The following is a 56,066-nucleotide window of genomic DNA, read 5'->3' as shown; positions in this document are numbered from 1 at the left end:
ACAGCCGCCGAGGGCGTCTCACTGGAGCCGTTGTCCGGAACCGGCCGTCGTTCTCGCTTCCGGTCGAACGGCGACGGCACCTGGACCGGCCTGGAGGGCTACTACGCCGGAGAGCTTCTACGGGCCGTACGGCGCGCGGACGGCACGGTGGACCATCTGGACCTCGGGTCGTTCGTGTTCACGCGTCAGCCGTACGACGAGGCGGCTTCTGTGCCCGGTGGAGTCGATCGGGAAGGCTGGCGGGGCATTCGGTAACCACCGGCTCGGTGCGTACGACAGGTGAGGGTCCTGTTTCACGTGAAACAGGACCCTCCGTCACAGCACGAGCTTGAAGCCCACATGCGAGGCCTCGAAGCCCAGCCGCTCATAGAAGCGATGCGCGTCGGTCCGGGAGGCGTCGGAGGTCAACTGCACCAACTGGCAGTCCTGGCGCCGGGATTCGTCGGCTGCCCACTCGATGAGCTGGGTGCCGAGACCGCCGCCGCGCTCGTCCGCGTGGATGCGTACGGCCTCGATGATCGACCGCGTTGCTCCCTTGCGGGACAGCCCGGGGATGATCGTGAGCTGCAGGGTTCCGACGATCCGGCTCTCCCTTACGGCTACGACCACGTGCTGGTTCGGGTCGGCGCTGAGGCGCTCGAGTGCCGTCAGATAAGGGGTCAGGTCGTCCGGGGACTCGCGCTGGGCGCCCAAGGGGTCGTCGGCGAGCATGGCCACGATCGCCGGGACGTCGTCCTTGGTGGCGGGACGTATTTCAAGATCTCCCAGGCCTGTTTCAAGATCTCCCATGCCCGCACCCTACGCGGGCACGTTCAGCGACTCCACGACACGTACCAGCGGAGCCAGCTCGGGGTTTCTGGCTGCCTCGTCGAGGGCCTCGCGCAAGGCGGCGTCGTTGGTCGGCCGCGCCTCCGCGAGGAGCTTGAGCCCCGCTTCGGTGACGTTGGTGTAGATGCCGCGGCGGTCGGTGGGGCAGAGGTAGCGGGTGAGCAGACCGCGGTCCTCGAGCCGGGTGACCAGCCGGGTGGTGGCGCTCTGGCTGAGAACGACGGCGTCGGCGACCTGCTTCATCTGCAGATGGCCTCCGTCTCCGTCGTGCTGACGGCTGAGAACGTCGAGCAGGGAGTACTCGCGCACGCTCAGGTCGTGCTTGGCCTGCAGGGCCCGCTCGATGTGGGCCTCGATCCTCCCGTGCAGCAGGGAGAGTGCGCACCAGCCCTGGGCAAGGGCGGTGAGCGCGGGGTCCGTCGCTGTCATTGGCGTGTTCCTCCGTCCCGGAGCGGCTGGCACCAGGATAGACCAGGTCCGCAATAGCCTGCGGTTGCAAGTATCAGGCGTCTGCAATTATTGTGAGCGTGCGCAAAGCGCTCCTGCAATCGTCTGGAAGGTGTACCACCCCATGCCTCTCGCGCTTTTGGCCCTCGCGATCGGGGCCTTCGGGATCGGAACGACCGAGTTCGTGATCATGGGCTTGCTGCCCGAGGTCGCCGGAGACTTCGGCGTATCGATCCCCACGGCCGGCTTCCTGGTGACGGGCTACGCGCTCGGCGTCATGTTCGGCGCACCGCTGATGACCGTGCTCGGCACCAAGATCCCCCGCAAGCGGATGCTGATGCTGCTGATGGGCCTGTTCATCGCCGGCAACCTGCTCTCCGCCCTCGCCCCGGCCTTCGGCGTCATGCTGGCCGGTCGGGTGATCGCCTCGCTCGCCCACGGCGCCTTCTTCGGCATCGGCTCGGTCGTCGCGGCCGACCTGGTCGCCCCGGACAAGAAGGCCGGAGCCATCGCGATGATGTTCACCGGGCTCACGGTTGCCAATGTCGTCGGCGTTCCGCTCGGCACGCTGGTCGGACAGTCCGTCGGCTGGCGCGTCACCTTCGGCATCGTCGCCGCTCTCGGCGTCGTCGGCCTGGCCGGCATCGCCAAGCTCGTCCCCGATCTGCCCAAGCCCGAAGGCGTGCACCTGCGCCATGAACTGGCCGCCTTCAAGAACGCCCAGGTCCTGCTCGCCATGGCGATGACCGTCCTCGGCTTCGGCGGCGTCTTCGCGGCCATCACCTACATCGCGCCGATGATGACCCACGTCGCCGGCTTCGCCGACGGCTCTGTCACCTGGCTGCTGGTCCTCTTCGGCCTCGGCATGGTGGGCGGCAACCTCGTCGGCGGGAAGTACGCCGACCGAGCCCTGATGCCCCTGCTGTACGTCTCCCTGGGCGCCCTGGCGGTAGTCCTCGCGCTGTTCACGCTCACCGCGCACAACAAGGTGCTCGCGGCCGTCACGATCGCCCTCATCGGTGCCCTGGGCTTCGCCACCGTCCCGCCACTGCAGAAGCGTGTCCTCGACCAGGCGCACGGCGCCCCGACCCTGGCCTCGGCCGTGAACATCGGCGCATTCAACCTCGGCAACGCGCTGTCCGCCTGGCTCGGCGGCCTCGTCATCGCGGGCGGTCTCGGCTACACCGCGCCCAACTGGGTGGGTGCCATCCTGGCTGCGGCGGCGCTGGTCCTGGCAGTCCTTTCAGCCGTTCTGGAGCGCCGCGAGAGCGCACCCAGTGCTGTTGTGGCCGGTGCGGTGCCTGCCGAGCGGCAGAGCGCCGTACACCACTGATGTGCTCCCAAGGCCAGGCCGGTCCATGCCCTCCGCGGGGCCGGTCTCGCCATGTCGGAGGGTCTCAGCCGGCGGCCACCGTGAGCGGGGCGAACCGCCGGGTCCAGTCGCCGGGCAGTTCCGAGATGCCGTGCGTCATGACCGCGTTGAAGGCGACGGAGGCCAGACCCCGCTCCTTCGCCCACGCCAGCAGGTCCTCATGACGCACATCGATGTCCGTGCGCAGCGGGCGGTTCGTATGGGCGGCCAGGGAGGCGATGAGTGCCTTGGCGGTCTCCGTGTCCTGGGCGATCAGCGGGCCCACGACATGTGTGTCCATGTTGGGCCAGGCGGCCGCGTATCCGACGATCCGGCCGTGCTCCTCGGCCACACACAGCCGATCGGCGAAGGCAGGCAGCCGGGTGATGATGTGCGTGCGATCGGCGCCGAACACCTCCTCGTCGAGCCGGACGATCGCCGTGAGGTCCTCGGCAGTGGCGGAGCGGGTGGTGACCTCGGGCGTGCGACCGCCCGGCGTGAAGTGTCCGCGCAGCATCTCGGCCCGGCCGGTGACCTTGAAGCCGATCTCCTCGTACAGTGGGCGGCCGTTCGGCGTGGCGTGCAGTGTCAGCGGTGTGGTGCCCAGTTCGGACACGACATGCTGCATCAACCGGCGGCCGATGCCCTTGCGGGCGTGCCGCTCGGCGACCAGGACCATGCCGATGGCGCCGAGGTCGGGACGTTCCCGGGGACCGTACTCGGTGACGACACAGGCGCTGACGAGTCCTCCGTCGGGGTCGTCGATGCCGTAGCCCTTTCCGGCTGTGAGGAGGAAGCTCCACTTGTGCTCCTCGCGTGGCCACCCCCGGTCCTCGGAGAGGTCGGCGCAGGCGGTGAGATCCCGGGGCGTCAGACGGCGGATGGGCAGAGCGGTGAGGAAAGGAGTCGGCACGCAGGTCAGGCTGTCCGACGGATACCCTCTGCGTCCACCTGTTTCCGGGGAGTTGTACGACCTTTTGGCCATGTCATAGCGACGTGCACGGCCCGTCCACGTGTGCCGGATGTTTCACGTGAAACATGGGCGAACGGCGGGCATCGGGCGCTCGGACTCGGCTCGTCCCGGACTGTACTCGCTGCACTCGCGCAGAGTGCCTCATGCGCGTCCCATTAGCCTCAAGGCCCATGGCGAGACTTCATCTCTTCGACCTCGACGGCACATTGCTGCACGGCACCTCCGCTCCCATGGAGATCTCACGGCAGCTCGGACTCGAGGCCGAGACGGTGCTGCTGGAGCAGGCGATCTCGGCGGGTTGCATCGGGCCGCCGGAGTATGCGACGAGAGTGCACGGGCTATGGGCGGATCTCACCGAGGCGCATGTGTCCGCCGCCTTCGAGGGCGCACCGTGGCTGACACGCATCCGTGACGTCTGGGCGGAGATCACGGCGCGGGGCGACTACTGTGCCGTTGTCTCGCTCTCTCCGTCGTTCTTCGTCGAACGCCTCACCGCCTGGGGCGCGCACGCGGCATATGGATCCCGCTTTCCCGCCCTCCCGTTCACCGAGCCCGTGGACCCTGCCGGAGTGCTCAGTGCCGCGGCCAAGGTCGAGATCGCCGACATGCTGTGCGAGAAGTTCGGTGTGACCCGCGGAGACTGCATCGCCTATGGCGACTCATCGTCGGACACGGCTCTGTTCGGCGTGGTGCCGGTCTCCGTCGCGGTCAACGCGGACCATGCCCTCTCCGGTCTCGCGACGCATTCCTACAAGGGCAGAGATCTGTGGGAAGCCTATGAATTGGTGCGTCACGCCCGCTAATTGAGGGAATTGCTGGTTCGCCCTCTCGCCTTATTCGTGGGGGAGCATGGGGGGACTTGTGATCGGGGCGGCGGCCGGTATGGTCGACTCCGGTTCGCTTCCGGGGCGGGGCACACAGCTCTTGGTCCGGGCCGAGAGCAGGGCAATGCAGCCTAACGGGACGGAGAGATCGAAGACCCGCATTCCGGGTTATACGGCTGAGGCTTCCACGCGGGGTGGGATGCTGCGGTCACAGCACTGCGGCCAATGTCACACTCTCGCCTTACTTGTCCGTACGCAGCACGAATGCGGGTTGAATGTGGCCGCATTGGCCGCGGCGCCGAACGGGACAGCACAACCGTCTGTGGGGGAAAGCAGGCACCTTCCGACTGGGGAAGTGCGCAGACCGACCGAAAGATGTTCGAGGCGAGGCACACGATGGACGCTCCGACCACCACGTCGGCCGACAATGGCACTTCCGGCGGCGGTGGCGGCTGGTTCACGCCGCGCAAGCAGCCGCCGACGACTCCGGGCGGCGAGCAGGACGCGGCGGAGGGCAGCCGCCTGGCCGGAATGCGGCCGATGGGCAGGTCCGCCTCCGTCACAGCCCCGGAGGGTACGCCGGAGACGGCCACCGAGGAGCCGTCGGCGCCCGCCCCCGCACGCGCTGCCACGCCACCCCCTGACGTCGAGGCAGGTCCCGCCGCGCCGCCGTCCTCCCCGGCAGGCGGCCCGGCTGCTCCCCCGCCACCGCAAGCCATCCCGGCCGATCCTCCGCCCTCCGAGCATCGCGTGCCCGTCCAGCGCTCGGAGCCTCCCGAGGACGCCGCCTCGCCGGACGCCATTCTGGTCCGCCGGACCATGGCCGAGGTCGGCCCGGTGGCCGACAAGGTCACCTCGTACTTCTACGCGCTGCTCTTCGTCCGCCATCCCGACCTCCGGTCGCTGTTCCCGGCCGCGATGGACACCCAGCGGGACCGGCTGCTCAAGGCGCTGCTCACCGCGGCCGAGCACATCGACAACACCCCGGTCCTCGTCGAGTATCTGCAGAACCTCGGCCGCGGCCACCGCAAGTACGGCACCCGTCCCGAGCACTACCCGGCCGTCGGCGAGTGCCTCATCGGCGCCTTGAGCCGATACGCCGAGCCCATCTGGGACGCGGAGACGGAGGCGGCCTGGGTCCGGACGTACACGACGATCTCGCAGGTGATGATCGATGCGGCGGCCGCGGATGAACTGCGCGCCCCGGCCTGGTGGTACGCGGAGGTCGTGTCGCACGATCTCAGGACGCCGGACGTCGCGGTGGTCACCGTCCGCCCGGACCAGCCCTATCCCTTCCTCGCCGGCCAGTACGCGAGCCTGGAGACACCGTGGTGGCCGCGAATATGGCGGCACTACTCCTTCGCGTCGGCGCCCCGCTCCGACGGCCTGCTGTCGTTCCATGTGAAGGCCGTCCCCGCCGGCTGGGTCTCCAACGCCCTGGTGCACCGCGCCCGGCCCGGCGACATCATCCGGCTCGGCCCGCCCGCCGGTTCGATGACGGTGGACCACACGACGGACAGCGGGCTGCTCTGTCTGGGCGGCGGCACCGGAATAGCGCCCATCAAGGCGCTCGTCGAGGACGTCGCCGAGCACGGCGAGCGGCGACCGGTCGAGGTGTTCTACGGCGCCCGCACCGATCACGACCTGTACGACATCGACACGATGCTCAGACTCCAGCAGTCCCACCCCTGGCTCTCGGTCCGCGCGATCGTCGACCAGAAGGCGCATCTCCAGCTCCCTGACGCCGTACGCGAGTACGGGCCCTGGATCGAGTACGACGCCTATCTCTCGGGCCCGCCCGGCATGATCCGCAGCGGTGTGGACGCCCTGAAGGACGTCGGCATCCCGTCGGAGCGCATACGGCATGACTCGGTGGAGGAGCTCGTCGCCGCCGGGGACTGATGCCCGAGCGCGATATCAGCCCAGGTCCGGGGCGTGCATCGCGCGTACCCCCTCGATGTTCCCGTCCAGGTAGTGCCGCAGCGACAGCGGGACGAGGTGCACGGAAGCGATGCCGACACGGGTGAACGGCACGCGGACGATCTCGTACTCGCCCGCGGGCTCGTCCACCTCGGGTCCGTGCCGCAGGGCCGGGTCCATGGACCCCAGTCGGCAGACGAAGAAGTGCTGCACCTTCACTCCGGTCGCGCCGCCGTCCTCGCCGATGTGCTCCACGGTGTCCACGAAGCAGGGCACCACATCGATGATCTTGGCGCCGAGTTCCTCGTAGACCTCACGGTGCAAGGCTTCGACGACGGTCGTGTCCTCCGGTTCCACCCCACCACCGGGGGTGATCCAGTAGGGATCGACGCCAGGCTTGGTGCGCTTGATGAGGATCAGGTCGTCACCGTCCAGGAGGACGGCACGGGCGGTGCGCTTGACCACGGGTCGGACGGTCATGGGAGAAATGTGGCCCGCGATGTTCCACGTGAAACATCGCAGCACGTCACCGCAAGGGCTCGGGGCGTGATGCCTCGTGGTCGGCGCCTCAACACCACTCCGTGGCGGCCTGTTGCAGCCACTCATGGGCCCGGGCGATGTGCGGCATCGCCAGCGTGCCGGTCCGCACCACCAGGAAGTACGTCCGCAGCGGCGGGACCGCCGGCTCGTGCAGGGCCACGACCTCCCCGCGCTCCAGAGCGAGCGCACAGAGATAGCGAGGCAACACCGCGAGACCGGCGCCTGCGGACGCGCAGGCAAGCACCGCGCGCAGATCGGGAACGATGACAGAGCCGGAGGCCGCCGGGCGGGAGTCGAAGACGGAGGCCCAGTAGCGCGAGACGAAGGGCAGTGACTCGTGCACCTCGACGACGGGAAGGTATTCCAGGACGGGCGCCCCCATGCTGCGCAGCTTCCCGGAGTCGATCTGCTCGGCCCAGCGCGGGGCGGCGACCAGGACGTGCTCTTCGTCGCAGAGCGCAGTCGCCGTGAGCAGAGCACCGCGTGGACGTGCCGTGCTGATGGCCAGATCGTGATGCCCGGCGGCGAGCCCCTCCAAGGTCTCCTCGGCGTTGCCGAAGGAGGCGCGCAGCGCGAAGCCCTGGCCGTCCTCGCCGGTCAGCTCGGTGAGCACGGGCAGCGCTCGCTCGGCGGTGAACTCGGGAGGTCCGGCGAGATGCAGGGTGCGTAAGGAGGACTCGTCGTCGATCCCCGTCTCGGCGATCTCGACCAGCGCGTCGAGATGCGGCGCGGCCTTGTGCGCCAGCTCGTCGCCGATGGTCGTCGGTGTCACACCGCGCGCCTGCCGCAGGAACAGGGGGCGGCCCAGCTGCCGCTCCAGGGTGCGGATCTGGGAGGTGACGGCCGGCTGCGACAGTCCGAGCAGCGCGGCGGCGCGGGTGAAGGAGCCGGCCCTGTGCACGGTCACAAAGGTGCGCAGCAAGGCCAGATCCATGGCGCACCCTCCCCTTCTTTGCTTTCCCCTGCTGACCCCCCGGTCGCGCCCAACTATAAATAAGTCGATAGGTCGCTGTCGCTACTGTGATTGGACACTGACACAGAGTCAACTAGCCTTGTTCGCGCGGTTCTTCGCGCGCGGAACCGAGGACGGTCCGAGCCACGAGGGGGGAGGCTCGGACCGTCCGTTGTACGTATCCGGCCCCCGTCCGGGCCGGTCAGTAGCGGTCAGCCCGCCGACTCGTCGAGCGCGCGCAGCACATCGGCCACCAGATCCTCGGGATCCTCCGCGCCGACAGAGAGGCGGATGAAGCCCTCCGGCACCGCATCCCCACCCCAGCGTCCCCGGCGCTCGGCCGTGGAGCGCACCCCACCGAAACTCGTCGCGTCGTCGACGAGCCGCAGGGCATCGAGAAAACGGTCGGCACGCGCGCGCGTGGGCAGCGTGAAGGAGACGACGCACCCATAGCGACGCATCTGCTGTGAGGCGATCTTGTACGAGGGGTCGCTCATCAGTCCCGGGTAGCGCACCCCGAGCTCCTCGGGCCAGTCGCGCAGCGCTTCGGCGACCGCGAGGGCGGTGGCGTTCTGCCGGTCCACCCGCAGCTGGAGCGTCGCGACAGAACGGTGCGCGAGCCAGGCCTCCATGGGCCCCGGGATCGCCCCGACGATCTTGCGCCAGCGGCGTACGGCCGCCATGGCCTCGGCGTCGCGGCCGACGACGTAGCCCAGGAGGACGTCTCCGTGCCCGGTGAGCTGCTTGGTGCCGCTGGCCACGGAGAAGTCGGCGCCCAGCTCCAGCGGACGCTGCCCGAGCGGCGTCGCGAGCGTGTTGTCGACGGCGACGAGGGCGCCACGCGCGTGTGCCGCCTCGGCGAGCCGCCGGATGTCGCACACGTCCAGCCCGGGGTTCGACGGGGTCTCGATCCACAGCAGCCCGGCGCCGTCGAGGACGTCCAGTTGGGCGTCGCCTCCGGTGGGAGCGGTGCGCACCTCGATGCCGTACGACTCCAGCTGCGTGCGCAACAGCGGCAGCGCCTGGTAGCCGTCGCTGGGCAGGACGACCGTGTCGCCGGAGCGCAACTGGGAGAAGAGGACGGAGGAGATGGCGGCCATGCCGGAGGCGAAGACCAGCGTCTCGATGCCGTCCTGCCCGGGAGCCTCCAGCTCGCCGATCGCGCGCTCCAGAAGCGTCCAGGTCGGGTTCTCGTCGCGGCCGTAGTTGTACGGGCCCGTCGGGTCGCCCGGCAGATGGTAGTGCGCGGCGAACACCGGACCGGGCAGCGTCGGCTCGTACTTGACCGGCTCAGGGAGGCCGGCCCGCACCGCGCGCGTGCCCTCGCCGGTGCCCGGACCGCCCCTGCCCATTGCGGAATCGTTCACGCTGCCTCCCCCTCCACCTGCTCGCGGACCGTGGCGAGCAGCCCTGCGCTCGCCGCCTCCACCATCTCAAGACACTCCTCGAAGCCGTCCATCCCCCCGTAGTACGGGTCCGGGACGTCGACATCGTGGCCCGCGGCGGGGTCGTACGAGCGCAGCAGCCGCACCTTCTCCGCGTCCTGCTCGGTGGGCGCGAGGCGGCGCAGGGCCTTGAGGTGGCCGGTGTCGAGGGCGATGACGAGGTCGAGGCGGGCGAACCAGGACGCCTGGAACTGGCGGGCCGTGTGCTCGCCGGCGTAGCCGTGGTCCGCGAGTACGGCGACGGTGCGCGGGTCGGCTCCGTCGCCCTCGTGCCAGCCGCCCGTGCCGGCGCTGTCGACCTCGACGAGCTCGTCCAGCCCGGCCTCCACCACGCGCGCGTGGAAGACGGACTCGGCCATCGGGGAGCGGCAGATGTTGCCGGTGCAGACGAAGCAGACGCGGTAGGTCATGCCGTACTCAGTCCTTGCCGTCGGGCAGGGCCATGTGGAGTGCCCAGGACACGATCGAGATGATCAGGCCGCCCAGGACCGCGGTCCAGAAGCCTTCGACGTGGAAGCTCAGGTCGAGCTTGTCGGCGAGCCAGGAGGTGAGCAGCAGCATCAGCGCGTTGACGACCAGGGTGAACAGGCCGAGCGTCAGGATGAGAAGCGGCAGGCTGAACAGCTTCACAATGGGCTTGACCAGGAAGTTCACCAGGCCGAAGACCAGGGCGACGAGGATGAGCGTCCAGATCTTCTTGCCCGTGCTGTCCCCGGTCAGGGTGATCTTGTCGAGCAGCCATACGGCGACCGCCAGGGCGCCCGCGTTGGCGATCGTCTTGACTACAAAATTCTTCATGTGTCTGATCGTGGCAGACGAGATCGGTTACTAGCAGTGGGACAAGGGCGGACGAGGGCGATGAAGGCATTCCGGCTGGATGAACTGGAGGCGGAGCGCGCCGCCAATGAGGGCGCCTACCTGCAGTTTCTGCGGGAGCGGACCATGTCCGTCGGCCTGTACGCGCTCGACGCGGGCGAGCATGATCCACAGAAGCCGCACAACCAGGACGAGGTCTACTTCATTGTGAGCGGCCGCGCCGCGATCACCGTCGGCCTGGAGACCACGCAGGTGGCGCGTGGCAGCGTGGTGTACGTGCCGGCCGGTGTCGCCCACAAGTTCCACCACATCAGCGAGGACCTGCGGGTGCTGGTGGTGTTCTCTCCGCCCGAGAGCTGACCTGGCACCCCGGGATTCCCTAGGGGATCGATCAGGGGAGGACAAGGGCTGCGAGGCCCCCGCCGCGCCCCCTGGCGGCCCTAGCATCGAGTGCAGGACATCAGAAGGATCCGGTACCGACAGGGCCGGACATCGACGGACCCGGCACAGCGACGGGCGGAGAAGTAAGGACAAGGGCGATGCGAGAGATCTTCACGGGACTGCCGTGGTGGGTGAAGTGGATCGCGGTGCCTGTCATCGCCCTGGTCGTGTTCGGCGGGCTGATAGCCAGCGTCGTCGGCTTCGTCATCGGGCTGCTGTTCAAGCTGCTGGTCTTCGTGGCACTGGTCGGTGGACTCATCTACGTCGTACGCAAGTTCACCTCGAGCTCGTCTTCACGCAGCGACTGGTGAGGACCGCGGGGAGCCGGTGAGCGGTAACAGGAATCACCGGTTCCCTCGGGCGAGGGAAGTTTTCCGGACGGGCCGACTGTGAGCGGTGGCAGACGGTTAAAGTCCGGAATTCGACGCGGGGCGTACGAACCCCGCGAGCGGCGCACACCCCCTCCCGTGTTCCCCCCCGCACGGGCTGCCCCCTCGCATCGGGAGTGACCCTTGGCCACGGCTGACACCGCACCGGCAGACCCCCACGCACCCCCCACAGCCGTCCTGACTCCGGGCACCCGCATCAGACCCCCGGAACAGCCCGGCCCCCGGGAGCGACAGCCCCGGCAGCAGACAGCGGCCCCTGAGGAGCAGCCGCACTCCGCGACGCTCATCGGATCCGTTCAGCGCGCCATGCGCCTCCTCGAATCGGTCGCCGAGCATGCACACGGCGCCCCCGCCAAGCAGTTGGCCCGCGAGACCGGCCTGGCGCTGCCCACGGCGTACCACCTGCTGCGCACCCTCGTGCACGAGGGCTATCTGCGCCGTGACAAAGGGCTGTTCTTCCTCGGGGAGGCCGCTGAGCGGCTGGGCAGCAGCGGTGCCCGGCAGAAACGTCGCAGCACGGTCGTCGAGACCCTCGCGACCTGGCGCGACGCCATCGGCGTACCCGTGTACTACGCGATGTACCAGGACGGCGAGATCGAAGTCATGTGTGTCTCCGACACCCCGGGCAATCCGGCGGTCGAGGAGTGGGCCGACTTCCGCGAGACCGGACATGCGCACGCCATCGGGCAGTGCCTGCTGTCCCAACTCGACGAGGACGCCCGCCGCGACCATCTCGATCGCTATCCCGTGCAGTCCATCACCCCGTACACCGTGCGGGACGACCACACGCTGCTACGGCGGCTGGAACGGACGCGGCGGACGCAGCCGGTGACGGAGCGGCAGGAGTACGCGCTGGGGACCGTGTGCGCGGCGATTCCGATCACCGTGGGCACCACGGCCGCGACGATGGCCATCTCGCTGCCCTCCCATCAAGCCGATCGGCTGCTGCCCGCGGTACGGCAGTTGCAGGGTGAGATCGGGCGGCTCCTGGGCTCGCTGGCGATCTCTATCAGCATCTGAAAACTCACTCCTTGTGATCTGTCGTGTACGTTCAGCAAGATGCCTTCAGTGCCGGGGGGTCCATACCCGGCCAGACGATGGCAAATGACGGGACAGGCGATGCGCGAGTCCGTACAGGCAGAGGTCATGATGAGCTTTCTCGTGTCCGAGGAGCTCTCCTTCCGTATCCCGGTGGAGTTGCGCTACGAGACCGATGATCCCTATGCCGTGCGGCTGACGTTCCATCTGCCCGGTGACGCCCCCGTGACCTGGGCGTTCGGGCGGGAGCTGCTGATCGACGGGGTGGGCCGGCCGTGCGGAGAGGGGGATGTTCGTGTCTCGCCCGCCGAACACGACACGCTCGGCGACGTCCTGATCCGGCTTCAGGTCGGGGGCGATCAGGCCGTGTTCCGTTCCTCGGCGGCACCGCTCGTGGCCTTTCTCGACCGCACCGACAAGCTGGTGCCGCTGGGCCAGGAGGGCGCCCTCGCCGACTTCGACGCTCATCTCGACGAGGCGCTGGACCGCATCCTGGCGGAGGAGCAGAGCGCGGGGTGAAGGGCGCGGGGGGCGGCGGTGACGCAACGGTTCGCCGGGGCTGTGCAGCCGTGCAGGAACGCTTTTGCGAGGCAGGTCGGGGTGAGCGATTGCGGGCTCGCTTGTCGCCGGCGGTGACCGGCTCCCGGTGGCCGCTCCCCTCACCGCTTGCGGCGTCGCCCCTTCCCGCCTCGTGTCGGAGCCGCGACAGTGGCGCCGGAAGGAGCGGCCTGCTCTCCTCCCTGGCGGTCGGCCGAGACCATCAGCGCCGCGAGCGCCGTAGTGACCGGCACCGACGCGACGAGACCGATCGAGCCCACCAGCGTGCGCACGATCTCCTCCGCGACCAACTCGCTGTTGGCAACAGTGCCGACGCTGCTCTGCGCGATCGAGAAGAGCAGCAGCAGCGGCAGCGCGGCGCCCGCATAGGCGAGGACGAGCGTATTGACCACCGATGCGATGTGGTCGCGTCCAATGCGGATGCCCGCGCGATACAGCCCGCGCCAGCCCATCGTCGGGTTGGCCTCGTGCAGCTCCCAGACCGCTGACGTCTGCGTGACCGTCACGTCGTCGAGCACACCGAGCGAACCGATGATGATGCCGGCGAGCAGCAGACCACTCATGTCGATCGACGGATAGAGGCCGTGGATCAGACCGGTGTTGTCATCCGTGTTGCCGGTGAGCGCGGCCCAGTCGATGAACAGTGAGCCCAGGATGCCGATCAGCAGCAGCGAGATGAGGGTGCCGAGCACCGCCACCGAGGTTCTCGCGGACAGGCCGTGGCACAGGTACAGGGCGACCAGCATGATGGCGCTCGCCCCGATCACCGCCACGACCAGCGGGTTCGAGCCCTGGAGGATGGCGGGCAGGATGAAGAAGTTCAGCACCAGGAAGCTGATGGCCAGGGCGACCAGTGCCATGACGCCCCGCAACCGTCCGACGACCACGACGGCGAGGGCGAAGATCCCGGCAAGCAGCATCATCGGAAGACGACGGTTCACATCGGTGACCGAGTACTGCAAGTCCCTGGGTGCGGAGGGCTCGTAGGCGACGACGACCTTCTGGCCCTCGTCCAGCTGCCGCGACTGGTCCGGCTGCACGATCTCGGTGAACGTACGGCCCTTGTCCTTGCCCGTGTCGACCCGGATCGTCGCCTTCTTGCAGGTGCCGTTCGCCTGCTGCTGCGCCGAGGAACCCTCCGCGGTGGAGGTGTCACCGGTCGGGGTCTCACCCGAGGCGTTGACGTCCTTGCAGCTGACCTCGTCCACCTTGGTGACTGTGGCCTGCTGCGTCTGCCGGTCGAAGCCGACCCCGGTGCGCTCGTGCGGCGGCGCTCCGCCGGGCCACAACACTGCGAGCCCTACGACCACGGCCGCGGCGAACGGGATGAGGATCGCCGCGATGATCTTGCGCAGATGCTGGGAGACGGGCGCCGCGGGACCGTGACTGTGCGAGTGGCCATGTCCGCCACCACCGCCGCCCCCGGGTCCGTGTCCGCCCCCGCCGCCGTGATCGTGGCCGCCACCGGCCCCCGAACTCTGGCCGGGTCCGGCGTCGGAGGCGGGCCCGTGCTCATGCCAGTCGCCGGATCTGGTTCCGGCTCCAGTCTCGCGACCGCCGCCGGAAACAGGCCCGCTTCCACGGCTGTTGCCGTTCGCGGGGCCGCTTCCGGAGCCGGGGCCGCGGGGCGGCTCGGGCGGTGGGTACGGGGACTGATGCGTCGTGGTCACCGCCCGATCATCGCAAGAACGGCCGGGGCCCACTGTTCAGCGCGCCCGAATTGACGCTAGCGTGTAGGCACCTTTGTACACGCGGGAGCTCGGAGCACCGGGCTGAGAGGGCGCTGACCTCCGTCTTCGCAATGTTTCACGTGGAACGTCATCGGATTCGAGTGATGTTCCCCATGAAACGGCGGCAGACGGAAACCGCTGCGTCGACCGCTGAACCTGTTACCGGGTAATGCCGGCGTAGGGAGTAGGTCTCATGACCATCAAGGACACACGCACGCCTGCCTCCACGCAGAACGCGACGGACGGTCCGTCGCCGACTCCGACCAGCGAGGAGGCCGGGAAGTCCATCGGCTGGCACAAGGCGTACATCGAGGGCTCACGCCCTGATCTGCGCGTGCCGGTCCGCCAGGTGCACCTCACCAACGGGCAGTCGGTCACGCTGTACGACACCTCCGGCCCGTACACCGATCCGCTCGTCGACACCGACGTCCGCCGGGGGCTCGCCCCGCTGCGAGAGAACTGGATCGTCGCCCGCGGCGACACCGAGGAGTACGCGGGCCGTCCCGTCCGCCCCGAGGACGACGGCATCAAGCACACCTCGCCGCGCGGCGGCCTGCGCAACCTCGACGCGGTCTTCCCCGGACGGCCACGCCAGCCGCGCCGCAGCCGCGACGACAAGGCCGTCACCCAGCTCGCCTACGCGCGCCGGGGCGAGATCACGCCCGAAATGGAGTTCGTGGCCGTCCGGGAGGAGGTTTCGCCCGAAGTGGTCCGTGAGGAGATCGCGGCGGGCCGGGCCGTGCTGCCCGCGAACGTCAACCACCCGGAGATCGAGCCGATGATCATCGGCAAGCGGTTCCTGGTGAAGGTCAACGCCAACATCGGCAACTCCGCGGTCACTTCCTCCATCGAGGAGGAGGTCGAGAAGATGACCTGGGCGACCCGCTGGGGCGCCGACACGGTCATGGACCTGTCCACCGGCCGCAATATCCACACGACCCGTGAGTGGGTGCTGCGCAACTCCCCCGTCCCCATCGGCACGGTCCCCCTCTACCAGGCCCTGGAAAAGGTCGACGGCCGCGCCGAGGAGCTGACCTGGGAGATCTACAAGGACACGGTCATCGAACAGGCCGAACAGGGCGTGGACTACATGACCGTCCACGCGGGCGTTCGCCTGCCGTTCGTACCGCTCACCGCCAACCGCAAGACCGGCATCGTCTCGCGCGGCGGCTCGATCATGGCGGCGTGGTGCCTGGCGCACCACAAGGAATCGTTCCTCTACGAGAACTTCGAGGAACTCTGCGAGATCCTCGCCGCCTACGACGTCACGTACTCGCTCGGCGACGGTCTGCGGCCCGGCTCCATCGCGGACGCCAATGACGAGGCGCAGTTCGCGGAACTCCGAACTCTCGGGGAACTCAACCAGATCGCGAAGCGTTTCAACGTACAGACCATGATCGAGGGCCCGGGACATGTCCCGATGCACAAGATCAAGGAGAACATCGACCTTCAGCAGGAGATCTGCGATGAAGCTCCGTTCTATACGCTCGGCCCGCTGACGACGGACGTCGCGCCGGCGTACGACCACATCACTTCCGGCATCGGTGCCGCGATGATCGCCTGGTGGGGCACGGCCATGCTCTGCTATGTCACGCCCAAGGAGCACTTGGGCCTGCCCAACCGTGACGACGTCAAGACCGGCGTCATCACCTACAAGATCGCCGCCCACGCAGCCGACCTCGCCAAGGGGCACCCCGGTGCACAGGAGTGGGACGACGCGCTGTCCGACGCACGCTTCGAGTTCCGATGGGAGGACCAGTTCAACCTCGCCCTGGACCCGGACACGGCCCGGGAGTTCCACGACGAGACCTTGCCGGCCGAGCCGGCCAAGACCGCTCACTTCTGCTCGATGTGCGGGCCGAAGTTCTGCTCGATGAAGATCTCCCAGGACATCCGCCGTGAGCACGGCAGCACCAAGTCGGAGATCGAGGAGGGTATGGCCCAGAAGTCGAAGGAGTTCGCTGACGCGGGCAACCGTGTGTACCTGCCGATCGCGAACTGACGTCGACGTCCGGAACAGGCCGTCCGCAGCCCCGTGTTCGGCTTGCGCTCCCCTCCGTGGGGGCGCAAGCCGAGGGGCATCATGCCGGAGCGGGCTTACTCCGGCTGGTGCTCCGGGCCTCCGAAATCCGGGCTGGTGTAGTCCGGGCTGCTGAAGCTCGGGCGGTGGCCCGGGGCGGGGCCGTCGTCGGGGCTGCTGAAGCCCGGGCGGTTGTAGCCGAGATGCGGCATGCGGCTGGTGGTCGCCCGCGGTGCCGTGCGGTGCAGTGCCGCGGCGGCGCCGGGTTCGGCCAGTGCGTCGCGCAGGAACGGCAGGATGCCGCGTTCCAGCAGGGCCTCGCGCCAGGCTTCCCTGGCCCTGGCCACCTCCCCGCTCAGCTTGCCGTAAGGGCCGGTGTCGAGCGAGGGCCTGTTGCGCAGGGCGGTGATCAGCAGCCCGACGGCGGCGACAAGGATCGCGACCGCCGTCACGGCGCCGAACACCCATCCGGTGGTCAGCATGGTCTGGGCGAACTGCGGCGCGGGGTCCAGCATCTTCAGGATGTAGCCCACGAGCAGGAAGATCGCCGCTGCGGTTCCGGCGAGGACGGGTGCCAGGACCGCGACGACGGCGACGGCGCCCGCGCCGGCGGTCTCGGCGACCTCGCCCATGGTGGCGGCGAGCCCCACCGTGTTCGCGGCCGGCTCCGTGGAACCGGATTCGCGGACGGACGGCGGGGTGGACGGCGCCGGCTGGCGCAGTTCCTCGCGGACCTTCACGTAGTGCTGGTACTCGGTGGCCGCCGCCGCGGTGATGATCGCGGAGGCGTTGAGAGCCATGGTGCGCAGCTGTTCGGGGTTGAGCCGCTGTCCGACAGCGGTCAGTTCAGGGCGGTGTGGGGCGGAGCGCAGCGCCTCATCGAGGATCCGCTCGTATTCCTGGCGGTCCTCGCTCAGCAGGTGCTGCGGAACGCTGTTCATGTGCATCCCCCGATGCTCCGTAGGGCTTGGGGCTCGCACGCTGACGAGCCGTATGGCAGAAACGGAGGGGAGCCTGCTACGGATAAGCCGATGGTAGAGCGGTAACGGCACACGGTGACAGGGGGTTTCCAAAAATTGCCCCTTGGCCTGCGCCGTCCCCGGTAGTACTCCGTGACGGGACGCCTGCCCTGTGAACGCTCAGATATCCAGTGGAAGTTGCTGGACCAGCAGCTTTCCGGCCATGGTCACTCCGCCGTCCATCGCGATGGCGAGCCCGTCGGCGTAGACGTGCGGTCCCTCGACATGGGGCCCGGCCTCGTCCTCGCCGTCCTCGGAACCGACTTCGCCGAGGAGGTACGGAATGGGGCTGTGGCCGTGAACGATGCGGGTGCCGCCGTACGTATCGAGCAGTGAACGCACATGGTCGGCGCCGCCCTCGTCGCGGAAGGAGAAGCGCTTGGTGAACTTGCGGAAGAGATCCCAGACTTCGTCGGCGTCATTGCGTGTGAGCGTCTCGCGGACGGTGTCGTTGACCGCTTCGATCGAGTCGCCGTAGTCGAGATAGGCGGTGGTGTCCGAGTGGACGAGCAGATGGCCGTCGACCTCTTCCATGGCGTCCAGCCGGGCCATCCACTGCAGGTGGTGGTCCTGGAGACGGTCCATGTCGGTCTTCTGGCCGCCGTTGAGCAGCCAGGCGGCCTGGAAGGTGGCCGTGCCCGCGCCGGAGTTGACGGGAGTGTCGCCGAACCGCTTGGCGCCGATGAGGAGCAGCTCGTGGTTGCCCATGAGGGCCTTGCAGTAGCCGCCCGCCGCGGCGGCCTCGGCGGACAGTCGCATCACGAGGTCGATGACGCCGATGCCGTCCGGGCCGCGGTCGGTGAAGTCGCCGAGGAACCACAGCCGGGTAGTGCCCGCGCACCAGTTGCCCCCGGTGTCGATGAGGCCCTTCTCCTGGAGGGCGGCCACCAACTCGTCGAGATAGCCGTGGACGTCTCCCACGACGTACAGCGCACCGGGCCCGGCAGTCGACTGCGGGGCCGGCTCGGAGACGGGGTCTACGGTCACCTGAAGCGTGTCACCGCGGTTGATGACGGGCAGGTCGCGCTGCGTGGGTGTGTAGCCGTCCGGGTAGTCCACAGGCTCCTCGACGGGGCTGACGGCCTCGCCGGGGTGCATGCTGTGGACGTACAGACCGGTCTCGTGGACATACGCGGGTACCCGGAAGTCGCGCAACGTCGCCGTCCGCTCCACCTCGGGTCCCTGACCGGCCCCCTGAGTCATCGACCCCTCCACCATCGCGCCGCAGCTGCACCGCATCGGACTGCCTGGTCGCAGCGGCCCGCGGTGTCGTGGGCCCATCATAGGAATGCGGATCGCGCCATGTGATGACCCAGGGGTGGTGAATCAGCGCAAGACTCCAGTTCATCGCGGCTTTCGCCCCGATTGGGCCGGGCTTTGCCCGCAGGGCGACCGCCCTTGTCCTACTCCTTCTTGGGCGACCGCGGTGGGCTGACGGTCGTCCGCGGCGGCCGTCGCTGGGACGAGGTACGCACGATCAGCTCGGTCGGTATCACCTGCTCGACCGGTTGGTCCGAATCGGCCCCCTCGATGGCGTCGATGAGGAGCTGGACCACCGCCGTGCCGATGCGGCGCGGCTTCAGGGAGAGCGTGGTGATGGGCGGCTCGGTGTTGGCGTACACGGTGGACTCGCTGCAGCAGACCAGAAGCAGGTCGTCCGGTACGCGCAACCCGTAGCGCCGGGCGGCGGCGAGCAGGTCGGTGCCGTTCGGGTCGAACAGGCCGTAGACGGCGTCGGGCCGGTCGGGGCGGGCGAGCAGCCGGTCGGCGGCGACGGCGCCCGCGCATGGATCGTGCGCCGGGTAGGCCTCGTACACCGGATCCTGTCCGACCCGTTCGCACCAGCGCAGATACGCCGTGGTCGACAGATGGGTGTACGTGTCCGTCGACGTCCCGGTCAGCAGGCCGATGCGGCGGGCGCCGGCGTCGGCCAGGTGGTCGAGGATGCCCATGACCGCGGCCTCGTGGTCGTTGTCGACCCACGCCGTGACCGGCAGCGACCCGGCCGGGCGGCCGTCGGAGACGACCGGTAAACCCTGCCGGACCAGCTCGCTGACGACCGGGTCCTGGTCGGACGGGTCGATCACGACCGTGCCGTCCAGGGCGACGTTCGACCACACGTCGTGGCGGGAGGTCGCGGGGAGGATCACGAGGGCGTAGCCGCGGGCGAGCGCAGCCGAGGTGGCGGCTCTGGCCATCTCGGCGAAGTACGCGAACTCGGTGAAGGTGAAAGGTTCATCCCCGTATGTCGTCACGGTCAGGCCGATCAGCCCTGACTTGCCGGTACGGAGGGTTCGGGCCGCGGCCGATGGGCGATAACCCAGTCGGTCGGCGACCTCGCGGACATGGCGTCGGGTGGCGTCCGGGAGCCGGCCCTTGCCGTTGAGGGCGTCGGAGACGGTCGTGATGGAGACTCCGGCGGCGGCGGCTACGTCTCTGATGCCCGCCCGGCCCGGCCGACTGCCTCGACGTGAGGTTTCCGCGCGGCTCACCTGGTGCTTCCCTGCTGCTGTCATGGCGAGCCGATAGTAGGGCTCATGCGGTGGGGTAGTGCGGACGCATATGCACCCGTTGACAGGCACGTTTCTGCAAGGTCATAGGCCGTCAATTTCCTTGGAAAGCAAGGGAGTTGGATGCTTTGACGCCAGCACGTAACTTGTCGGCGTGTGCATACCTGCCAAGTAGCCGATGTTTCGAAGAGGTCTCAACTCACCTTCACGGGTGATGCGCGCCACCGCGCGAGCCACCGGCGCATAGATATATGTGTGAGCGCCCCGGAATTCGCACACCTTCGTACAGTGATGCCCCTGATGTCAGTGGGGCAGATGGGATCAGCTCCTCCCGGCTGTACGAGGTGGCCGCCGCCCCATACGCAGCGGCGCCGAATCCTCATAAGGTGAGAAGCATTGGAAGCCGGCGGCGGTCAGAGGCCGCCGGTGGTCGCGAGGAGGACTGCGGTGAGCGAGACCAGCCCCAAGCTGCGCGCCGAGCTGGAGGGTATCCCCACCTACAAGCCGGGGCGGCCCGCTGCCGCCGGCGGTCCGGTGGCGTACAAGCTGTCCTCCAACGAGAACCCCTATCCGCCGCTGCCCGGTGTGATGGAGAGCGTGACGGCCGCCGCCGCGTCGTTCAACCGCTACCCGGACATGGCCTGCACGGGCTTGATGAACGAGCTGTCCGAACGGTTCGCGGTCCCCGTCACCCATCTGGCCACCGGCACCGGCTCGGTCGGCGTCGCCCAGCAGCTGATCCAGTCCACCGCCGGCCCTGGCGACGAGGTGATCTACGCCTGGCGGTCCTTCGAGGCGTACCCGATCATCACGCAGGTCAGCGGCGCCACCTCGGTGCGGGTGCCGCTCACGCCGGGCGATGTGCACGACCTGGACGCGATGGCGGACGCGATCACCGACCGGACGCGGCTGGTCTTCGTCTGCAACCCCAACAACCCGACGGGCACGGTCGTACGGCGGGCCGAGCTGGAGCGCTTCCTGGACCGGGTGCCGAGCGATGTGCTTGTGGTGCTGGACGAGGCGTACCGGGAGTTCATCCGTGACGCCGAGGTGCCGGACGGTGTGGAGCTGTACCGTCACCGGCCGAATGTCTGTGTGCTGCGGACGTTCTCGAAGGCGTACGGCCTGGCCGGGCTGCGCGTCGGGTTCGCGATCGCGCATGAGCCGGTGGCGGCGGCGCTGCGCAAGACGGCTGTGCCGTTCGGTGTGAGCCAGCTCGCGCAGGACGCGGCGATCGCCTCGCTGCGTGCCGAGGACGAACTGCTCGGCCGGGTGGGCTCGCTGGTGTGCGAGCGCGCGCGGGTGGTCGACGGGCTGCGCGCCCAGGGCTGGACCGTGCCCGAGACCCAGGCCAACTTCGTCTGGCTGCGACTGGGGGAGCGTACGGTCGCGTTCGCGGCGGCGTGTGAGCAGGCGGGCGTCGTCGTCCGGCCGTTCCCGGGCGAGGGCGTGCGGGTGACGGTCGGGGAGACCGAGGGGAACGACATCTTCCTGAAGGTGGCCGAAGGGTTCCGCAAGGAGCTGTAGCAGGGCGGGAGGCAGGGAGCGCTGGCCGCGTCAGATACGGGTGTTGGCCGCCTCGTCCGGCTCGAACTGCTGCGCGTCGTCGCGTCGTGGCAGCAGGAGCGGGGTGGCCAGCAGCAGGAGACCGGCGATGGCGATCGCGGTGCGGGTGCCGGTGACGGCGGCCAGCAGGCCCCATACGGCGGTCATGGTCGCGGTGGCGGCCTTGCCGGTGATCGACCACGCCATCAGGGTGCGGGCGACGCGCTCCTTGGGGGTCCGCTCGAGCCGGTAGGTGGCGACCACCGGGTTGAACACCCCGATGCAGATGATCAGCCCGAACTCGACGACCATGACGAGGACGAGCCCGGCTGTGCCCGGGCCGATGAAGGCCAGTCCGAGCGGCCAGCAGGCGCGCAGCGTCCCGGCGGTGAGCATCATCCGGTGCCGGCCGAACCGGGCGACCAACGGGCGGGCCAGCCGTGAGCCGATCAGGCCGCCGGTGCAGGGCACCGCGAAAGCGAGGGCGTACTGCCACGGTGCGAAGCCGAGCGAGCCGAGCATGAGGACGGCGAGGAGCGGCGCCGGCGCCATGATCAGGCTGTTGACCAGCACCGTGTTGAAGAACAGGGGGCGCAGCGTCGAGTGGCCGAGGATGAAGCGCCAGCCGTCGAGCAGGTCGCCCGCGCGCAGCCGCGGTCCCTCGTCACGTACGGGGCGGGGCTCCTTGCCGCCCACCGCGCGGATCCCCAGTGCGGAGAGCAGGTAGCTCACCGCATCGGCCGTCACGGTCGTCACCGGCCCGAACAGGCCCACCGCGGCCCCGCCGAGCGGCGGTCCCAGCATGGTGGCGGTCCAGGTCGTGGACTCGAAGCGGCCGTTCGCGACCAGCAGGTCCTGCGGCTGTACGAGGCTCTTCAGGAAGGCCCCGCTCGCCGAGATGAAGGCGATGTCGGCCACGGCGACGACGACCGACACCACCACGAGCTGGGCGAAGGTGAGCAGGCCGAGCGCGTACGCGGCGGGGATGCTCAGCAGCGCGGTGAACCGCACCAGGTCCATCGCGATCATCACGGGCCGTTTGCGGCGGAACTCCACCCAGGGACCGAGCGGGACCGCGACGACCGCTCCCACGGCCAGCCCCGCGGCGGCCAGCAGCGCCACCTCCGTCGGACCGGCGTCCAGGACGAGGATGGCGATCAGGCGGAAGGCGTCGAAGGCGAAGAAGGTGCCGAAGGTGCTGACCGCGTATGACGCCCAGAGCCACTCGAACCGCCGATCGAGCATGCCCCCGGACCCCCTCGCGCGAGGCTCGAACGGCCTCGCCTTGACCGGCGCCATCCAAGCGTGAGGCCGGCGGGTGGGGCAAACGAGATGGCCAACGACTGCCGTGGAACAGAGACGACGGCAGGGGGACCCCCTTGCGGAGATCGAAAGGGGGTGCGTCATAATTGCTTGTGAATGTGAACGCGTTCACAAGCGTGTCCCAGTTCTACCCGAGATGTACCGAACGAGATGTACGGAACAAGCGGGGCAAGCTGCCGCTGTGACCACGGCGACGTAAGGAGAATGACGACGTGGACCTGGCTCTGGCGCCGGAGACTTTGGCGCGATGGCAGTTCGGCATCACCACCGTCTACCACTTCCTGTTCGTCCCCCTGACAATCTCGCTGGCCGCCCTCACGGCCGGACTGCAGACCGCCTGGGTGCGCACGGAGAAGGAGAAGTACCTCAGGGCGACCAAGTTCTGGGGAAAGCTCTTCCTGATCAACATCGCGATGGGGGTGGTCACCGGCATCGTGCAGGAGTTCCAGTTCGGCATGAACTGGTCCGACTACTCCCGTTTCGTCGGTGACGTCTTCGGCGCCCCACTCGCCTTTGAGGCCCTGATCGCGTTCTTCTTCGAGTCGACCTTCATCGGCCTGTGGATCTTCGGCTGGGACAAGCTGCCGAAGAAGATCCACCTGGCCTGCATGTGGATGGTCTCGATCGGCACGATCCTGTCCGCGTACTTCATCCTGGCGGCCAACTCCTGGATGCAGCACCCGGTCGGCTACAGGATCAACGAGGCGAAGGGCCGGGCCGAGCTCACCGACTTCTGGCTGGTGCTGACCCAGAACACCGCGCTCGCCCAGGCCTTCCACACGCTCTCCGCCGCCTTCCTCACCGGCGGTGCCTTCATGGTCGGCATCTCCGCCTTCCATCTGCTCCGCAAGAAGCACATCCATGAGATGAAGACCTCGCTGCGGCTCGGCCTGGTCACCGTCGCGATCGGCGGTCTGCTCACCGCCATCAGCGGCGACACGCTCGGCAAGATCATGTACGAGCAGCAGCCGATGAAGATGGCCGCGGCCGAGGCGCTGTGGGACGGCGAGGCCCCGGCCCCCTTCTCGGTCTTCGCCTACGGCGATGTGGAGAAGGGCCACAACAAGGTCGCCATCGAGATCCCGGGCCTGCTGTCCTTCCTGGCCAAGGACGACTTCACCTCGTACGTCCCCGGCATCAACGACGTCCAGAAGGCCGAGCAGGAGCAGTTCGGGCCCGGCGACTACCGGCCCAACATCCCGGTCGCCTACTGGGGCTTCCGCTGGATGATCGGGTTCGGCATGACCTCCTTCACCATCGGCCTGATCGGACTCTGGCTGACCCGCAAGAAGTTCCTGCTTCCGCGGCACCTGCGGGTGGGCGATGACGAGGTACCGCATCTCGTGCTGTTCTGGAAGAAGCCGCTCGGCCCGACGCTCACCAAGTGGTACTGGCGCATCGCCATCTGGACCCTGGCCTTCCCGCTGATCGCCAACTCCTGGGGCTGGATCTTCACCGAGATGGGCCGCCAGCCATGGGTCGTCTACGGCGTCCTGCAGACCCGTGACGCGGTCTCCCCCGGCGTCTCCCAGGGCGAGATCCTCACCTCGATGATCGTCTTCACCACCCTGTACGCGATCCTCGCCGTCATCGAGGTCAAGCTGCTCGCGAAGTACATCAAGGCCGGCCCGCCCGAGCTCACCGAGGCCGACCTGAACCCGCCCACGAAGATCGGCGGCGACTCCCGTGACGCCGACAAGCCGATGGCCTTCTCGTACTAGGCCGAGGGAGCTGCACAGTCATGGAACTTCACGACGTCTGGTTCGTCCTCATCGCCGTCCTGTGGACCGGCTACTTCTTCCTGGAGGGGTTCGACTTCGGGGTCGGCATCCTCACCAAGCTGCTGGCGCGGGACCGGCCCGAGCGGCGGGTGCTGATCAATACCATCGGGCCCGTCTGGGACGGCAACGAGGTGTGGCTGCTCACGGCGGGCGGCGCGACCTTCGCCGCCTTCCCCGAGTGGTACGCCACGCTCTTCTCCGGCTTCTATCTGCCGCTGCTGCTCATCCTGGTCTGCCTGATCGTGCGAGGCGTCGCCTTCGAGTACCGGGCGAAGCGGCCCGAGGAGAACTGGCAGCGCAACTGGGAGACCGCGATCTTCTGGACCTCCCTGATTCCCGCGTTCATGTGGGGAGTGGCCTTCGGTAACATCGTGGGAGGCGTGAAGATCGACCAGGACTTCAACTACGCCGGCACCTTCTGGGACCTGCTCAACCCGTACGCCCTGCTCGGCGGTCTGGTGACCCTGACGCTGTTCACCTTCCACGGTGCGGTGTTCACGGCACTCAAGACGGTCGGAGACATCCGGGTGCGGGCACGGAAGCTGGCGCTGCAAGTCGGCCTCGTCACCGCTGTGTTGGCGTCGATCTTCCTGCTCTGGACGCAGGTCGACAGTGGTGACGGCCAGAGCCTGGTCGCCCTGATCGTGGCAGTCGCCTCGCTGGTCGCGGCGCTGATGGCGAATCAGGCGGGGCGTGAGGGCTGGTCGTTCGCCCTGTCCGGGATCACGATCGTGGCCACCGTGGCCATGCTATTCCTGTCACTCTTCCCGGACGTCATGCCGTCCTCCCTCAATGAAGACTGGAGCCTCACGGTCACGAACGCCTCGTCGAGCCCCTACACGCTGAAGATCATGACCTGGTGTGCGGCGATCGCGACGCCGATCGTGGTGCTGTACCAGTCGTGGACGTACTGGGTGTTCCGCAAGCGGATCGGTACGCAGCACATCGCCGGCGACGCTGCTGCCGGGGCAGTGCACTGAGTCCGAATTGGGGCATGTTTCACGTGAAACATGCCCCATGAGACCTCGTGAGAAGAGGGTGTGTTTCACGTGAAACCGATCGATCCCCGACTGCTCCGGTACGCCCGCGCCACCCGGCTCTTTCTGCTGGCCGTCGTCGGCCTGGGTGCTGTCGGAGCGGTGCTGGTCGTCGCGCAGGCCATGCTCATCGCCGAGGTAGTGGTCGGTGCGTTCCAGCACGGGCTGTCGGTCGGTGAACTCAGCACTCCTCTCTCGCTGTTGGTGGCCGTCGCCCTCGGCCGCGCCACTGTCGCCTGGCTCACGGAGCTGGCCGCCCATCGGGCGAGTGCGGCGGTGAAGTCGGAGCTGCGGGGGCGGCTGCTGGAGCGGGCCGGGGCATTGGGACCGGGCTGGCTGAGCGGACAGCGGACCGGCTCGCTGGTCGCCCTTGCCACCCGCGGAGTCGACGCCCTCGACGACTACTTCTCGCGCTATCTACCGCAGTTGGGGTTGGCAGTCGTCGTCCCTGTCGCGGTGCTGGCCCGGATCGTCACCGAAGACTGGGTCTCTGCCGCGATCATCGTCGGCACCCTGCCCCTCATCCCGATCTTCATGATGCTGATCGGCTGGGCCACTCAGTCCCGGATGGACCGTCAGTGGCAGCTGCTGTCCCGGCTGTCCGGGCACTTCCTGGACGTCGTCGCGGGGCTGCCCACCCTGAAGGTGTTCGGGCGGGCCAAGGCACAGGCCGACTCGATCAGGCGCATCACCGGCGAGTACCGGCAGGCGACCATGCGCACCCTGCGGATCGCGTTCCTCTCCTCCTTCGCTCTGGAGTTGCTCGCCACGATCTCCGTGGCCCTGGTCGCGGTGACGATCGGCATGCGGCTCGTCCACGGCGAGATGGACCTCTACATCGGTCTGGTCATCCTGGTGCTCGCACCCGAGGCCTATCTGCCGCTGCGACAGGTGGGGGCGCAGTACCACGCGGCGGCGGAGGGGCTCGCGGCCGCCGAGGAGATCTTTGCGGTGCTGGAGACGCCGGTGCCGACGTCGGGAACCGCTGCCGTGCCGACCGGGCCGGTGCGGTTCGAGGGCGTCACCGTCCGGTACCCCGGCCGGTCCATGGACGCCGTGTCAGAGGCGTCCTTCGCCGTCGAGTCCGGAGAGACGGTCGCACTCGTCGGACCGAGCGGCGCGGGCAAGTCGACGCTGCTGCACGTCCTGCTGGGGTTCGTACGGCCCACTGAGGGGCGTGTGTTGCTCGGGGGAGTCGATCTCACCGAGGTCGACCTGGAGGAGTGGCGGTCGCGGATCGCCTGGGTGCCGCAGCGGCCCCATCTGTACGCCGGGACGATCGCGGAGAACGTACGGCTGGCGCGTCCCGACGCGGATGACACGGACGTACGGCGGGCGCTTCGGGATGCGGGAGCCCTGGAGTTCGTGGACGCGCTGCCCCTGGGCCGGGAGACCCTGCTCGGCGAGGACGGGGCCGGGCTGTCCGCCGGGCAGCGGCAACGGCTCGCGCTGGCCCGGGCCTTCCTCGCGGACCGGCCTGTGCTGCTGCTCGACGAGCCGACGGCCGCGCTGGACGGGGAGACCGAGGGCGAGGTCGTGGAGGCGGTGCGGCGCCTGGCCGTGGGACGGACGGTGCTGCTCGTGGTGCATCGGCCGGCGTTGCTGAGCGTCGCGGATCGGGTCGTGCGGCTGGAAGAAGCCACGGCCTACGCCCCCGCGGGCGCGGAGGCCGTGTCCAAGGGAGCGGCGGCTCACCGCATCGAGGAGGCAGCGGCGGACGACCTCGTGGCCGAGCCGGAAACGGAGGTCCCGACGACCACCGGCGGCGTACTCGCCCGCGTCCGCGCCATGGCCCGCTCCCACCGCGGACGTCTCGCCGTTGCCCTGCTGCTCGGAAGCCTCGCTCTCGGGAGCGCCGTCGGGCTCATGGCCACCTCCGGGTGGCTCATCTCGCGGGCCTCGCAGCAGCCGCCCGTGCTGTATCTGATGGTCGCGGTGACGGCGACGCGGGCCTTCGGTATCGGGCGCGCTGTTTTCCGGTACGGCGAGCGGCTGGTGTCGCACGACGCCGTGCTGCGGATGCTGGCCGATACGCGGGTCGCCGTGTACCGGCGGCTGGAGCGGCTGGCGCCCGCGGGGCTGCGCCGGACCCGGCGGGGCGACCTGCTGTCGCGGCTCGTCTCCGATGTGGACGCCCTGCAGGACTACTGGCTGCGCTGGCTGCTGCCCGCCGGTGCCGCCGTCGCCGTGTCCGCCGCTTCGGTCGGATTCACGGCCTGGCTGCTGCCCGAGGCCGGTGTCGCGCTCGCCGTCGGGCTGCTGGCGGCCGGAGCCGGTGTCCCGCTGCTCACCGGAGCCGTCGCCCGGCGAGCGGAGCGCAGACTGGCCCCCGCCCGTGGAGTGCTGGCGACCCGTGTGGCCGATCTGCTCACCGGCACCGCCGAGTTGACCGTCGCCGGCGCGCTGCCCGCACGTACCGCCGAGGTACGGCGGGCCGACGGCACGCTCACCCGGATCGCCTCGCGCGCCGCCACCGCCACCGCGCTGGGTGACGGGCTCACCGCGCTCGTCTCCGGCCTGACTGTCGCCGCCACCGCCCTCGTGGGCGCCCAGGCGGTCGCCGACGGCCGCCTGGGTGGCATCGCGATGGCTGTCGTCGTCCTCACCCCGCTGGCCGCCTTCGAGGCCGTGCTCGGAATGCCGCTGGCCGTGCGGTTCCGGCAGCGGGTGCGCAGGAGCGCGGAGCGTGTGTACGACGTACTGGACGCGCCCGAGCCCGTACAAGAGCCGGAGCGGCCCCGGCAGGCGCCCGCGTCGCCGTTCCCGGTCGTCGTCAAGGGCCTGGCCGCCCGGCACACGGGGCAGGACCGGGACGCCCTCGCCGGCCTCGACCTGACGCTGGCGGAGGGCCGCCGGATCGCCGTGGTCGGCCCGTCCGGGTCCGGCAAGACGACGCTCGCGCAGGTGCTGCTGCGCTTCCTGGACGCGGACGCGGGCTCGTACACGCTGGGCGGCGTGGATGCGGGCGCGCTGGACGGCGACGACGTACGGCGGCTCGTCGGGCTGTGCGCCCAGGACGCGCACCTCTTCGACAGCTCGGTGCGGGAGAACCTGCTGCTCGCCAGGAAGGACGCCACCGAGGGCGAACTGCGCGACGCCCTGAAGCGGGCCCGGCTGCTGGACTGGGCCGACAGCCTGCCCGACGGGCTCGACACGCTGGTCGGCGAGCACGGGGCGCGGCTGTCCGGCGGGCAGCGGCAGCGGCTCGCGCTGGCCCGCGCACTGCTCGCCGACTTCCCGGTCCTGGTGCTCGACGAGCCCGCCGAGCATCTCGACCTGCCGACGGCGGACGCGCTCACCGCCGATCTGCTGGCTGCCACCGAGGGCCGTACGACACTGCTCATCACGCATCGGCTGGCCGGTCTGGAGACGGTGGACGAGGTGATCGTGCTGGAGGAGGGGCGCGTGGCACAGCGGGGCACGTATGCGGAGCTGGCCGTGGTGGAAGGGCCGCTGCGGCGGATGGCGGAGCGGGAGGCGGAGTCGGAGCTGCTGGTCGGCGTGCACTAGCGGAGTGCGGCTCCACCGGCAAGAACCTCGTCGCCGCCCTTCGGGAGGCCTGAGAGGCCGCTGCCCGGTATGCTCCGTCCGCAGTAACGCGTCCCCATGCGTACGACGTGAACAGGCCCGCAGCCGCGGCAGCGCGTCACGATCGCTGACATGTACTCATCTCGCCGCCACCCGCTGGTCGTTCTGGTGCTGCTGTGCGCACTCGCCGTCCTTGTGGCCCGCCCCACCGACGCCGCGGACCACGCGACGGGCGACGGCCCCTCCGGCATCAGCGCTCAGGTGGCGCGGCTGTACGAGGAAGCGGCGGTGGCGACGCGGCAGTACGAGTCGGTGCGGCAAGAGGCCGAGGCGCAGAGGGCCAAGGCCGAGCGGTACGAGGCACTTCTCGACCGCGAGCGGCGGGAGATCGCCGTGCTCCACAAGGACCTGGGCCGTATCGCACGCGCCCAGTACCGCACGGGCGGCGGGGTGCCGCTGACCGCGCAGATCATCCTCGCCGACAGCCCGGATGAGCTGATGCGCGGTCAGCGCGGCTTCTCGCAAGCGCAACTGGCCGTCGGCAACGCCCTCGACAAGAGCCGCCGAGCCGAGACGCGGCTGGCCGCGGACGAGGCCAGGGCAGAGGCGGCATGGCAGGACCTGGAGTGACGCAACGCCCAACTCGCGCAGGTGAAGAAGGACCTCGAGCGGAAGCTGGAAGAGGCACGGCGGCAGTTGCAGGGCCAGGCGGACGCGTCGGTCGCCGCGGGCAGCTGCGGCGGTGCCGCCCGCATCGACCAGCCGCAGGTGAGCGGCACGCGCGCGTGGGTCGCACCCGTGGAGACGTACGAGATGTCCGCGAGCTTCGGCAGCGGCGGAGAGCGGTGGGCGCACCGGCACACCGGGCAGGACTTCGCGGTGCCGATCGGCACGCCGGTCCGATCGGTCGGTAGGGGACGCGTTGTCGGGGTCTCGTGCGGCGGCGCCTTCGGCATGCAGGTCGTGATCGAGCATCCCGGCGGCTACTACTCGCAGTACGGGCACCTCGCGTCCGTCACCGTCGACCAGGGCGAGCGAGTCTCCCCCGGGCAGTGGATCGGGCAGTCCGGCAGCACCGGCAACTCCACCGGCCCGCATCTGCACTTCGAGGTACGGATCACACCGGAACTGGGGTCATCGGTGGATCCGGTGCCGTGGCTGGCAGCGCGCGGGGTCCAGCTGTGATCGCCGCTCGCGCGGAGCGCACGTAAGGGGCGTGCGCCTGGACGACGCCCGTTACAGCCGCTCCGCCAGCATCTGCTCGATCACGACCGCCACCCCGTCCTCGTTGTTGGCGACCGTCCGCCCCGACGCGGCCGCGATCACATCCGGGTGCGCATTGCCCATCGCATACGACTGCCCCGCCCAGGTGAGCATCTCGACGTCGTTCGGCATGTCACCGAACGCGACGACCTCCTCGTGCGAGATACCGCGCTCGGCACAGCACAGGGCGAGCGTGCTGGCCTTGGAGACCCCCGGGCCGCTGAGCTCCAGCAGGGCGCTGGGGCTGGACCGGGTGACGTTGGCACGGTCGCCGACAGCGAGGCGGGCGAGACTCAGGAAAGCATCCGGATCGATCTCGGGGTGGTACGCGAGGATCTTGAGGACCGGCTCATCGGCACCGGGACCGTCGGCAGCCAGCAGCTGCTCGGCCGGCGCCAGGTTGTCCGGGACCTCCATGTGCAGCTTCGGGTAGTCCGGCTCCTGGTGGAAGCCATACGTCTGCTCGATCGCGTACACCGTGCCGGGCGCTGCCTCACGCAGCAGTCGTACGGCGTCCAGCGCGTTGGGCCGCGTCAGCTCCCGTACCTTCACGAACCGGTGGGCGCCGGGGCCGCCGTGCAGGTCGACCACCGCGGCGCCGTTGCCGCAGATCGCCAGCCCGTGGCCATGGACGTGGTCACTGACGACGTCCATCCAGCGGGCCGGGCGGCCGGTGACGAAGAAGACCTCGATTCCCGCCTCCTCGGCGGCGGCCAGGGCGGCGACCGTACGCGGGGAGACCGACTTGTCGTCGCGCAGCAGGGTGCCGTCGAGATCGGTCGCGATCAGGCGTGGCGGGACGATGGTGGCCGGGGTCTCGGGCTGTCTGGTCGCTGAGGTCACCCGGCCATTCTCCCGCATATGCCTGCACGGCCGTGCGGGACTCCGCACAGGTGAGTGGTGACGCCCCTCACCTGCGTCCTTGCGCCCACCAGCCCTGGGTGTCGCGGCGACGGCTCAGCTGAGCTGTGCGGGCGCCTCCATGGCGATCTGCTCGAAGACCTTCTCGTCGGCGGCGAAGTCCGAGTCGGGGATCGGCCAGTGGATCACGATCTCGGTGAAGCCCAGTTCCCGGTGCCGGCCCGCGAAGTCCACGAACGCGTCGAGCGACTGCAGCGGGCGGCCACGGTCCGGCGTGAAACCGGTGAGCAGGATCTTGTCCAGCCCGGACCCATCACGGCCGAGGACGGCGCATGCGTCGGCGAGCTTCTCCACCTGTCCACGAATGGCTTGAATCGACTGTTCAGGAGTGCCGTTCTCGTACAGCTTGGGGTCGCCGGTGGTCACCCAGGCCTGCCCGTGGCGCGCGGCGAGCCGCAGCCCACGCGGCCCGGTCGCGGCCACCGCGAACGGCAGCCGGGGCCGCTGCACACAGCCCGGGATGTTGCGCGCCTCGTGCGCCGCGTAGAAGTCGCCCTCGTACGACACCGTGTCCTCGGTCAGCAGCCGGTCGAGCAGCGGTACGAACTCGGCGAACCGGTCGGCACGCTCGCGCGGCGTCCAGGGCTCCTGGCCGAGCGCGGTGGCGTCGAAGCCGGTACCGCCGGCACCGATGCCGAGCGTGACGCGCCCTCCCGAGATGTCGTCGAGAGAGATCAGCTCCTTGGCGAGCGTCACCGGGTGCCGGAAGTTCGGCGAGGTGACCAGGGTGCCCAGCCGCAGTCGATCGGTCACGGCCGCGGCGGCGGTCAGCGTCGGCACGGCACCGAACCAGGGGCCGTCCCGGAAGCTGCGCCAGGACAGATGGTCGTAGGTGTACGCGGTGTGGAAGCCGAGCTGCTCAGCGCGCTGCCATGCCGAACGGCCGCCTTCGTGCCAGCGACGGTAGGGGAGGATCACAGTGCTCAGACGCAGACTCATGCGTCGAGCGTAAGCGGCCGACGGGGTTTCACGTGAAACGGTCACCGCACGCGGCTGCTCAGCCACGGCGTGAGGGAGATCATCTCCGTCCACTCCTTGTGCAGACGGTCTCCGGGCAGCGGCACGACCAGGCGGTAGCCGGGCGGGAAGCGGCGCGCGGTGACGTACGCGAGCCCACCGAAGACGGAGCGGAGAAAGGCCGGGACGTCGTCGCGCGGAATGTCGGGGCACTCGACGCCCTCGACCGTGATCAGCGCGTCGTCCTCGGGGTAGAGGCGGACACTCACCCGGGGCGAGCCGCCGAACTCGACATAGGCCTCGTGGGGCAGGGAGCCGTCCGGGTCGGTGGCGACACCTATGCCCGCCGCCGTGCGGCGCGAGGTCTGGTCGGCGCCGATGTCATGGCTCACCTCGATCTCGCGCGCGTACTCGGCGGCGATCTCCCGGAGCGCGGTGATTGCGGCCTCGGTGCTAGGGAAATGGTCCATACCACTGATCATGCCGGAAGAGAGTTCAGTGCCGCTCCGGAAATCCCAGGTACTCCGGTGGTACGGCCTTCGTCAGCCACACCCCGTTCGCGCTCACCTGGAAGACATGGCCGTCCCGGTGCATGGCACCGGCGTCCACGGACAGGACGACGGGGCTGCCGCGGCGGGCGCCGACGCGGGTCGCGGTCTCACGGTCGGCCGAGAGATGCACGTCGTGCCGGTTCATCGGGCCGAGCCCCTCGGCGCGGATCGCGTCCAGGTTCCGGGCCACGGTCCCGTGGTAGAGGTACGGCGGCGGGGTGGCAGCGGGCAGTCCGAGGTCGACCTCGACGCTGTGGCCCTGGCTGGCGCGGATCCGCGAGCCTTCGATCGCGAAGCGTTTCTTGTCGTTGGCGGCGACCACGTGGTCCAGCTCGTCCCGCGTGAGACGGAAGCCGTGCGCGGCCGCCGCGGCCATCAGCGTCTCGATCTCGACCCAGCCGCTCTCGTCGAGCACGAGCCCGATCCTCCCCCCACTGCCTTAAGGGCGTGGGCGGTGCCCCCAGGGCTGATGACGCAGATGCTTGGAGAGGTACTTCGACACCTTCACGGTGCGTCTTTCATCCATGCCTTCAGGGTGCCGCGAGAGACGTGGATCACGCGAATGAATTGACTCCGGATGTTTGATCCACAGCCAAGTCAGGTTATCCACAGGGGAATTGGCGACTCTGTGGACAACGAGCCATCGATTCAAGGGGTTTCGTCAAGATCCACTGATGCGGCCCGACTTGCGGCAAAGTCGTCCAAGGCGCGGGCCCGCACCTCACGTTCGGTGGCCAGCGCGATGAACTCGGCCGCCTTCCCCGGACCAACGAGCTTCTCCACGGCCCGCATCGTCCCCGCCGGAATCGTCACGGACCGTGCCTCCTCGCTCACGTGCGGAGCCTCGCCCGTGCCGAGGTGCTCACGCAGGTGCCGCACCGCGAACAGGCGCATCGCGCGGGCGAGTTCGGCGTCCACGGACTGGCGGGCGAGCGGCCGCAGACGTCGTACGAGCGAGGCGGCCTCGGCGGCGTCCGCGTCGGTCGGACGGTGCGGTCCGTCCAGGTAGCGGGCGAAGATGTGCTCCGTGGTGAACTCCAGGAAACGGGCCGCGATGTGCTCGACCTGACCTCTCAACTCCCGTAGATGTCCCGAGATCGCGGACAGGGGAACCCCGGCCGCATGCAACTCGACGGCCACGGCGAGCTCTTGGGGGCTGGGCACGAGGAACGAGTCGTCGTCGCCCGGCACCGGCTCCAGCACACCGAGTGCGACCGCCTCGGCGACCGCCGCGTCGTCGGGGGAGCCGCCGAACCGCTCGTCCAGCTCGGCGCGAGAGATCCGTACCGCCTCCTCGTCGGTCCACGGACCGTCGACCTCGGCGACCAGCCCGAGCACGCCGCCGAGGCCCCGCCCGGCGTCCCAGGCCTCCAGGAGCTCCTTGATCGAGGCCAGGGTGTAGCCGCGGTCCAGGAGATCGGCGATCTGGCGCAGACGGGCGAGATGCGCGTCGCCGTACACGTTCGCCCGGCCACGGCGCTCGGGGCGGGGGAGCAGACCGCGGTCCTGGTAGGCACGGATGGTGCGGACCGTGGCACCGCTGAGGTGCGCGAGGTCCTCGATCCGGTAGGCGGGCGCGGTCCCCGCCCCGGCTGCGGCCCGAAGCCCCAGGACTCCGGCACCCTCCTCGCTCATGCCGCCGCCCTCGCCGCCGGTGACCTGCGCAGATACTCGACCGCTCGGCTCAGCGACCCTTCCTGGGAGGGGTGGTACGACCGCTTGAAGTAGCGGGGTATCGCGGCCCCCAGCTCCCGCCACGTCGGCAGCAGGCCCTTGCGGACCGCCGCGTTGTGTGCGACGAGGGAGTAGCGCGGGTGGCTGGCGAGCTGCGGATCGTGACGTATCAGGTACGCCGTGCCCCACACCCACAGGTAGAGCATCACCGGCGCGGTGACGGCCATCGCGGCGAGGCGGCGGGCGTAGCGGGGTGTGCCGGTGCCGCCGCAGTGCTGGTACATGTCGAAGGCGACCGCGCGGTGCTCGACCTCCTCCGCGCCGTGCCAGCGCAGCAGATCGAGCATGACCTCGTCGGCGTCGGCCCGGTCCAGGGCGTCGGCGGCCAGCACCCAGTCGCCGAGCACCGCCGTGAACTGCTCGATCGCCGCGACGACGGCCAGCCGCCAGCGCAGCCACTCCGCCTGCGGTATGGGTGCGCCGAGCGGTGGGCGCTCGCCGAGCAGCCGCTCGAAGAGGAAGTCGACGTACTTCGTGAACTCCGCCGTGTCCAGCTGCTGTGCCTCGAGGTGGTCGAGCACATGCGCGTGCTGCACGCTGTGGGTGGCCTCCTGGCCCATGAACCCCTTGACGTCCGCCAGGAGTTCGGGATCCCGCACCAGCGGCAGACCCTCCTTGAAGACCTTCACGAACCACCGCTCCCCCGCCGGCAGCAGCAGATGCAGCACGTTGATGACGTGGGTCGCGGTCGGCTCGCCGGGGATCCAGTGCAGGGGTGTGCGGGTCCAGTCGAAGGACACGCGGCGTGGGGTGATGGCGTACCGGTGATCGCTCATAGCGGTGGCTCCAGCCGGGCGACGGCCCGCAGTGCGCGGGGCGTGAACCGGGACATGAGGTGGGCGCCGCGCGCCTCGGGTGTCACCGGGACGACGGCCTGGTTCTTCACCACCGCCCGCAGGATCGCGTCGGCGACCTTCTCCGGTGGGTAGTTCCGCAGCCCGTACAGCCGGGCGGTCTTCTTCTGGCGCCGCTTCTCCTCGGCGGCGTCGACCCCGGCGAAGCGTGCGGTCGAGGTGATGTTGGTGTTGATGAAGCCGGGGCATATCACCGTCACGCCGATGCCCTGTCCGGCCAGCTCCGCGCGCAGGCACTCGCTCAGCATCAGCACGGCCGCCTTGGAGGTGCTGTAGGCGGGCAGCGCCTTGGAGGGCTGGTACGCCGCCGCCGACGCGGTGTTGACGATGTGGCCGCCCTGTCCGCGCTCGGCCATCTGCTTCCCGAACAGGCGGCAGCCGTGGATCACGCCCCACAGGTTGACGTCGAGGACCTTCTTCCAGTCCTCCGGGGTGGTGTCCAGGAAGGAGCCGGACAGGCCGATCCCGGCGTTGTTCACCAGCACGTCCACCACGCCGTACTTGGCGGCGACCTTCTCGGCGAGCTTCTCCATGGCCTGCCCGTCGGAGACGTCGACGGTCTCCGCCCACGCTTCGGGGGCGCCGACCAGCCGGGACAGCTCGGCGGTGCGCGCCGCGGCCTCCGCGTCCCGGTCGACGGCCACCACGCGCGCGCCCGCCTCGGCGAACGCGAACGCCGTGGCCCGCCCGATGCCGCTGCCCGCGCCGGTGACCAGGACGAGCTGCCCGCCGAACCGGTCGGCGTGCCTGCCCGTGGCGCTCACCTGCGGTCTGCCGCCCTCGATGGCGGTCACGAACTCGGAGATCCACGCCTTCAGTTGGTCGGGTCGGGAACGCGGGACCCAGTGCTTGGCGGGGAGCGTGCGGCGGGTCAACTGCGGAACCCACTCCTCCAGTCCGTCGTACAGCTTCTCCGACAGGAACGCGTCCCCCAGGGGCGTGATGAGCTGCACGGGCGCGTGCGCGTAGGCGTCCGTGCGGGGCCTGCGCAGCCTCGGCCGTACGTTGTCCCGGTACAGCCATGCTCCGTGGGCCGCGTCCCTGGGGAGCGAGGCGGTCGGGTAGCCGTCGCCGGGTAGGCGCTCGACGCGTTCCAGAATGCGCGGCCAGCTCTTGCCGAGGGGACCGCGCCAGGCCAGTTCGGGCAGGACCGGCGTGTGCAGCAGATACACGTACCAGGACTTGGCGCCCTGGCCCAGCAGCTGGCCCACCCGGCGCGGGCTGGGGCGCTTCACGCGCGCGTGGATCCAGTGCCCGAGGTGGTCCAGGGACGGCCCGGACATCGAGGTGAAGGACGCGATGCGTCCCTCCGTGCGCTGGACGGTGACGAACTCCCAGGACTGCACCGAGCCCCAGTCGTGCCCCACCAGATGCACCGGCCGGTCCGGGCTGACCGCGTCCACGACCGCCAGGAAGTCGTCCGTCAGCTTCTCCAGCGTGAACCCGCCGCGCAGCGGCCGGGGTGCCGTGGACCGGCCGTGGCCCCGGACGTCGTACGCCACGACATGGAAGCGGTCGGCGAGGCCGGCGGCGACCTCGGACCACACCTCCTTGCTGTCGGGGTAGCCGTGCACGAGGACGACCGTCGGCCGGTCCGGGTCCCCCAGCTCGGCGACGCACAGCTCGACCCCGCCGGTGCGCAGCCGGCGCTCCCGCGCCCCCTTCAGCACCGTCACTTGTCCTCCGCCCAGCGCCGCACATGCGGCAGATCGTCGTCCAGCCAGAAGGCGCTCTGCTCGGGGTCCTTGGAGTCGGTGACGACCAGGATCTCCTCGAACTTCGCGCCCGTACCCCGGAAGCCGAGATGGGGTTCGACCGCCCACAGGCCCGGCTGCGGCGGGTGGTCGGAGAAGCGGTACGGCGACCACAGCGGCGACCAGCCCTCGCGGTGGCCGTGCAGCGCGTCGCTCGCCAGGCCCTTCAGGGACTGGGTGCCGAACCCGAACACATGCGGCGACCAGCGGCGCTCCTTGACCCGGTCCACCTTGTGGGCGATCACGCCGAACGGGTAGGCGCGGTGCCGGTTGGCGTAGCCCTGGCGGGCCATGAGCCGGTCCACGTCCTCGTAGATCTCCCTGAGCGGGCGGCGCTCGCGCACCTCGCGCAGGATCAGCTCACGGTGCGCCTCCAGGTCGGCCATCAGCTTGTCCTGCACGGGGTTGAGGCCGAGCGAGCCGGAGTAGCCGACGTCCGCCGTGCAGCCCTCGAACACCGGGGCCAGGTCCAGGATGAACGGCATCCCGGGCTCGAGCCGGCGGTTGGTGGGGAAGAACTGCAGCGGAATGCGGAAGTTCACGAACGCCGTGCGGTCGCCGAACCAGGCGAAGGGCAGATGGAACCAGTCCCGCACACCCCGCTCACGCAGCCACTCGCGCTGCATCCGCGCCGCCTCGCGCTCGGTCACCCCCGGCTGCAACCGGGCCGCGACCGCCTCCGCGCACTCGTACGCCAGGCGCTGCACTCTCCGGAACTTCCGCAGCTCCGCGGCGCGTTCACCTGCAACAGCCGTCGTCATCCGACACCGCCCCCTGTCCACGCTGACCGCGGTACGTGTCCGTAACTTGACACTGGCGAATGTGACAGTTGTTGGAGGCTGCGTCAATAGGCCTGTGCGGGCCTGTGGACAACGCCGCCCATGTGGAAAAGACGGCGGCGTTGTTCGACCTCAGGGTGACCCTTAGGGCCCCGTAATACTCGAGAGGGACACCAAGACGGCTCTCCGGTCTGACGACCGGAGTGGTTCGCGTCACTACCGTCTTACACGTGACTGTGATCGCGACCGAAAGCCTGAGCAAGCGGTTCCCCCGGGTGACCGCGCTTGACCGGCTCTCCGTGGACGTCGGGCCCGGTGTGACCGGACTCGTCGGAGCCAATGGAGCCGGCAAGTCCACACTGATCAAGATCCTGCTGGGTCTGTCCCCCGCCACCGAAGGCCGTGCCGAAGTGCTCGGACTCGACGTCGCCACCAAGGGCGCCGCGATCCGCGAGCGAGTCGGCTACATGCCGGAACACGACTGTCTGCCGCCGGACGTCTCGGCCACCGAGTTCGTCGTCCACATGGCACGCATGTCCGGCCTCCCGCCCGCCGCCGCGCGCGAGCGCACCGCGGACACCCTGCGCCATGTCGGTCTGTACGAGGAGCGCTACCGCCCCATCGGCGGCTACTCGACCGGCATGAAGCAGCGCGTGAAGCTGGCCCAGGCCCTGGTGCACGACCCGCAGCTGGTCTTCCTGGACGAGCCGACCAACGGCCTCGACCCGGTCGGCCGCGACGAGATGCTCGGCCTGATCCGCCGGATCTACACCGACTTCGGCATCTCCGTCCTGGTCACCTCGCACCTGCTGGGCGAACTGGAGCGCACCTGCGACCACGTCGTCGTGGTCGACGGCGGCAAGCTCCTGCGCTCCAGCTCCACCACGGACTTCACCCAGATCACGACGACGCTGGCCGTCGAGGTCACCGACACCGACGAACACCCGGACGGCACCCGCGCGATGCGCGAGGCGTTGCACGCGCGCGGGGTGGACCTCCTCGACTCGGCGAGCGGCCTGCCGGGCGCCGGTCACATCCTGCTGCTCACCGCGCAGGGCGAGGAGACCTACGACCTCGTCCGTGACGTGGTGGCCGACCTCGGCCTCGGCCTGGTCCGCATGGAGCAGCGCAGGCACCACATCTCCGAGGTCTTCACGGACGAGGCGTCCCGACAAGGCAGCGACACCGACGCACAGCGGAAGGAGGCCGTCGGCCATGGCAGTTGAGCACCCCGTAGCGGCACCCCCGGGCGACCAGACCCGCATCCACAACATCGGCTACCGCAACTACGACGGCCCCCGCCTCGGCCGCTCCTACGCCACCCGCTCGCTCTACTCGCAGTCCCTGCGCGGCTCCTACGGCCTCGGCCGCTCGGTGAAGTCCAAGGTGCTGCCGATGCTGCTGTTCGTGGTGATGTGCGTGCCCGCGGCCATCATGGTCGCCGTCGCGGTCGCCACCAAGGCGAACGACCTGCCCGTCGACTACACCCGCTACGCGATCATCATGCAGGCCGTCATCAGCCTGTACGTCGCCTCGCAGGCACCCCAGTCCGTCTCCCGCGACCTGCGCTTCAAGACCGTACCGCTGTACTTCTCACGGCCCATCGAGACCGCCGACTACGTACGCGCCAAGTACGCGGCGCTCGCCTCGGCCATGTTCATCCTCACCGCCGCCCCGCTGATCGTGCTCTATGTGGGCGCGCTGCTGGCGAAACTCGACTTCGCCGACCAGACCAAGGGATTCGGCCAGGGACTCGTCGCCGTGGCTCTGCTCTCACTGCTCTTCGCCGGGATCGGCCTCGTCATCGCCTCGGTCACCCCGCGCCGCGGCTTCGGCATCGCCGCCGTGATCGCCGTCCTGACCATCTCCTACGGCGCCGTCTCCACGCTCCAGGCCATCGCCGACGCACAGGGCACGACCGACGCCATCGCCTGGATCGGCCTGTTCTCGCCGATCACGCTCATCGACGGAGTGCAGTCGGCGTTCCTCGGAGCCTCATCGGCCTTCCCAGGAGCCGTCGGCCCGTCCAACGGCGAGGGCGTGGTCTACGTCCTCGTCACCCTGGGCCTGATCGCCGCCTGCTACGGCCTTCTGATGCGCCGCTACCGAAAGGTCGGACTGTGACCACGCTCTCCATCGACCACGTCTCCCGCTGGTTCGGCAACGTGGTCGCCGTCAACGACATCACCATGACGATCGGCCCCGGCGTCACCGGCCTCCTCGGCCCCAACGGCGCCGGAAAGTCCACCCTCATCAACATGATGGGCGGCTTCCTGGCCCCCTCGACGGGCACCGTCACTCTCGACGGCCAGCCGACCTGGCGCAACGAGCAGATCTACCAGCAGATCGGCATCGTCCCCGAACGCGAGGCGATGTACGACTTCCTCACCGGCCGCGAATTCGTCGTCGCCAACGCCGAATTGCACGGCCTCGGCGCCAAGGCCGCCCAGAAGGCCCTGGCCACCGTCGAGATGGAGTACGCGCAGGACCGCAAGATCTCCACGTACTCCAAGGGCATGCGGCAGCGCGTGAAGATGGCCAGCGCCCTGGTCCACAACCCCTCGCTCCTGCTCCTCGACGAACCCTTCAACGGCATGGACCCGCGTCAGCGCATGCAGCTGATGGACCTGCTGCGGAAAATGGGCGACGAGGGCCGTACGGTCCTGTTCTCGTCCCACATCCTCGAAGAGGTCGAGCAACTCGCCCGCCACATCGAGGTCGTCGTCGCCGGACGGCACGCGGCCAGCGGCGACTTCCGCAAGATCCGCCGCCTGATGACCGACCGACCGCACCGCTACCTGGTGCGCTCCAGCGACGACCGCGCGCTGGCCGCCGCGCTGATCTCCGACTCGTCGACGTCCGGCATCGAAGTCGACCTGGCGGAGGGCGCGTTGCGCATCCAGGCCGTCGACTTCGGCCGCTTCACCGCGCTGCTGCCCAAGGTCGCCCGCGACCACGGCATCCGGCTGCTGACGGTCTCGCCGTCCGACGAGTCCCTCGAGTCCGTGTTCTCTTATCTGGTCGCGGCGTAGGAGGCCGAAGATGTACGACCCCACAGTCGCCCGACTCACCTACCGGGCACTGCTCGGCCGGCGCAGGGCCCTCATCCTGGGCGCCCTGCCCCTACTGCTCATCGTGATCTCCGTGATCGTGCGCGCCCTGGTAGGCACGGACGACCAGACCGCGGCGGACCTGCTCGGCGGCCTCGCGCTCGCCACCATGGTGCCGATCATCGGCGTCATCGCCGGCACCGGGGCGATCGGCCCGGAGATCGACGACGGCTCCGTCGTCTATCTGCTGTCCAAGCCGGTGAAACGCCCCACGATCATCTTCACCAAGCTGATTGTCGCGATCGCCGTGACCATGGTGTTCTCGGCGGTGCCGACCCTGATCGCCGGCTTCATCCTCAACGGCAACGGCCAGCAGATCGCCGTCGCCTACACGGTCGCCGCACTGGTCGCCTCCATCGCGTACGCCGCGCTCTTCCTGCTGCTGGGCACGGTGTCCCGGCACGCGGTGGTCTTCGGACTCGTCTACGCGCTGGTCTGGGAGGCCCTGTTCGGCTCCCTGGTCTCCGGCGCGCGCACGCTCAGCGTCCAGCAGTGGGCACTGGCCGTCGCTCACAAGGTCGCCGGCGGAGACATGGTGACCTCGGACGTCGGACTGACGACGGCCACGGTGCTGCTGGTCGTGGTGACGATCCTCGCCACCTGGTACGCCGGACAGAAGCTGCGGTCGCTGACGCTGGCGGGCGAGGAGTAGCCGCCCCGCTCATTGACAGGCACTTATTAGCAGGGACTTATTGACAGGGACTTCACTCCTGTCGGGACACACTGGGCACAACGGGGGACGCACGACTGGGAGGCACCGGGGATGGCAGGAGAGTCGACGCAGGGCCGCGGACAGCCGGAGTCGGGGGACGCCTGGGACGAGTTGGTCCTGGACGACGACTTCATACGCTCCGCCGAGACCTCCGAGCCGTCCGCCCGTGCCCGGATGCTCGCCGCCCGCTGGCGCAAGGAGAAGCCCGAGCCCCAGCCATGGCGGTCCGACGAGCCGCCCGCGGGGTGGTTCTTCAGCAAGTCCCGTCGGCGCTGGCGGCGGCGCCGTTAGCGGTCCCACGGCCGCCCCACGGCCGCCCCAAATTCAGTGGCGCCCAACTCGTCGTACAGGCACAGTGGTTGTGTCCACGACGCCGGGCGGTGAGAGTTCGGCGCCACGTTCTGGGAGAGGAGTTGCGCGATGTCCATGCACGGCAGTACACACAGCTCCCGACAGGGCAGCCCGCGGCGAGTTCCGGTGTAGTTACCCCACCGTCGAACCCGCTCCGCACGGGGAGCTGCCCGGGGCGGCCGCTTCGAGCACGCGGCGCGCTGCGCTTGCGTGGGCCGCCTTCCCTTTCGCCCCCTTGCGAAGGGGGCACCCTCCGCTGGGGCGCACGGAGTTGGCTGCGCAGCTCGGCGCGACGAGATGCCGCTGCGCCCACCCGTGCCGCCCCAGCGGCACGACTGCCCGCACCGGCGGCCGGTGTATGACACCGTTGCGGGAACTCACCCAGGGGCGCGGGGAACTGCGCGACCAGCCAAACTCAACCCGCGGCCAACAGACGGCCTCAACCCAGCAGACGCTCCACGACCACCGCGATCCCGTCGTCCTCGTTGGACGCCGTCACCTCATCCGCCACGGCCTTCAGCTCCTCATGGGCGTTGGCCATCGCCACCCCGTACGACGCCCACCCGAACATCGGCACGTCGTTCGGCATGTCGCCGAAGGCGATCGTCTCCGCGGCCTTGACCCCCAACCGCCGCGCCGCCAGCGACAGCCCCGTCGCCTTCGACAAGCCCAGCGGCAGCAACTCGACGATGCCCTCGCCGGCCATGGCGACGGTGACGAAACCGCCCGCGGCCTGCCGGGAGGCTTCCGCCAGCTCGTCGTCCGACAGCTCAGGGTGCTGGATGTAGATCTTGTTCAGGGGCGCCGTCCACAGATCCGACGCGTTCGTGAACGGGATCGACGGCAGCGCCCCCGTGACCGCGTAGCCCGGCCCGACCAGGACATCGCCGTCCAGCCCGTCCCGGCTCGCCGCCAGATACAGCGGCCCGACCTCCGCCTCGATCTTCGCCAGGGCCAACCCGGCCAGCTGCCGGTCCAGCGTCACCGACGTCAGCAGACGGTGCTGCCCGGCGTCGTACACCTGCGCGCCCTGGCCGCAGACCGCGAGGCCCTCGTAGCCGAGGTCGTCGAGGATGTGCCGCGTCCACGGGACCGCGCGGCCGGTCACCACGATGTGCGCGGCACCGGCCTCCGTGGCCGCGGCGAGCGCCTCACGGGTGCGTCGGGAGACCGACTCGTCGGACCGCAGGAGCGTTCCGTCGAGGTCGGTCGCGATGAGCCGATACGGGAAACCGGCGCTCACTTGGCCACCGGCTCCAGGACCTCTCGGCCGCCCAGGTAGGGACGCAGCACCTGGGGCACGTGGACCGAGCCGTCGGCCTGCTGGTGGTTCTCCAGGATCGCCACGATCGTGCGCGGTACGGCGCACAGCGTGCCGTTCAGCGTCGCCAGCGGCTTGACCTGCTTGCCGTCGCGGAAGCGGATCGACAGGCGGCGGGACTGGAACTCGGTGCAGTCCGAGGTCGAGGTCAGCTCCCGGTACTTGCCCTGGGTCGGGATCCACGCCTCGCAGTCGAACTTGCGGGCGGCCGAGGAGCCCAGGTCACCGGTCGCGACGTCGATGACGCGGAACGGCAGCTCCAGCGACGTCAGCCACTGCTTCTCCCACTCCAGCAGGCGCTGGTGCTCGGCCTGCGAGTCCTCCGGGGCGACATACGAGAACATCTCGACCTTGTCGAACTGGTGGACGCGGAAGATGCCCCGTGTGTCCTTGCCGTGCGAACCGGCCTCGCGGCGGAAGCAGGGCGAGAAGCCCGCGTAGCGCAGCGGGAGGCGGTCGGCGTCGATGATCTCGTCCATGTGGTACGCGGCGAGGGGTACCTCGGAGGTGCCGACCAGGTAGAGGTCGTCGTTGGCGAGGTGGTAGACGTCCTGGGCGGCCTGGCCGAGGAAGCCGGTACCGGCCATCGACTGCGGGCGGACCAGCGCCGGGGTCAGCATTGGCGTGAAACCGGCGGCCGTGGCCTGCGCGATCGCCGCGTTCACCAGCGCCAGTTCCAGGAGCGCGCCCACACCCGTGAGGAAGTAGAAGCGCGAGCCCGAGACCTTCGCGCCGCGCTCGACGTCGATCGCGCCGAGCAGCTGGCCGAGCTCCAGGTGGTCCTTGGGCGCGAAGCCCTCGGCGCCGAAGTCGCGGATCGTGCCGTGCGTCTCCAGCTCGACGAAGTCCTCCTCGCCGCCCACGGGGACGTCGGGGTGGACGAGGTTGCCCAGCCGGAGCAGCAGCTCCTGGGTCTCGGCGGCGGCGGCGTCGCGCTCGGCGTCGGCCGCCTTGACGTCGGCGGCGAGCTGGCTCGCCTTCTTCAGCAGCTCGGCCTTCTCGTCCCCCGAGGCCTTGGGGATCAGCTTGCCGAGCGCCTTCTGCTCGGCGCGCAGCTCGTCGAAGCGGACGCCGGACGACCTGCGCCGCTCGTCGGCAGACAGGAGGGAGTCGACGAGCGCGACGTCCTCTCCACGGGCGCGCTGCGACGCACGCACACGGTCGGGGTCCTCACGGAGCAGGCGAAGGTCAATCACGCGGCCAAGGCTACCGGTGCGGACTGACGGCACACGACTCACTATTCCGAGCGGTGTCCGAACTGACCATTACGTTGCGTTATGAGTGAATTGCCCCCTGTGTCAATAAAAGGCGTCTCACTCCCTGGAACGGGTCACCGGCCGGGCGCCCGGTTGACTCGATTTCCTTGCGGGGAACGGGACTTGGGGGACTCGTTGTCCACAGGGCTCCACGGTCCCGAAGAGTTATCCACAGGCTGTGCGAAAGATCTGTGGATGTCGCAAGTGATCATTCCGAATCGTCTCCGCCGACCGAAGAATTCCCGAGCCAAACCACCCCCAGGCTCACTTTCGGGTGGAAATGGGTCGCCCCAAAGGATTGACCCAAGGAAACGGGTGGACGAAGAGTGACCGCAGGGGCTGTGGACGAACTTGCCCGCTGTACGGCGATTTGTCGACTGAGTCGCGCTCCGTTGTCGACTTGTCCCCAGGTCGAGATGGCAGCCTGTGGATAACTCCTGTGGATAACGTAAATCAGCAGGTAGGACCGGCCGAAACCAGCCCGCAACCCGCGCGTCATGTCCCGTCTGCCTGCCCGGAACCAAGGCTCAGCCGCCCGGAACCGAGACTCAGCGACCCGGAAACCCGGGCTCAGAACCGCCCGTCCTGGCAGCGCGCCACCCACTCCGACGCCGACACGAACTCCTCGTCCGAGGTCCCCGTCAGCGGAGCCCGTACATCCCCCGGCTGCACATCGGCACGCGGATATGAACCGAGGAAGCGCACCTGGAGGCAGATCCGCTTGAGCCCCATCAGGGCCTCGGCGACCCTGCGGTCCGAGATATGGCCCTCGGCGTCGATACAGAAGCAGTAGTTGCCGATGCCGGCGCCGGTGGGCCGGGACTGGAGCAGCATCAGGTTGATGCCCCGGGTGCCGAACTCGCCCAGCAGATCGCGCAGCCCACCGGGGTGGTCGTCGCGCTGCCACAGCACGACGGACGTCTTGTCCGCGCCGGTCGGCGCCGCGGGCCGGGCGGGCCTGCCCACCAGCACGAATCGGGTCTGGGCGTTCTCGGCGTCGTGGATCCCGGTCTCCAGGGCCTCGAGGCCGTACCGGGCGGCGGCGAACTCGCCGGCGAAGGCGGCGTCGTACTGGCCCTCCTGGACCAGGCGTGCGGCGTCCGCGTTCGAGGCGGCCGACTCCCAGTGCGCGTCCGGGAGGTTGTTCTTCAGCCAGTTGCGGACCTGCGGCTGGGCCGCCGGATGCGCGGAGACCGTCTTGATGTCCGACAGCTTCGTGCCCGGCCGGACCAGAAGCGCGAAGGTGATGGACAGCAGCACCTCGCGGTAGATCATCAGCGGGGCGCCCGCGACCAGTTCGTCGAGCGTGGTCGTGATGCCGCCCTCGACGGAGTTCTCGATCGGTACGAACGCGGCCTCGGCCTCACCGCCGCGGACCGCGTCGAGCGCGGACTGCACGGACACGTAGGGGATCAGCTCCCGGGTGGCCGCCTCGGGAAGGGTGCGCAGGGCGACTTCGGTGAAGGTGCCTTCAGGGCCGAGATACGCATAGCTGGCTGGCATGACCTCACCCTAATGGGCCCCCGGTGACACAGCCCACGCATCTCACCGGAGCCTCTCGGGCCGCCACACTCACCCCTCCAGCAACCCCTGCCCCACGTACTCCCCCTCCGCGGCCCCACCCGGCACCGCGAACAGCCCGCTCGCCTCGTGCTGGATGAACTTCGACAGCGCGTCCCCCCGGTCCAGCTTCCGCTGCACGGTCACGAAGCCACGCAGCGGATCGGCCTGCCAGCAGACGAACAGCAGCCCCGCGTCCGGCACGCCGTCGGTGTCGAAACCGTCGTGGTACGAGAAGGGCCGCCGCAGCATCGCGGCCCCGCCGTTCTGGTCGGGCCGGGTGATGCGCGCATGGGCGTTGATCGGGACGACGAGATTCCCTTGCGCGTCCGTCTTCTCCAGGTCCATCTCGGTCGTCTCGCCTCCCCCGGACAGCGGCGCCCCGTCGGACTTGCGGCGCCCGATGACGTCCTCCTGGGCCTTGACCGAGAGCTGCTCCCAGTCGTCGAGAAGCATGCGGATGCGTCGTACGACGGCGTAGGAGCCGTTCGCCATCCACTCCGGGTCCTTCGACGGGGACTCCGGCACGAAGATCCGCTGGTCGAAGTCGGACTCGCTCGGCTTGGGGTTGCGGGTGCCGTCGATCTGGCCCATGAGGTTGCGTGCCGTCATGGGGTGGGCGGTGGCGCCCGGCGAGCGGTTGAAGCCGTTCATCTGCCAGCGGATGCGGGCCGCGCTGCCCGCGTCCTTCTGGATGGCGCGCAGCGCGTGGAAGGCGACCAAGGCGTCGTTGGCGCCGATCTGGACCCACAGGTCGCCGTTGCTGCGGTTCTTGTCGAGGTGGTCGGAGGAGAAGTCGGGCAGTGGGTCGAGGGAGACCGGCCGCTGTTTCTCCAGGCCGGTACGGGCGAAGAAGCTGTGCCCGAAGCCGAAGGTGACCGTCAGTGAGGACGGCCCGGCGTCCCGCGCCACATCCGTGTCGTCCTGCTTCGCCGCCTCCCCCGCCATCAGCCGCCGTGCTGTCTCCGACCAGCGTCGCAGCAGCGCGGCCGCTTCCTTGCGTCCCGCGCCCGCCGTCAGGTCGAAGGCGATCAGGTGCCCGCGAGCCTGCAGCCCCTCGGTGATGCCGGGCTGATGTTTCCCGTGAAACATCGCCTGCCCGGCGCCGAGCGAGGTCAGTGGCGTGGCCTCGGAGGGCGCCGCCGTGTACCCCACGGCACCGCCCGCCGCGCCGAGGACGAGCCCGGTGGCACCGGCGGTGCCGAGGAGCTTCCGCCGTGAAATGCCCTCGTGAGCGGCAGGAGCCGCGTCAGGGGCATCCGGTGTACGGGCCCCAGGGATGGACGTGTGGTCAGCCATGTTGGTGGTTCAGCCGATCTGCGCGTTCTTGTCGACGGTCACTTGGTCGATGTCGGAGGTCCGTACGGTCACGGCGACCTTCCACTCGCCGGCCATGGGGATCTGCACTCCGGTCGCCGACCAGTGGCCGGTGGTGATGTGGTCGGGGGTGACGGGCAGTGGCCCGATGTCCTTGGCCTCGAGGGTGAAGGCGACCTTCACCTCGGGGATGTCGAAGGCCCGGCCGTTGGGCCGCTGCACGTAGACGTGCATCTCGTTGCCGCCCACGCGCGCGGGGTCCAGGTCGATCCGTACGAGGCCCTTGCCGTCCTCGCCGCCCGTGTCGAACGGCATGTCCAGGGTCAGCGCCCCGGACGCCGATTCCGAGGCGGAAGCGGCGGACGAGGATGCGGCCTTGGCGTCCTCCTCGGTGCGTCCCGGCTCGGTCTGCGTCAGCACGGTGGTGACGGCAAGCAGGACGACGGCGACGCCCGCCTCCGCGAGCACGGAGCGCCGTAGCCCGAACCGGTTCGGATCGGCGTCCCGTGACTGCTTCTGCCGCGCCGCGTCCATCGCGGCCTGCTGCCGGGCGAGCTGCGCGGCCCGCTCGGAGTCGCCGTCTGCCTGCTTCGAGCCAGTGCCGGCCCGGGCGCCGGCAGGCTCCTTCGCCACGACCTCGGCCGCCGCGGGCACGGTCTCCGCCAGCCGGGCCGTCCACCGCCGTGAGAGGTACGCGACGCCGACGAGCAGCACCACGAGCCCGATCTTGACGAGCAGCAGTTGGCCGTACGTCGTGTCGGTGAACGCCGACCAGGAGCCGAGCTGGCGCCAGGACTGGTAGATCCCGGTGGCGACCAGCGCGACGACGCTGCTGAAGGCGACGGTCGAGAAGCGGCGTACGGCGGTGGAGTCGAGCGGGTTGTCCGCGGGCGCCCGGTACAGCGCGAGGAGCAGCGCGGTGAGTCCGCCGAGCCAGGCGGCGACGGCGAGCAGGTGGAGGACGTCGACCGGCATCGCGATCCCGGCCTGGATGCCGACGGAGGCGTGCTCGGACATCGCCCAGCTGGCCGCGAGCCCGGCGGCCACGACGACCCCGCCGACCGCGAGCCCGAAGGTCAGGTCCCGCTTCTCCTCTTCTTCCCGCTTGTCGTAGGCCCCGAAGAGCACCGCGATGAACAGCGCCGCCGCGGCGAGCAGCAGGAGCCGGGAGACGAGGGCCGCGCCGGTCTTGGTCTGGAGGACCTGTCCGAGCAGGTCCAGGTCGAAGATGTCGCCGACCTTCCCGCTGCTGGTGTAGGAGCCGCGCAGGAGGAGCAGCCCGAGGGTGGCCGCGGTGAGCGTGATCCATCCGGAGACGACGAGCCGTTGCAGGGCCCGCACCCCGGAGCCGCGCTGCCAGCAGGCCAGGACGAAGGCGGCGCCGCCGACCAGCACGATGAAACCGGCGTACGACATGTACCGCCCGAACCCGTACAGCCAGCCGACGACCCCGCCGCCCACGGTCTCGTCGGCCACCGAGACGGAGGTGGAGGAGGGGGCGCCGATGGAGAAGGTGTAGGCGCCGGCGACGGGATGGCTGTCCGCGGAGACGACCTGGTAGGAGACGGTGTACGTGCCGTCGGGCAGGCCGCTGTGCAGCTTCACGGCGTACGTCGTGCCGCTCACGTTGGACGGGGCGCCGCTGGTGACCTGCTTGCCCTTGGGGTCGAGCACGCGCAGCGAGTCGTCGGACATCGAGACCTGCTCGGTGAAGGTCAGCGACACCTGGGCCGGGGCCTTGTCGACCACCGCCCCCTGCTGGGGGTCGCTGCCGCTCAGCGCGGCATGCGCGGACGCCTGCCCGGCCCCGGTGAGGAGCAGCCCGGTCGCGGCCAGGAGCAGCAGCACCAGGGTCCGGACGCGGGGGGCGATGGTCTGTGTCACAGGTGGGTCCCTCCCTCAGTGCCCGGTCTTGGGGTTGTACGTCGCCGACTTCACCGGCATCTCAACCGTGATCGGGCCGGACTCGGCGAAGTGCAGTTCGACGGAGACCGTCTCGCCCTGCTTCGGCTTCCGCTTCAGCTTCTCGAACATCAGGTGGTTTCCGCCGCTCTTGAACACGAGTTGACCGTGTGCGGGTACGTCGAGGGAGGCGACCTCCTGCATCGCCGAGCCGACGGTCTCGTGGACGGTGACCGTGCCGGCGTCGCTGGTGGCGGAGGTCAGCTCGTCCTTGGTGCCGCCCGTGTTGTCGATGGTGAGGAAGCCCGCCGCCATGGAGTCCGAGACCGGCTGGGGCATGTAGGCGGCGCCGACGGACAGTTCGGGCTCGCTGTCCGCGGAGGCCGAGCCGCCGCAGCCGGCCAGGACGAGCGTGCTCACCAGGGCCGTGGCAGTCAGGGCGATCCGCTTCACGGGTTCTCACCCTTGATGAGCTTGGGGAGGTCGGCGGTGTAGTCGTCGACGGTGGCGTCCTCGCCGTAGAGGACGTAACCCCCGTCGGTCTTCGGGGAGAAGGCGATGACCTGGGTGCCGTGCGTGGAGACGATCTTGCCCTTCTCCTTGTGCGGCGGCTCGATGGAGATGCCCAGGGTGCGGGCGCCGGCCTGGATGGTGGCGAAGTCGCCGGTCAGGCCGACCACCTGCGTGTCGATGCCCTTGAGCCACTTGCCGAGCGCCTTCGCGGTGTCCCGGGCGGGGTCGGTGGTGACGAACACGACCCGCAGTTCGTCCTGTTCGGGCTTGGGCAGCTGCTTCTTGGCGACGGCGATGTTGTTCATCGTCAGCGGGCAGACGTCGGGGCAGTTGGTGTAGCCGAAGTAGAGCAGGGTCGGGTGGCCCTTGGTCTCCTTGCGGAAGTCGTACGACTTGCCATTGGTGTCGGTGAGGACGAGGTCCGGCTTCTCGAACGGCTTGTCGAGGACGGTGGCGGCCTTGTCGGAGCCGGTCTCCTCGGAGACCACGGCGACGGGCGAGTCGTCGCCGTCGCTGCTGCCGCAGGCGGAGAGGGTCAGGGTGGCGGCGGCGAGCAGCGCGGCTGCCGCGAACGTCTTCTTGCGCATAGCGAAATGTCCCATATGTGTGAACTCCGGCGCGCGCCGGGGGCGTACAGACGCCTATGAGATGCGTTGTACGCGCTCCCGGCGCGCACCGCGGGTGGCGGGCTCAGGCGTTGTCGGTGCGTCGGCGTCCGGCGAGCACGCCGTAGGCCACGCCCACCGCGCCGATGACGATGCCGACGATGCCGAGCACGCGGGCGGTGGTGTCGCTGCTGTCGGTCTCGGCGTCGGCGGTGGTGGTCGCGGCCGCTGCCGAGGCGTCGTCGGTGGGCTCCTCGCTGGCCTCAGAGCCGTGCGAGTGGCCGTCCTCCGCGGCGGCGGCCAGGGTCAGTACCGGAGCCGGGTTCGCGGGCTCCTCCTGGCCTTCTTGCTGCTCCTCGATCCAGCGGACGACATCGCCGTTGGAGTAGGTCTGGAGCGCCTTGAAGGTGAGGTCGTCGGCGTCCTCGGGCAGCGCGCCCATGGAGACCGGGAACTTCTCGAAGTAGCCGGGCTCGATGCCCTTGCCGGTGGCAGTCCAGGTGATCTTGGTGACTGCCTCGGAGAGCTTCTCGCCGTGCGACTCGACCGGCTTGTCCAGCTTGGACTTGGTGATCTTGATGTCCCAGCCGTTGACCGGTTCCGGCATCACGGAGGCCAGCGGGTGGTCGGTCGGGAAGCTGACCTCGAGCTTGGTGGTCGAGGCGTCGTCCTGCTCGTTGGGGACCTTGAAGTCGACCACGGCGTAACCGCCCTTGGCGGCGGTCCCCTCGGGCTGCACGGTGACGTGTGCGAACGCGGGGGAGGACAGGACGACGACGGCCGAGGCGGCGACGGCGCCGGCGGCGGCGAGACGAGAGGCCTTCATGCGGGCACTCCACTTCGAGTGAGATATCGCGGATTCCGGTGGTGAAGAGGGGTACACGCGCGCGTGGGTGCCCATTGAGCAAGGCTGCTGGAACGACCGGCACGCGCGTGTGCCGCGCGACGGCGGCCTCTTACGGATCCGTACCTCAGTACGTCGTGAAGGGGCGGGCGCGCGTCGCGTCAGGCGGCGAGAACGAGCCTGGCCGCGGGCGGGCCGCGTCTGATCACCGTGTGCTGGAGCGCGGTGGTGCGGGGCCGCGGCGGCGCGGGCGGCGCGGTGCGCGTCGGACGCGGACCGGCTTCCGGCGTGGCGGGCAGCCCGGCGCACAGGGCACGCGCCAGCGCGAGCGCCCCGCGCAGGGATCGTACGAGCGCTCCTTCGGCGACCCCGTGCGCCGACAGTTCCACGAGCCGCAGCAGCGCCAGGTCCCCCCGGCGCAGCAGCCACCCGGCGGCGATCGCCGCGAGGACATGGCCGAGCAGCATCGGCAGGGACGGCAACAGGGCTGACCCCGAGTCCGCGGACACGGGGGCCGACGCATGGTGGGTGTGCGTACCCGACGAGACGGGGGTGATCCGCGCCTCGGTGAGGATCCGGTGGGCCTGTGCGGGGCTGATCGCCGCTGCGGCGGACCCGCACACCAGCCGGGCGGCCTGCGCGACCAGCGAGGCGTCACCGGCGGAACCCGTCGTCGAGCCGGCCGAGGCGGTCGCGGCGTGCTGCCCGAGCCCGAACACCGAGTGCAGGACCACCTGCCCGACCGCGAGCAGTCCCGCGATCCCCGGCAGCGAACGCGCTCGCCCGGCGAGCGGCGCCGCCACCCCGAAGACCCCCAGGAATCCCGCGCCCAGCGTCCACAGCGGCACCGTGGCGCAGGAGGCGAGGGCGTGCCCGGCAGCGGCCAGCACGACGCAGACCGCGGCGAACACCGCGGCCCGCAGCACCCGGAGATCCCGTCCGGAGCGCGCCCAGCGCTGGTGGGGGGCAGTCATGGCGGGCCAATCATCGCACTGGCCCTACGGGTCCCATACGGCAGGTCCGCAAGATGGCGTACGACCGGAAGATCACCTTCTGGTGTGCCTCGCCCATAGATGCCCACCCCACATACACCGATCAACACCCCCGGCACATCGGCCGTATGGGCGGCATCACGTCAACGATGCGCTTACGCCCGGGCGCTTGCGGCAATACGTAACGGTATGTCGAGCCGCGGGCCGGGAGGCTGGAGCATGAGCATCTGGTGGTCACTCCATCTGCGGCGCGAGGCTGCGAGCGTTCCCCTCGCCCGACGGCTCCTCCTCGGCACGATGGAGAGCGCGGGCGTCGACCCCGACATCTCCTACGACCTCTCCGTCGCCCTCACCGAGGCCTGCGCGAACGCCGTGGAGCACGGCGGCGACACGGGGCACGGCGGCTCGTCGGAGGCCTTCCGCGTCACCGCCTACCTCGATGGCGAGAAGTGCCGTATCGAAGTGGCCGATTCAGGACCGGGCTTCACCGGACGGCCGAGCCCGCGCCCCTCCCACAGCGAAGCCGAGCACGGCCGCGGTCTGTACCTCATCCGGGAACTCGCCGACCACGTCCAGATCGGCAACAAGCCGGGACGTGGCGGCGCGGTGGTCAGCTTCGACAAGATCCTCAAGTGGCGGAATGACGCCCCCCTGGTGGCGGTCTGACGCCTGCGGCGGGTCAGCCGCCGAGGAGCGGTGCCGAGAAACGGCAGCTCACGGGCTGGGCATGGGCGGGGTCGAGGGCGTTGCCGACGAGTTGCAGGGCGTTGGAGTCGTAGGCGATCGACACGTGTTCGGAGAGGTCCTGGGGACAGACCTCCTGGAGAAGGATGTTGCGTACGGTCGCGCCCGGCCCCGCCTTGAGGAACTGGTGGTGGTACGGCGTGACGACCTCGTCGTATCGCGTGGTGATCACCGTGTAGTCGACGCCCGGCTGTGTGTCGCCGTCCCGGTCGAGCGTGGTGTGCACCTGGGATCCGACCATCTGGTCCGCGTACGCCTGCCCCGCGACGAGGGACACCGTCTGGTTGAGACCGAGTTCGGTGGTGAGGGTGCCCAGACCGGACGCGGTGGCGCCGTGGTTGGACGGGGCCAGGCCGATGAGCCGGCGGACCTTGTTGTGTGCCGTGTCCGCCGGGTTCGTACCGCCCTCGAACCGCAGGTACCAGCGGGGCAGCACACCGCCGCCCTGGGAGTGGCCGACCAGGTCGACCTGCTTGGCGCCGGTGGCTTCGAGCACCCGGTCGACATAGCGGGCGATCTCGCGGGCGGAGTCGGGAATGTGCCGTGTGGCCTTGAACGGAACTCCCGGCTGTCCGCCGTAGTTCGGCGCGAAGACGCAGTATCCGGCGTTCTTCAGCCAGGTGGACAGCGTGATCCAGTTCAGGTTGGCGTTCGACCAGGTGGCGTGCAGCAGGACGACAGGGCGGGGGTGAGCGGCGGTCGGCCGGCACTGCCAGTCGTTCGCCCCCGGTGGTGAGGCGTCCGGCTGGAGGGTTCCGCGGATCAGGGCCTCGGGGCCCGAGATGGTCGGTCCTCCGGGCGGTTTCGGGGCGTCGGCGGCGACCGACGTGGCCGGGGAGCCGAGTAGCAGGGCCGTGATCGCGCCGAGGGCTGCCAGCCAAGTGATCAGGCGGGAGCGCGGCACGGGCCGGACGGTGCTATGTGACATTTTACTGCTCCTAGTCAGAGTCCTGGTCACACGCAGACGCCCAAGATCATCAAGGAGCCGCCGTCAGGCCCATGGCCGACCCGCACCGCACCCACCCCCGTTGGAGTAGCGCTTTTCATACGTGCGGCTCTGCACGGACCCGTCACCTCGCTCTTCAGGGTCCTTAGGGTGGGCAGATGCAGATCGGAACCGAGGAACTGCCGGGCGGGGTGACACTCCGGCTCACCGCGCCGTCCGACGCGTCCGCGCTCTGCGAGGCCTACGTCGAGAACCGGGACTTCCTCGCCCCCTGGGAGCCGCGCCGCCCGGAGAGCTTCTTCACCGTCGAGGGACAGGCCGAACGCATCGACGCACGGATGCGGGAGTTCGCCGAAGGCCGACTCGTGCCCTGGGTCCTGGTATCCGACGCCCGGATGGTCGGGACCATCACGCTGACCGGCATCACCCTGGGGCCCTTCTGCAGCGCCTACCTCGGCTACTGGGTCGCCGCCGACCACCAGAAACGGGGCCTCGCGACCGCCGCCGTACAGCAGGTGTGCCGCATCGCCCGCGACCGCGTCGGACTGCACCGGATCGAGGCCACCACCCTGCTGCACAACACGGGATCCCAACGCGTGCTGGAAAAGTGCGGCTTCGAGCCGATCGGCAACGCCCCGCGCTACCTCCACGTCGACGGCCAGTGGCGCGACCACCGGATGTTCCAGCGGATCCTGCACGACGAGGACCCGCGGCTGTGAGACTTCAGGCTCCTCAGCATTCACAGCCGGAGCACAGCGCTGCCCCATCTCCCTGACGGACGGCGTCCCTACGTTCCCGACCATGACGGGAAACCACAAGAACAACACGATCACCCGGCGCCGCGCCCTCGCGCTGACCGGTGGCACGGTTGCGGCGGGCGGCCTCGCCGTCACCGGATACCAGACGGCCTTCGCCGACGAGACGACGACCGCCGAAGCGACCGCGACCGCCTCGGCGAGCGCCACCAGCGGCGCCTGCATGACGCTGATGTCGAGCGTCACGGAAGGCCCCTACTACCTCGACGGTGCCCTGGTGCGGAAGGACATCACCGAGGGCAAGAGCGGCGTCCCGCTGACCCTGCGCCTCACCGTCGTCGACGCCACCGACGGCTGCACCCCTGTCCCCGGCGCGGCCGTGGAGATCTGGCACTGCGACGCCTGGGGCTACTACTCCGGCTACACCACCGCCAACCCCGGCGGCTCGGCCCCCGCCGAGAGCGAGGACGGCTCGACGGCCAACGACCAGACCTATCTGCGCGGCTACCAGATCGCCAATGCCAACGGGGTCGTCAAGTTCGAGACGATCTTCCCGGGCTGGTACACCCCGCGCACCTGCCACATCCACGTGAAGGTGCACACCGGCGGCGAGAAGGAGGACGGCACCTACGAGGGCGGCAAGGTCAACTACACCGGCCAGTTCTTCTTCGACGACGACATCGCCCAGGAGATCTTCACTCTGGAGCCCTACGCCCAGCACTCCGGCAGCTACACCACCCTCGACAACGACATGGTGTACGACGGCGGCGGCGCGTCCAGCGGACTGCTCACCCTCAAACCGGTCAAGAAGGCCGACCCCTCCAAGGGCTACAAGGGCTTCCTCACCCTCGGCGTCGACCCCGACGCGGAGAACACGGGCGCGGGCAGCGGCGGTGGCGGCGAGGGCGGTACGCCGCCCACGGGCACCGCGCCGAGCGACGCCCCGTCGGCTTCGGCGTCCGTGTCCTCGTAGGTACGACGATGACGAGCCGCGAGGACGAGAGGCTGGCGCAGGCCGCCGTGACCGCGCTGACCGGACAGCTGGCGCTTGCTCCCAAGCCCGGCCTGCCCGACCCGCGTGACCTGGGCGCCCGCGCCACGCGCCAGGACCACCGTGCCCTGCGCTGGTCGGCCAAGGCGCTGGCGCCCGGCCTCGCGGCGATGGCCGCGGCGGCCCGCCGCACCGGCGAGCCCACGCCCGGACTACGTGCCGAACTGGGCGCGATCGGGCGCTGCACCGAGCACTCTGTGGGCCTCGCGGGCGGCGGCCACCGCGGTGCCCTGTGGGCGCTCGGCCTGCTGGTCGCGGC

The 56,066-nt window shown here is 69.6% G+C and carries 52 protein-coding genes, 2 pseudogenes and 1 riboswitch (1 of these 55 running past the window's edge); of the genes and pseudogenes, 23 read left to right on the top strand and 31 right to left on the bottom strand.

Annotation, left to right across the window (positions count from 1 at the left end):
• A protein-coding gene (locus AB0I98_RS16425; protein WP_362941450.1) for a serine hydrolase domain-containing protein crosses the window boundary here: on the top strand, positions 1–255 show its final stretch. Its footprint begins 1,131 nt before the window's first position; the window shows 255 of its 1,386 coding nt (coding positions 1,132–1,386); its start codon lies off the left edge, out of view; it ends in the stop codon at positions 253–255.
• 60 nt (positions 256–315) lie between these two features.
• Here AB0I98_RS16425 and AB0I98_RS16420 read toward each other — a convergent pair whose 3' ends face one another.
• Positions 316–768 carry a GNAT family N-acetyltransferase gene (locus AB0I98_RS16420; RefSeq protein WP_362941803.1) on the bottom strand — a complete coding sequence of 151 codons (453 nt, stop codon included), beginning with the start codon at positions 766–768 and terminating at the stop codon, positions 316–318.
• 30 nt (positions 769–798) lie between these two features.
• Complete coding sequence (locus AB0I98_RS16415; RefSeq protein WP_210573531.1) at positions 799–1,257, bottom strand: MarR family transcriptional regulator; 459 nt, start codon at positions 1,255–1,257, stop codon at positions 799–801.
• Positions 1,258–1,399: 142 nt separating this feature from the next.
• Here AB0I98_RS16415 and AB0I98_RS16410 point away from each other — a divergent pair, with 142 nt between their 5' ends.
• Entirely contained in the window at positions 1,400–2,608 is a 1,209-nt protein-coding gene (locus AB0I98_RS16410) for an MFS transporter (RefSeq protein WP_362941447.1), read from the top strand.
• Positions 2,609–2,672: 64 nt separating this feature from the next.
• Here the strand turns inward: AB0I98_RS16410 and AB0I98_RS16405 are convergent, their stop codons facing one another.
• A complete protein-coding gene (locus AB0I98_RS16405) occupies positions 2,673–3,539 on the bottom strand; it encodes a GNAT family N-acetyltransferase (protein WP_362941444.1) in 867 nt (288 codons plus the stop codon).
• A 230-nt stretch (positions 3,540–3,769) separates the two neighbouring features.
• On the opposite strand from AB0I98_RS16405, the gene AB0I98_RS16400 reads away from it, so the two are divergent.
• Positions 3,770–4,402, top strand: coding sequence for an HAD-IB family phosphatase (locus AB0I98_RS16400; RefSeq protein WP_362941441.1), 633 nt, complete (start codon positions 3,770–3,772; stop codon positions 4,400–4,402).
• A gap of 417 nt (positions 4,403–4,819) precedes the next feature.
• On the top strand, positions 4,820–6,325 hold the full coding sequence (locus AB0I98_RS16395; RefSeq protein WP_362941438.1) for a globin domain-containing protein: 1,506 nt from the start codon (positions 4,820–4,822) through the stop codon (positions 6,323–6,325).
• A gap of 15 nt (positions 6,326–6,340) precedes the next feature.
• On the opposite strand, the gene AB0I98_RS16390 is transcribed toward AB0I98_RS16395, so the two are convergent.
• From AB0I98_RS16390 to AB0I98_RS16370, 5 genes are all read right to left on the bottom strand, one after another.
• Positions 6,341–6,823 (bottom strand): NUDIX hydrolase, encoded by a 483-nt coding sequence (locus AB0I98_RS16390; RefSeq protein WP_301982391.1) that lies wholly within the window; start codon positions 6,821–6,823, stop codon positions 6,341–6,343.
• An 88-nt stretch (positions 6,824–6,911) separates the two neighbouring features.
• The gene (locus AB0I98_RS16385) at positions 6,912–7,817 is read right to left on the bottom strand and encodes a LysR family transcriptional regulator (RefSeq protein ID WP_362941435.1); all 906 of its coding nucleotides are present in this window, start codon (positions 7,815–7,817) and stop codon (positions 6,912–6,914) included.
• A 230-nt stretch (positions 7,818–8,047) separates the two neighbouring features.
• A complete protein-coding gene (locus AB0I98_RS16380) occupies positions 8,048–9,187 on the bottom strand; it encodes a cystathionine gamma-lyase (protein ID WP_362941800.1) in 1,140 nt (379 codons plus the stop codon).
• A gap of 11 nt (positions 9,188–9,198) precedes the next feature.
• The gene (locus AB0I98_RS16375; RefSeq protein ID WP_362941432.1) at positions 9,199–9,690 is read right to left on the bottom strand and encodes a low molecular weight protein-tyrosine-phosphatase; all 492 of its coding nucleotides are present in this window, start codon (positions 9,688–9,690) and stop codon (positions 9,199–9,201) included.
• A 7-nt stretch (positions 9,691–9,697) separates the two neighbouring features.
• Complete coding sequence (locus AB0I98_RS16370; RefSeq protein ID WP_362941429.1) at positions 9,698–10,078, bottom strand: phage holin family protein; 381 nt, start codon at positions 10,076–10,078, stop codon at positions 9,698–9,700.
• A gap of 60 nt (positions 10,079–10,138) precedes the next feature.
• Here AB0I98_RS16370 and AB0I98_RS16365 point away from each other — a divergent pair, with 60 nt between their 5' ends.
• The 4 genes from AB0I98_RS16365 to AB0I98_RS16350 all read left to right on the top strand — a co-directional run bounded on the left by AB0I98_RS16365 (position 10,139) and on the right by AB0I98_RS16350 (position 12,483).
• Positions 10,139–10,456, top strand: a complete 318-nt coding sequence (locus AB0I98_RS16365) for a cupin domain-containing protein (RefSeq protein ID WP_362941426.1) — start codon at positions 10,139–10,141, stop codon at positions 10,454–10,456.
• A 179-nt stretch (positions 10,457–10,635) separates the two neighbouring features.
• Positions 10,636–10,848: a DUF5326 family protein gene (locus tag AB0I98_RS16360; protein WP_030189024.1), complete on the top strand. Its 213-nt coding sequence runs from the start codon at positions 10,636–10,638 to the stop codon at positions 10,846–10,848.
• A 201-nt stretch (positions 10,849–11,049) separates the two neighbouring features.
• The gene (locus AB0I98_RS16355; protein WP_362941423.1) at positions 11,050–11,946 is read left to right on the top strand and encodes an IclR family transcriptional regulator C-terminal domain-containing protein; all 897 of its coding nucleotides are present in this window, start codon (positions 11,050–11,052) and stop codon (positions 11,944–11,946) included.
• Between the two features lie 99 nt (positions 11,947–12,045).
• Positions 12,046–12,483, top strand: a complete 438-nt coding sequence (locus AB0I98_RS16350) for an SsgA family sporulation/cell division regulator (protein WP_210573555.1) — start codon at positions 12,046–12,048, stop codon at positions 12,481–12,483.
• Positions 12,484–12,623: 140 nt separating this feature from the next.
• Here AB0I98_RS16350 and AB0I98_RS16345 read toward each other — a convergent pair whose 3' ends face one another.
• A complete protein-coding gene (locus AB0I98_RS16345) occupies positions 12,624–14,192 on the bottom strand; it encodes a YibE/F family protein (RefSeq protein ID WP_362941420.1) in 1,569 nt (522 codons plus the stop codon).
• Between the two features lie 71 nt (positions 14,193–14,263).
• A riboswitch (TPP riboswitch) is annotated at positions 14,264–14,453 on the top strand.
• On the opposite strand from AB0I98_RS16345, the gene thiC reads away from it, so the two are divergent.
• Positions 14,446–16,254 (top strand): phosphomethylpyrimidine synthase ThiC, encoded by a 1,809-nt coding sequence (gene thiC / locus AB0I98_RS16340; protein WP_362941417.1) that lies wholly within the window; start codon positions 14,446–14,448, stop codon positions 16,252–16,254. It overlaps the preceding riboswitch by 8 nt.
• Positions 16,255–16,349: 95 nt before the next feature.
• Here thiC and AB0I98_RS16335 read toward each other — a convergent pair whose 3' ends face one another.
• From AB0I98_RS16335 to AB0I98_RS16325, 3 genes are all read right to left on the bottom strand, one after another.
• The gene (locus AB0I98_RS16335) at positions 16,350–17,219 is read right to left on the bottom strand and encodes a hypothetical protein (RefSeq protein WP_362941414.1); all 870 of its coding nucleotides are present in this window, start codon (positions 17,217–17,219) and stop codon (positions 16,350–16,352) included.
• Positions 17,220–17,411: 192 nt separating this feature from the next.
• Entirely contained in the window at positions 17,412–18,509 is a 1,098-nt protein-coding gene (locus tag AB0I98_RS16330; RefSeq protein ID WP_362941797.1) for a metallophosphoesterase, read from the bottom strand.
• Between the two features lie 185 nt (positions 18,510–18,694).
• Positions 18,695–19,807: a LacI family DNA-binding transcriptional regulator gene (locus AB0I98_RS16325; RefSeq protein WP_362941411.1), complete on the bottom strand. Its 1,113-nt coding sequence runs from the start codon at positions 19,805–19,807 to the stop codon at positions 18,695–18,697.
• Between the two features lie 441 nt (positions 19,808–20,248).
• Between AB0I98_RS16325 and hisC the strand changes: the two genes are divergently transcribed.
• Positions 20,249–21,328 (top strand): histidinol-phosphate transaminase, encoded by a 1,080-nt coding sequence (gene hisC, locus AB0I98_RS16320; RefSeq protein ID WP_362941408.1) that lies wholly within the window; start codon positions 20,249–20,251, stop codon positions 21,326–21,328.
• 30 nt (positions 21,329–21,358) lie between these two features.
• Here the strand turns inward: hisC and AB0I98_RS16315 are convergent, their stop codons facing one another.
• A complete protein-coding gene (locus tag AB0I98_RS16315; RefSeq protein WP_362941405.1) occupies positions 21,359–22,591 on the bottom strand; it encodes an MFS transporter in 1,233 nt (410 codons plus the stop codon).
• Between the two features lie 290 nt (positions 22,592–22,881).
• Between AB0I98_RS16315 and AB0I98_RS16310 the strand changes: the two genes are divergently transcribed.
• From AB0I98_RS16310 to AB0I98_RS16295, 4 genes and pseudogenes are all read left to right on the top strand, one after another.
• Positions 22,882–24,390 carry a cytochrome ubiquinol oxidase subunit I gene (locus tag AB0I98_RS16310; RefSeq protein ID WP_362941402.1) on the top strand — a complete coding sequence of 503 codons (1,509 nt, stop codon included), beginning with the start codon at positions 22,882–22,884 and terminating at the stop codon, positions 24,388–24,390.
• Positions 24,391–24,410: 20 nt separating this feature from the next.
• The gene (cydB, locus tag AB0I98_RS16305; RefSeq protein WP_362941399.1) at positions 24,411–25,430 is read left to right on the top strand and encodes a cytochrome d ubiquinol oxidase subunit II; all 1,020 of its coding nucleotides are present in this window, start codon (positions 24,411–24,413) and stop codon (positions 25,428–25,430) included.
• Between the two features lie 69 nt (positions 25,431–25,499).
• Positions 25,500–28,997: a thiol reductant ABC exporter subunit CydD gene (gene cydD / locus AB0I98_RS16300; protein ID WP_362941396.1), complete on the top strand. Its 3,498-nt coding sequence runs from the start codon at positions 25,500–25,502 to the stop codon at positions 28,995–28,997.
• Positions 28,998–29,147: 150 nt separating this feature from the next.
• Positions 29,148–30,200 (top strand): annotated as a pseudogene (locus tag AB0I98_RS16295) (M23 family metallopeptidase).
• Positions 30,201–30,251: 51 nt separating this feature from the next.
• Here the strand turns inward: AB0I98_RS16295 and AB0I98_RS16290 are convergent.
• From AB0I98_RS16290 to AB0I98_RS16255, 8 genes and pseudogenes are all read right to left on the bottom strand, one after another.
• On the bottom strand, positions 30,252–31,139 hold the full coding sequence (locus tag AB0I98_RS16290) for an HAD-IIB family hydrolase (RefSeq protein ID WP_362941393.1): 888 nt from the start codon (positions 31,137–31,139) through the stop codon (positions 30,252–30,254).
• Between the two features lie 96 nt (positions 31,140–31,235).
• The gene (locus tag AB0I98_RS16285) at positions 31,236–32,138 is read right to left on the bottom strand and encodes an LLM class flavin-dependent oxidoreductase (RefSeq protein WP_362941390.1); all 903 of its coding nucleotides are present in this window, start codon (positions 32,136–32,138) and stop codon (positions 31,236–31,238) included.
• Positions 32,139–32,179: 41 nt separating this feature from the next.
• Positions 32,180–32,626 carry a hypothetical protein gene (locus AB0I98_RS16280; protein WP_362941387.1) on the bottom strand — a complete coding sequence of 149 codons (447 nt, stop codon included), beginning with the start codon at positions 32,624–32,626 and terminating at the stop codon, positions 32,180–32,182.
• Positions 32,627–32,651: 25 nt separating this feature from the next.
• Positions 32,652–33,233, bottom strand: a pseudogene (locus tag AB0I98_RS16275) (RNA 2'-phosphotransferase).
• 122 nt (positions 33,234–33,355) lie between these two features.
• Complete coding sequence (locus AB0I98_RS16270; protein WP_362941384.1) at positions 33,356–34,342, bottom strand: MerR family transcriptional regulator; 987 nt, start codon at positions 34,340–34,342, stop codon at positions 33,356–33,358.
• Complete coding sequence (locus AB0I98_RS16265; RefSeq protein WP_362941381.1) at positions 34,339–35,217, bottom strand: metal-dependent hydrolase; 879 nt, start codon at positions 35,215–35,217, stop codon at positions 34,339–34,341. Before AB0I98_RS16265 ends, AB0I98_RS16270 begins: the two co-directional genes overlap by 4 nt.
• On the bottom strand, positions 35,214–36,971 hold the full coding sequence (locus tag AB0I98_RS16260; RefSeq protein ID WP_362941378.1) for an SDR family oxidoreductase: 1,758 nt from the start codon (positions 36,969–36,971) through the stop codon (positions 35,214–35,216). The genes AB0I98_RS16265 and AB0I98_RS16260 overlap by 4 nt, the downstream gene beginning before the upstream one ends.
• A complete protein-coding gene (locus AB0I98_RS16255; protein WP_362941375.1) occupies positions 36,968–37,810 on the bottom strand; it encodes a M24 family metallopeptidase in 843 nt (280 codons plus the stop codon). Before AB0I98_RS16255 ends, AB0I98_RS16260 begins: the two co-directional genes overlap by 4 nt.
• 254 nt (positions 37,811–38,064) lie before the next feature.
• On the opposite strand from AB0I98_RS16255, the gene AB0I98_RS16250 reads away from it, so the two are divergent.
• The 5 genes from AB0I98_RS16250 to AB0I98_RS16230 all read left to right on the top strand — a co-directional run bounded on the left by AB0I98_RS16250 (position 38,065) and on the right by AB0I98_RS16230 (position 41,941).
• On the top strand, positions 38,065–39,054 hold the full coding sequence (locus tag AB0I98_RS16250; RefSeq protein WP_362941794.1) for an ABC transporter ATP-binding protein: 990 nt from the start codon (positions 38,065–38,067) through the stop codon (positions 39,052–39,054).
• A complete protein-coding gene (locus AB0I98_RS16245; RefSeq protein WP_362941372.1) occupies positions 39,044–39,952 on the top strand; it encodes an ABC transporter permease in 909 nt (302 codons plus the stop codon). The genes AB0I98_RS16250 and AB0I98_RS16245 overlap by 11 nt, the downstream gene beginning before the upstream one ends.
• Positions 39,949–40,860: an ABC transporter ATP-binding protein gene (locus AB0I98_RS16240; RefSeq protein ID WP_362941369.1), complete on the top strand. Its 912-nt coding sequence runs from the start codon at positions 39,949–39,951 to the stop codon at positions 40,858–40,860. Before AB0I98_RS16245 ends, AB0I98_RS16240 begins: the two co-directional genes overlap by 4 nt.
• 10 nt (positions 40,861–40,870) lie before the next feature.
• Positions 40,871–41,590, top strand: a complete 720-nt coding sequence (locus AB0I98_RS16235; protein ID WP_362941366.1) for an ABC transporter permease — start codon at positions 40,871–40,873, stop codon at positions 41,588–41,590.
• A gap of 111 nt (positions 41,591–41,701) precedes the next feature.
• Positions 41,702–41,941 (top strand): hypothetical protein, encoded by a 240-nt coding sequence (locus tag AB0I98_RS16230; RefSeq protein ID WP_362941363.1) that lies wholly within the window; start codon positions 41,702–41,704, stop codon positions 41,939–41,941.
• Between the two features lie 499 nt (positions 41,942–42,440).
• Here the strand turns inward: AB0I98_RS16230 and AB0I98_RS16225 are convergent, their stop codons facing one another.
• The 9 genes from AB0I98_RS16225 to AB0I98_RS16185 form a co-directional block, all read right to left on the bottom strand.
• On the bottom strand, positions 42,441–43,244 hold the full coding sequence (locus AB0I98_RS16225; protein WP_362941360.1) for an HAD family hydrolase: 804 nt from the start codon (positions 43,242–43,244) through the stop codon (positions 42,441–42,443).
• Entirely contained in the window at positions 43,241–44,518 is a 1,278-nt protein-coding gene (serS, locus tag AB0I98_RS16220) for a serine--tRNA ligase (protein WP_362941357.1), read from the bottom strand. Before serS ends, AB0I98_RS16225 begins: the two co-directional genes overlap by 4 nt.
• Before the next feature lie 630 nt (positions 44,519–45,148).
• Positions 45,149–46,081 carry a prephenate dehydratase gene (gene pheA, locus AB0I98_RS16215; RefSeq protein WP_362941354.1) on the bottom strand — a complete coding sequence of 311 codons (933 nt, stop codon included), beginning with the start codon at positions 46,079–46,081 and terminating at the stop codon, positions 45,149–45,151.
• Between the two features lie 69 nt (positions 46,082–46,150).
• The gene (efeB, locus tag AB0I98_RS16210; protein ID WP_362941351.1) at positions 46,151–47,437 is read right to left on the bottom strand and encodes an iron uptake transporter deferrochelatase/peroxidase subunit; all 1,287 of its coding nucleotides are present in this window, start codon (positions 47,435–47,437) and stop codon (positions 46,151–46,153) included.
• Between the two features lie 9 nt (positions 47,438–47,446).
• Positions 47,447–49,339 (bottom strand): copper resistance protein CopC, encoded by a 1,893-nt coding sequence (locus AB0I98_RS16205; protein WP_362941348.1) that lies wholly within the window; start codon positions 49,337–49,339, stop codon positions 47,447–47,449.
• 15 nt (positions 49,340–49,354) lie between these two features.
• Positions 49,355–49,810, bottom strand: coding sequence for a copper chaperone PCu(A)C (locus AB0I98_RS16200; RefSeq protein ID WP_362941345.1), 456 nt, complete (start codon positions 49,808–49,810; stop codon positions 49,355–49,357).
• The gene (locus AB0I98_RS16195) at positions 49,807–50,457 is read right to left on the bottom strand and encodes an SCO family protein (RefSeq protein ID WP_362941791.1); all 651 of its coding nucleotides are present in this window, start codon (positions 50,455–50,457) and stop codon (positions 49,807–49,809) included. Before AB0I98_RS16195 ends, AB0I98_RS16200 begins: the two co-directional genes overlap by 4 nt.
• Positions 50,458–50,560: 103 nt before the next feature.
• Positions 50,561–51,301 (bottom strand): YcnI family protein, encoded by a 741-nt coding sequence (locus AB0I98_RS16190; protein WP_362941342.1) that lies wholly within the window; start codon positions 51,299–51,301, stop codon positions 50,561–50,563.
• Between the two features lie 179 nt (positions 51,302–51,480).
• On the bottom strand, positions 51,481–52,293 hold the full coding sequence (locus tag AB0I98_RS16185; RefSeq protein WP_362941340.1) for a hypothetical protein: 813 nt from the start codon (positions 52,291–52,293) through the stop codon (positions 51,481–51,483).
• 237 nt (positions 52,294–52,530) lie between these two features.
• Here AB0I98_RS16185 and AB0I98_RS16180 point away from each other — a divergent pair, with 237 nt between their 5' ends.
• Entirely contained in the window at positions 52,531–52,977 is a 447-nt protein-coding gene (locus tag AB0I98_RS16180) for an ATP-binding protein (RefSeq protein WP_362941337.1), read from the top strand.
• Between the two features lie 13 nt (positions 52,978–52,990).
• On the opposite strand, the gene AB0I98_RS16175 is transcribed toward AB0I98_RS16180, so the two are convergent.
• The gene (locus AB0I98_RS16175) at positions 52,991–53,983 is read right to left on the bottom strand and encodes an alpha/beta fold hydrolase (RefSeq protein WP_362941334.1); all 993 of its coding nucleotides are present in this window, start codon (positions 53,981–53,983) and stop codon (positions 52,991–52,993) included.
• 176 nt (positions 53,984–54,159) lie between these two features.
• On the opposite strand from AB0I98_RS16175, the gene AB0I98_RS16170 reads away from it, so the two are divergent.
• From AB0I98_RS16170 to AB0I98_RS16160, 3 genes are all read left to right on the top strand, one after another.
• Positions 54,160–54,720: a GNAT family protein gene (locus tag AB0I98_RS16170; protein ID WP_362941331.1), complete on the top strand. Its 561-nt coding sequence runs from the start codon at positions 54,160–54,162 to the stop codon at positions 54,718–54,720.
• An 82-nt stretch (positions 54,721–54,802) separates the two neighbouring features.
• The gene (locus AB0I98_RS16165; protein ID WP_362941328.1) at positions 54,803–55,729 is read left to right on the top strand and encodes an intradiol ring-cleavage dioxygenase; all 927 of its coding nucleotides are present in this window, start codon (positions 54,803–54,805) and stop codon (positions 55,727–55,729) included.
• An 8-nt stretch (positions 55,730–55,737) separates the two neighbouring features.
• Positions 55,738–56,066, top strand: a 329-nt coding sequence (locus AB0I98_RS16160) for a triphosphoribosyl-dephospho-CoA synthase (RefSeq protein ID WP_362941325.1), incomplete at its 3' end; no start/stop codon positions are given.

This window comes from Streptomyces sp. NPDC050211, from assembly GCF_040656035.1.
Taxonomy (GTDB): Bacteria; Actinomycetota; Actinomycetes; order Streptomycetales; family Streptomycetaceae; genus Streptomyces.
This window is presented reverse-complemented; position numbering and strand designations above follow the sequence as displayed.

Bases quoted from the DNA above. Each gene is read 5' to 3' on its own strand.
- AB0I98_RS16415 (WP_210573531.1), bottom strand. From the start codon at position 1,257: ATGACAGCGACGGACCCCGCGCTCACCGCCCTTGCCCAGGGCTGGTGC.
- AB0I98_RS16410 (WP_362941447.1), top strand. From the start codon at position 1,400: ATGCCTCTCGCGCTTTTGGCCCTCGCGATCGGGGCCTTCGGGATCGGA.
- AB0I98_RS16400 (WP_362941441.1), top strand. From the start codon at position 3,770: ATGGCGAGACTTCATCTCTTCGACCTCGACGGCACATTGCTGCACGGC.
- AB0I98_RS16395 (WP_362941438.1), top strand. From the start codon at position 4,820: ATGGACGCTCCGACCACCACGTCGGCCGACAATGGCACTTCCGGCGGC.
- AB0I98_RS16390 (WP_301982391.1), bottom strand. From the start codon at position 6,823: ATGACCGTCCGACCCGTGGTCAAGCGCACCGCCCGTGCCGTCCTCCTG.
- AB0I98_RS16385 (WP_362941435.1), bottom strand. From the start codon at position 7,817: ATGGATCTGGCCTTGCTGCGCACCTTTGTGACCGTGCACAGGGCCGGC.
- AB0I98_RS16380 (WP_362941800.1), bottom strand. From the start codon at position 9,187: ATGGGCAGGGGCGGTCCGGGCACCGGCGAGGGCACGCGCGCGGTGCGG.
- AB0I98_RS16375 (WP_362941432.1), bottom strand. From the start codon at position 9,690: ATGACCTACCGCGTCTGCTTCGTCTGCACCGGCAACATCTGCCGCTCC.
- AB0I98_RS16370 (WP_362941429.1), bottom strand. From the start codon at position 10,078: ATGAAGAATTTTGTAGTCAAGACGATCGCCAACGCGGGCGCCCTGGCG.
- AB0I98_RS16365 (WP_362941426.1), top strand. From the start codon at position 10,139: ATGAAGGCATTCCGGCTGGATGAACTGGAGGCGGAGCGCGCCGCCAAT.
- AB0I98_RS16360 (WP_030189024.1), top strand. From the start codon at position 10,636: ATGCGAGAGATCTTCACGGGACTGCCGTGGTGGGTGAAGTGGATCGCG.
- AB0I98_RS16350 (WP_210573555.1), top strand. From the start codon at position 12,046: ATGCGCGAGTCCGTACAGGCAGAGGTCATGATGAGCTTTCTCGTGTCC.
- thiC (WP_362941417.1), top strand. From the start codon at position 14,446: ATGACCATCAAGGACACACGCACGCCTGCCTCCACGCAGAACGCGACG.
- AB0I98_RS16335 (WP_362941414.1), bottom strand. From the start codon at position 17,219: ATGCACATGAACAGCGTTCCGCAGCACCTGCTGAGCGAGGACCGCCAG.
- AB0I98_RS16330 (WP_362941797.1), bottom strand. From the start codon at position 18,509: ATGGTGGAGGGGTCGATGACTCAGGGGGCCGGTCAGGGACCCGAGGTG.
- AB0I98_RS16325 (WP_362941411.1), bottom strand. From the start codon at position 19,807: ATGACAGCAGCAGGGAAGCACCAGGTGAGCCGCGCGGAAACCTCACGT.
- AB0I98_RS16315 (WP_362941405.1), bottom strand. From the start codon at position 22,591: ATGCTCGATCGGCGGTTCGAGTGGCTCTGGGCGTCATACGCGGTCAGC.
- cydB (WP_362941399.1), top strand. From the start codon at position 24,411: ATGGAACTTCACGACGTCTGGTTCGTCCTCATCGCCGTCCTGTGGACC.
- AB0I98_RS16290 (WP_362941393.1), bottom strand. From the start codon at position 31,139: ATGCGGGAGAATGGCCGGGTGACCTCAGCGACCAGACAGCCCGAGACC.
- AB0I98_RS16285 (WP_362941390.1), bottom strand. From the start codon at position 32,138: ATGAGTCTGCGTCTGAGCACTGTGATCCTCCCCTACCGTCGCTGGCAC.
- AB0I98_RS16280 (WP_362941387.1), bottom strand. From the start codon at position 32,626: ATGGACCATTTCCCTAGCACCGAGGCCGCAATCACCGCGCTCCGGGAG.
- AB0I98_RS16270 (WP_362941384.1), bottom strand. From the start codon at position 34,342: ATGAGCGAGGAGGGTGCCGGAGTCCTGGGGCTTCGGGCCGCAGCCGGG.
- AB0I98_RS16265 (WP_362941381.1), bottom strand. From the start codon at position 35,217: ATGAGCGATCACCGGTACGCCATCACCCCACGCCGCGTGTCCTTCGAC.
- AB0I98_RS16255 (WP_362941375.1), bottom strand. From the start codon at position 37,810: ATGACGACGGCTGTTGCAGGTGAACGCGCCGCGGAGCTGCGGAAGTTC.
- AB0I98_RS16245 (WP_362941372.1), top strand. From the start codon at position 39,044: ATGGCAGTTGAGCACCCCGTAGCGGCACCCCCGGGCGACCAGACCCGC.
- AB0I98_RS16235 (WP_362941366.1), top strand. From the start codon at position 40,871: ATGTACGACCCCACAGTCGCCCGACTCACCTACCGGGCACTGCTCGGC.
- AB0I98_RS16230 (WP_362941363.1), top strand. From the start codon at position 41,702: ATGGCAGGAGAGTCGACGCAGGGCCGCGGACAGCCGGAGTCGGGGGAC.
- pheA (WP_362941354.1), bottom strand. From the start codon at position 46,081: ATGCCAGCCAGCTATGCGTATCTCGGCCCTGAAGGCACCTTCACCGAA.
- efeB (WP_362941351.1), bottom strand. From the start codon at position 47,437: ATGGCTGACCACACGTCCATCCCTGGGGCCCGTACACCGGATGCCCCT.
- AB0I98_RS16195 (WP_362941791.1), bottom strand. From the start codon at position 50,457: ATGCGCAAGAAGACGTTCGCGGCAGCCGCGCTGCTCGCCGCCGCCACC.
- AB0I98_RS16190 (WP_362941342.1), bottom strand. From the start codon at position 51,301: ATGAAGGCCTCTCGTCTCGCCGCCGCCGGCGCCGTCGCCGCCTCGGCC.
- AB0I98_RS16185 (WP_362941340.1), bottom strand. From the start codon at position 52,293: ATGACTGCCCCCCACCAGCGCTGGGCGCGCTCCGGACGGGATCTCCGG.
- AB0I98_RS16180 (WP_362941337.1), top strand. From the start codon at position 52,531: ATGAGCATCTGGTGGTCACTCCATCTGCGGCGCGAGGCTGCGAGCGTT.
- AB0I98_RS16175 (WP_362941334.1), bottom strand. From the start codon at position 53,983: ATGTCACATAGCACCGTCCGGCCCGTGCCGCGCTCCCGCCTGATCACT.
- AB0I98_RS16170 (WP_362941331.1), top strand. From the start codon at position 54,160: ATGCAGATCGGAACCGAGGAACTGCCGGGCGGGGTGACACTCCGGCTC.
- AB0I98_RS16165 (WP_362941328.1), top strand. From the start codon at position 54,803: ATGACGGGAAACCACAAGAACAACACGATCACCCGGCGCCGCGCCCTC.